This window comes from Mycolicibacterium sarraceniae (assembly GCF_010731875.1).
In the GTDB taxonomy this organism is placed as follows: Bacteria; Actinomycetota; Actinomycetes; order Mycobacteriales; family Mycobacteriaceae; genus Mycobacterium; species Mycobacterium sarraceniae.
This window is the reverse complement of sequence record NZ_AP022595.1, coordinates 1,352,816-1,410,486: the sequence shown is the minus strand read 5'-3', so window position 1 is coordinate 1,410,486 and position 57,671 is coordinate 1,352,816. Positions and strand designations below refer to the sequence as shown.

Sequence of the window (57,671 nt, the reverse complement as noted above, 5' to 3'; positions counted from 1 at the left end):
TCCAGTGACAGTCCCATCGGGAATTAGCCCGCGTAGATGATCTTCGCGGCCCCGCGGGTGTTCGCGTAGTCGATGATCTCGTTCGGGTCGGCGACATTGCCCGGCGCGATGAAGCGGTCAGGGAACATCGTGAGCGCCAGTTCCGCCGCAGATCCCTCGCTGACCCCGATCATCGTGTCGATCACCGGCAGCCCGACCGGTCCGGCCATCGCGCTCCTCCCATCACCGCGCGACGGGCACCGTCGCACTGATTATAGTGAAACGCGGTTCTACTTCATGTCAAGATTCCGATAGGGATCTAGCTGCTGTAACCCTTCTGCTCCGGGGCGAGATGTCCTAGCATCGCAGAAGGCTGTTCTTCCAGGAGGTGGCACCGTCAACACACCTGCGCCCGATCTGGTGCCGTCGGCCGGCCGCGTCTTCTCGTTGTCGGATATGACCAGCGGCCAGTTGGCCCGCCGGGCCAAGATCATCGAAGAAGTGATCGATTTGATCGCCGAGGTGGGTGCTGACGCGGTCCAGATGCGCGATGTGGCGCAGCGCTCCGGGGTGGCACTGGCCACCCTGTACCGCTACTTCAGTTCGAAGGAAAACCTGCTTGCCGCCGCGCTGCAGGACTGGCAGAAACGGCTGACCCGCCGGATATTGACCGCCGGTGTCCCGACCAACAGCGACCCGCTACCCGGGGTCTTGGACTACCTGCGCCGCGCCCAGCGCGCGTTCAATCGCAATCCTGAGATGACCGCCCTCATGCTGCAGATGATGCGCTCCGCCGATCCCGAGGTGAAGTCGGCGATCGACGAGATGGAACGCACCAACGTCGAGCTGTTCAATCGCCTGTTGGTTGGCATTGCGCCCGAACTCATTCCGAAGGTGAGCTTCGGCCTCAATGCCGCGTTGAGCGCTGCGCTCGCCGGATTCCGGGCGCGACGGCTGAGCTTGGACGAATCGCTGGACAATGTCGAGTGGGTGGCCCGTGTCCTGCTTGCGGGGGCCCGTCCCGATTAGGCTCGGCAGATATGTCGCTGTCTGCCCAGTTGTGGTCCGCTAACTCCGACGTGGCCGCCGATGTGCTGGCACATCCATTCGTGCGCGGGGTGGCGGATGGCACTCTGCCCACGCAGCGTTTCGCGACTTATATCGCACAAGATGCGTTCTTCCTCGAATCCTTCGCGCGTGCTTACGCTTTGACCTTGGCCCGTAGCCGAGACACCCCGACGCTGCTCGCCTTGGCGGATTTGATCGGCGGTGTCCGGGAGGAGTTGGGATTGCACGCCTCCTACGCGGCCTCGTGGGGTGTCGATCTGGCCGGCGTGCAGCCGCTCGCGGCGACGTCGGCGTACACCGAGTTTCTGCTGGCGACCGCGGCGACCCAAGATGTCGGTGTCGTCTATGCAGCAATGACGCCGTGTATGCGGTTGTACGCCTGGCTTGGCCAAACGCTGGACCCCGATCGAGCGGGGCCATACGGCCAATGGGTGCGCACGTATGCCGATCCCGGGTTCGAGGCAATCGCACGAGTGTTGGAGAACCTGCTCGACGACCAAGCCGCCGATACGCCACCGGTGCGCACCGCCTACCGGCGGGCCATGCACTTGGAGCGGGCCTTCTTCGAGGCCGCAGTATCCGACTAGAAGTCGGCGGGCCCCCTTCTAATACCCGACCCGATCGGGCTACGTCATCACCCCCGTGGTGATCTGGGGGCCGGGCGGCTGGACCCCAAACCGGCGCGGCCAGACTGACCGCGCGGTACGTGGGTGAGAGTTGTCAGGCGGGCGGGTAAACGCCCATGCCCTTGGCCTTCTCGGTCTGCCAGAAGATGTCGGAGATCTTGTCGATGGTGGCGAGCAGCTTCTCGGCCACCGCGGGATCGGTCGACTTCTTCGCGTCGCCGGCGCCGTGCACGCCGTCCCAGAACAGCTGGTGCAGCTCGGGGAACTGCTCGAAGTGTTCCTTGGCGAAGAAGTCGGCCCACAGCACCGTCAGGTGATGCTTGACCTCCTCGGCGCGCTGCTCCTTGATGAGGATGGCGCGGGTGCGGAAGTGCTCGTCGTCCGAGTCGTTGTACTTCTGAATGGTCTTGAGGACCGAGAGCGCCTCGATCTTGGCCTGGGCCGGGTCGTAGACGCCGCAGTACAGGTCGCAGTGAGCATGGGCAGGGGTGGCGTTGGCGAACAGTCGTTGCAGCATGGCCATAACCTACCCTTTCACCATGCGTGGGAACCATGGGCTCCGGCACTGGCCGCTGCGCCGGTTCCTGGTGGTGGAGGACTCCATGCGCCCGACGCTTCGCCCTGGTGACGGGGTGTTGACGGTGCGCGGCGGCAGCCCGCGCCCGGGCCAGCTCCGGGTCTTCCCCGATCCCACGCTTTCCTCTCGATGGCTGGTCAAACGCGTCGGTGAGGTGCGTGGGCACGGCCGCACCGCGACGTTCGAAGCACGCTCGGACAACCCGGGCGCGCCCGGAGTTGTCGACTCGCGCCGATTCGGCTGGGTACCGGCGACCGGCTCCTATCGGGTGATGTGGACGGTCCGCGGCGGTTAACTGCCTGGTGAGTAGGGGTGGGGTTTCGGGCCCGCACTCTTGAGGTATACGCCACCCATGGGTATTTCAGACAAGATCAGCAATAAAGTCGAAGACGTCGCCGGAAAGGCTAAGGAGGCTCTCGGCAAGGCCACCGACGACAAGAGCACCGAGAACGAAGGCAAGATCGACCAGGCCAAGGCGAACCTCAAGGACGCCGGCGAGAAGGTCAAGGACGCCTTCAAGCACTGAGCCGTGGCGCAGAGTGACAATCCGTCGGCCACACTGGGCTGGTGCCCATCGGAATCATTTGCGCCATCCCTCCGGAACTCATCCACCTGCGTGCGTTGCTGCGCCACACGACTCCGACGCAGGTAGCCCACACCGAATTCGCTAGCGGGACGTTGGATGGATACGACGTCGTGCTGGCGGGTTCGGGCATGGGGAAGGTGAACAGCGCGCTGGTCGCGACGGTGCTGGCCGATCGATTCGGCTGCGGCACAATCGTTTTCTCCGGTGTGGCAGGTGGTCTTGACCCGGAGCTCGCGGTGGGCGACGTGGTGGTTGCCGATCGGGTGATTCAGCACGACACGGGCGTGATCGAAAACGGCCGGCTGCAGACCTGTCAAGCCGGGCACGTACCGTTCATCAATCCGACTGAGCGGCTCGGCTATTCGGTCGATGCGGACCTGCTGGACCGAGTGGCGGCCCGGCTCGCCGATTTCACGCTGCCCAGGGCGACCATGCGGTTCGGCACGGTGCTCTCTGGCGACCAGTACTTACACTGCGACGTGACCCGACAGCGGCTGCACCGCGACTTCGGTGGTCTTGCCGTCGAGATGGAGGGCGGTGCGGTGGCCCAAGTCGCCGAATCGTTCGGGGTGCCCTGGCTGGTTGTCCGGGCGCTGTCTGATCTGGCCGGCCACGATGCGCGATTCGACTTCCGCGAGTTCGTCGAGGAAGCGGCCGCATCGTCGGTGGCGATCCTGCGCCGGCTGCTCCCCGTTCTCAGTCCATCCGCCCGGCATCGACCAGCCGGATAACCGCCACGCCCTCCTCATTGGAGGCGCCGAGGTCTACCTCGACCTCGAATCCCCAGTCGTGGTCGCCCGCAGGATCGTCGAGGATCTGGCGGACTTGCCACACGTCGGGCTGCCGGTCGATGATCAGCAGAGCCGGGCCCCGGGCGTCGGCGCCGGTGCCCACGTCGTCGTGCTCGGCGAAGTACGCGTCGATCACCTCCGCCCAGCGCTGGGCTGTCCACCCGGTGCCGCGGTCAAGCTCGCCGAGGTCATGCCAGCGCCGCCTGGCGAACAACTCCACCCTGCGGAACAGTGCGTTGCGGACCATCGCCGTGAACGCCCGCTCGTTGCCGGTCAACGGACGTGGACATGTGGGCACCGAAACCGGGACATCGTGCGGCTGGTCGGGGTTGGTGAGCTGCTCCCACTCGTCGAGCAGACTCGAATCAACTTGGCGCACAAGCTCACCCAGCCATTCGACGATATCGGTGACCTCGTCGGTACGGGCGGCGGCGGGCACACCGGACCGCAGGGCCTTGACGGCGTCCGACAAGTAACGCAGCACCGCCCCTTCGGAGCGGGTCAAGCCGTACACGCTGACGAACTCCCGGAAGGTGAACGCGCGCTCCCACATCTCGCGCACGACGGCCTTCGGGGACAGGTGCGCGTCGGCGGCCCACGGGTTGCTCTGCACGTACACCTCGTAGGTGTGCCGCAACAGTTCGTCGAGCGGTTTGGGGTAGGTGACGTCGTCGAGCAACTCGATGCGCTCGTCGTACTCGATACCCTCGGCCTTCATCGCCGCGACGGCCTCGCCCCTGGCCTTCTTGAGCTGCGCGGCCAGGATCGCGCGGGGATCCTCGAGGGTTGCCTCGATCACGGAAACAACGTCCAGCGCATAGGTTTCGGCTTCGGAATCGAGCACATCCACCGCGGCGAGCGCGAAGGTCGACAACGGCTGGTTCAGGGCGAAGTCGGACGGCAGGTCGACGGTCAGGCGGTAGCGGCGCCCGTCGGGGTCGGCCTCGTCCATGCGTTCCAGCACCCCGGCCTGTAGCAGCGAGCGAGCGATACCGACCGCCTCGCGGATGTGCTGCAGTTGGCGCTTACGTGGCTCGTGGTTCTCGGTGAGCAGCCGGCGCATCGCCAGAAAGGGATCGCCCGGACGGTCGACGACGTCGAGGATCATCGCCGTCGACACCCGCATATTGCTGGTCAGCGGTTCGGGAGTGGCGTCGACCAATCGGGTCATGGTGGTCTCGCTCCACGGGACCATGCCCTCGGGTGCCTTGCGGCGCACCAGCTTCCGGAGCTTCTTCTTGTCGTCGGCGGCCTTGGCGAACTGCTTGAGGTTCTCCACCTCGTGGTCGGGTGCCTGCACGACGACGGTTCCGGCGGTGTCGTAGCCCGCCCGGCCGGCCCGACCGGCGATCTGGTGGAACTCGCGGGCGTTGAGCAGCCGAGTGCGCACACCGTCGTACTTCGACAACGCCGAGAACACGACGGTCCGGATCGGCACGTTGATCCCGACGCCGAGGGTGTCGGTGCCGCAGATGACCTTCAGCAGACCGGCTTGTGCCAGCTGTTCGACCAGCCGCCGGTACTTGGGCAGCATGCCCGCGTGGTGGACGCCGATGCCGTGCCGGACCAGTCGCGACAATGTCGTACCAAAGGTCGTGGAGAAGCGGAAGCCGCCGATCAGGTCGGCGATCGCGGCCTTCTCCTCCTTGGTGCTGACGTTCACGCTCATCAACGCTTGCGCGCGTTCCAGCGCCGAGGCCTGGGTGAAGTGCACGACATAGATCGGCGCCTGCTTGGTGTCGAGCAACTCGCCGATCGTCTCGTGCATCGGGGTGGTCGCGTAGCTGTGATACAGCGGCACCGGGCGTTCGGCGTTGGCGACCAGTGCCGTCGGACGCCCGGTGCGGCGGGTCAGGTCCTCGCGCAGGAACGTGACGTCGCCGAGTGTGGCCGACATCAACAGGAACTGGGCGTGTGGCAACTCCAGCAGCGGCACCTGCCAGGCCCAGCCACGATCGGGATCCCCGTAGAAGTGAAACTCGTCCATCACCACCAGGCCGACATCGGCCGCGGCACCCTCGCGCAGCGCGATGTTGGCCAGGATCTCGGCGGTGCAGGCGATCACCGGAGCGCCGGCGTTGACCGCGGCGTCGCCGGTGAGCATGCCGACGTTCTCCGCGCCGAACACATCGCACAGCGCGAAGAACTTCTCGCTGACCAGCGCCTTGATCGGCGCCGTGTAGTAGCTGCGGGTTCCGGCCCCCAGGCTCGCGTAGATCGCGCCGGTGGCCACCAGCGACTTGCCGGAGCCGGTCGGCGTCGCGAGCACTACATTGGCGCCGCTGACCAATTCCAGCAGTGCTTCCTCTTGCGCCGGGTACAGCACGGTGCCGCGTTCTTCTGCCCATGCCGCGAACGAGGTGAACACCTCGTCGGGGTCTGCGCCCACCGGGCGAAGGGTCTGGAGATCGCTGGGACTCGTGGGCGTAGATATGCCCGTCAGGTTACCGGTGGGTCTGCGACGGATCCCCGCGCACAGCTGATCCGGTCGGCGTCCATGACCTCCACCGCCCAGCGCGGGTAGCGCTGACTGAACACGCCACCTGGGGTGACGAACACGTTGGTGCGGAAATAGTCCGAGGTCGGCTACCGAACGTGGCGAACGCGCCGGCGACGGCATCGACGAACCCGCTGTAGGGGGACTAGTGCCAGCGAGGCGACCTGCTGACGACGCGCCGCGGTCTGTCCTACTGCGGCGAGCTGGACAACGGATTGGATCTGCGATCATGGCCGGATCATGCGAATCACCGACGCCGCGGGAAACTGCCCGCCGCTTCTGCCGAACGCCGCGGGCTGATTTCGGCACGGTCGTCCGCCGCACGTAGTTGGATCGGAACCATGAGGACTCTGGACGAAATCCGCGGTGCGCTCGAGGCCTGTTACACGTCGATCGAAGGCCTGTGTGACGAGCTGAGCGACGCCAATTGGAAAGCGCAGTCGCTGTGCCCGGACTGGGAGATGCGCTCGGTGGTCCAACACGTTGTCAGCATCGAGGCCGTGATGACCGGATGGCTGCCGCAGGACGACGCCACACCCCCGACGTTCGACCGGGCCGCGGAGTTCTTGGCCGGGACCGACGATCCAGCGGTTCTGGTCGAGAAGGTACGGGCAGTCTTCGCCGAACGTCGGCGCGACCTGAGCGCGCTGAGCGCCGCCGATCTCGACCGGCCGTCGTGGATGCCCACCGGCCGCGGCACCTACGGACGGTTCCTGGAGATCCGGATCTTCGACTTCTGGGTGCATGTTCGCGACATCACGATTCCGCTGGGACTCCTCACCGATGATGGCGGCGTCCCGGCGGAGATCGCGCTGGCCCAGGTGGAAGGGTCCATCGGCTACATCGCCGGCAAGAAGGTGGGTGTCCCCGAGGGCAGCAGCATCGCGTTCCGGCTGACCGGACCGCTTGTTCGGGAGATCGACGTCGCCGTCAATGGTCGTGCCAAACAGGTTGACCACCTTGACAATCCGGATGCCACCCTGACGACGGACTCGACGACGTTCATCATGCTCGCCTGCGGGCGCATCGACCCGCAGGCGCAGATCGACTCCGGCGCGGTCAGCTGGAGCGGGGATGCCGAGCTCGGTGAGCGGGCCGCCCGCAACCTGCGGTTCACGATGTGACCGGTCGGCCTGAGTCTGTCGACTTCCACTTCGACGTGATGTGCCCGTACGCATATCAGACGTCGCGCTGGATCCGGGAGGTCCGCGACCGGACCGGTCTGGTGGTCAACTGGCGGTTCTTCAGCCTCGAGGAAATTAACCGCGCCGACGGCAAGAAGCACCCGTGGGAGCGGGAGTGGTCCTACGGCTGGTCGATGATGCGGATCGGGGCCCTGTTGCGGCGCCAGTCGATGGCGGATGTCGAGGCCTGGTACCAGCGCGCCGGGCAGGCTCTGCACGTCGACGGCCACAAACCGCACGAGCCGGCGGTGGCCCGGCACCTCCTCGCCGAGCTCGGTTTCGATCCGGGGCTTGTCGACCGGGCGATCGCCGACCCGACGACCAGCGATGAGGTGCTGGCCGACCATCAACGGGTGGTGGCCGCTGACGGCTACGGCGTGCCGACGCTGTTCTGGCCCGACGGGCAGTGTCTGTTCGGGCCGGTGCTGATCGACCCGCCGACCGGGGAGGCGGCGGTGCGGTTGTGGGACGCCGTCGTCGCGTGGACCGAATTCCCGCATCTCTACGAGCTTCAGCGACCGAAGACCGCAGCTGACGGAGAAGCGATCACCGAGACCTTCCGTCCGTATCTTGAAGCGCGCGACTGGGTCTCAATTAATCGCGGCGAAGTCGTCAGCTTCGGCGACTAGCCCTATTGCTCGCTCGGCAGGGCAGCTAACGTCGCCAGCGCGGCGTCCACCTCCCCGACGGTGGTGGACCAGGCGCACACGAAGCGCACGGTGGGCGCCGAGGTGACAGGCCTTTCGAGCAGATAGCGGCGGGACAGCTGCGCGTGGACGTCGTCGGAGAGATCGACGAACACCTCGTTGGCGTCTGTGGGACAGCTGAGGCGATGCCCTAATGCGACCAGACCGGCACTGAGTCGAGTAGCCATGTCGTTGGCATGGGCGGCCAACCGGAGCCAGAGATCGTCGCGTAGCAGCGCGTCGAACTGCGCCGAGACGTAGCGGTGCTTACTGGGCAGATGACCAATCTGCTTCTGTACGAACTTGACTCCGCTGAAATGTTCGGGGCGGCGGACCAAGATGGCATCGCCGAACAACATCCCGTTCTTGGTGCCGCCAACGGTGACGATATCGGCATCGCCGACCGCGGCCAGCGGCGAAACATTCAGTGCGGCAGCGGCGTTGCCGATCCGGGCGCCGTCGACGTGGACCAGCAGGCCCAGACGATGGGCGTGGTCGACGAATTGGGCGATGGCATCCGGGGCCCAAACCCGTCCGCGTTCGGTGCACTGGGTGATGCTGACGATGCGGGGTTGGGATCGGTGGACGTCACCTCGCCCGCCGATCAGGGCATCGAGCTGACCGGGATCCAGTAGTCCGTCGCGGCTGGGCAGCGTCGCCAGAGTGGCGCCGGAGACCCGACCGACGCCACCGGCCTCGTCCACGATGATGTGGGCAGTGTCGCTGCAGATGATCAATTCCCATGGCCGCACGGCGCCGGTGAGGGCGATGATGTTCGCGGCGGTGCCGGTCAGCGCGAACAACACTTCGGCACCGGGAGATTCGAAGGCATTGCGTACGGCGTCGGCGGTCTGTTCGGTCAGCAGATCCTCGCCGTAGGGCGCGACGTTGCCGGAGTTCGCGGCGACCAGCGCATCGAGCGCGGCCGGGTGGGCGGGGGCGGCGTTATCCGAGGCGAACGCGGCCGAGGGCACGGGGTTCACGGTCATCGCGTTTCTCCGTAACAGGATTCGGCCGGGAGTCACTCGGTAAAGGCACGAGAGTAGCGGCAACCGCCGCGATCCGCCCAGGGTGAGGCCCCGTTGATCGGCGGCCCGAACGTGAGGCGTTCGGGTAGCCGTTCATCGGCGCCGATTCGGAACATCGCCGGACCGATCGGCACGAGTTCGGTCTCGTCGCCGGGGGCCTCGACCCCACCCGGCGCGATCAGCAGTAGCCGGTCGCCACGGAGCACCACCCGAAAGTTGGTGAACCACGGCGAATAGCAGCGGTAGTGCCCGCAGAACGCGGTCAACGGGTTGTCGGGTGCCGATACCAGGACCGGCGTCGTGTCCGATGCCAGCTCCGTCGCCCCCCAATGCCATCGGTCTCCTTCGAAGGTGAGGGCGAAGCGGCGTAACTTCGGCAGGGTCGTCACTGCGCGCTGTCCCCAGGTGCGCAACAGCGGAGCCGTATCACCGCCGCCCGATACCGACAGGCGCGCCAGTTCCCCGCGGCGCTCGGCTGCTGACACGTGGATGACTTCACCCCCGCTGGAGCGGAATTGGCCCAGGAAGCCGGCCTTCTCGACGTGAGCTGCATCCCACCATCGTGGGTCGAGTCGGTTGATGTCCACCTGGCCCGGGCCGACCAGTTCCGCGGCGGTACACCGTGCGATGGCCTCGGCGACCGGGGTGTCACCGTTGGCGTTGGTCAGCACGCACACCGCCAGGCCGGCATCGAGGTCGGCGATCAGGAAGGACGCGTAGCCGACCATGCCGCCGCCGTGAGTCAGCACCGTGTGACCGGCGCAGCGCTCGACGTTGATGCCCAGACCGTAGCGGCTGGATTCGGTGGCGGCGACGCCGTGCAGGTCGAGGACGTCCTCGCCGCTTGGTGCGAGCCTCGACACCATTGCTTCGAATGCGTTGGTGCTCAGTATCTTCGTGCCGTCGAGCTGACCTCCGCCCAACAACATGCGGGCGAACCGACCGAGATCGATGGCTGTGGCGGCCAGGTTGCCGTCGGCGCCTGCCACCTCGAGCCACGGTGCCGGCGCCAGAGCGTCGCCCGGCACCCAGGGTCGATCGTCGCGGCGCGGTTGATACCCGCAGGCCAGTGCCTCGTAGTCGTCATACGTGACCCGGGCCACGGTGTCGCGCATACGCAGCGGGTCCAGGATGCGTTCCTCGACGAGGCTGGCGAGCGATCGGCCCGACACCGTTGCCGCGGCCAAACCCAGCAGGATGTAGCCGACGTTCGAATAGTGGAAGAAGCTGCCGGGGGCGGCGGTCGACAACGCCCCGGTGTACAGCGTGGCCTGCCCGATCTCGTCGGGCAGCGCATCCACACTTCCGATCACCCCAGCGGTGTGATTGAGCAACCGTTGCAGGGTAATCTCGTTGCTGCGCAACGGCTCTGGCAGCCAGTCGAGCAGGTCGGCGATCGTGGTGTCAAGACGGATCCGGCCACCGTCGAGGAGCTGCAGGAGCGCGACCGCGGTGAAGGTTTTGCTGATCGAGCCGATGGGGAACAGATGCCGGGCGCCGACTGGAGTGCGGGCACTCACGTCCGACTGCCCAGAGTAATGGGCGAAAACCACGTCATTGCGGTCGACGGCCACCACGGCGGTACCCGGCACGGCCCACTGCGCGGCGATGGCGTCGATGACGGCCCTTGCCGAGTCGCTCATCCGCCGGCGGGCTGGGTGTCGGCGAGCAATTGCTCGCGGCGCAGCAGGTCCTCGAACGTCTCGCGGCGGACCGCCAGGCGTGAGGTGCCGCGATCACAGAACACCACCGGCGGCCGAAGGGCGGTGTTGTAGTTGTTCGACATCGTGTAGCAGTAGGCCCCGGTGGTGGGAACCGTGACCAGATCACCCACCCGGGGGCTCACCACGGCCACCTGTTCGGCGATCCGGTCACCGGACTCGCAGTGCCGCCCGACGATGTCGACGGTCTCGGCGGGTCCGGCACGGTCGATCACCGCAGGCTGGAAGGCCTGCCCGTAGAGTGACACCTCGAGGTTGTCGCCCATCCCGCCGTCGACCGCGACGTGTGTGCGGGTGCCGCGTTTGACAGTGACAACCCGATACGCGGTTATTCCGTTGCGTGCCACCATCGATCGACCCGGCTCCACCATCAGCTCAACATCGGGCCCGAGGTGGCGGTGCACGGCTGAGACCACGCACTGAGCGTATTCCTGTACCGACGGCGCCGAGTCCGTGCTGACGTACCGGACACCCAGACCGCCGCCCAGATCGTAGACACTGAAGCGTTCGAACTCCGCGAGCGCGGCCACCGCGGCCTCGAACTGCCCCAGGTCCAACAGCTGCGAGCCGACATGCGCATGCAGGCCGCGCAGGTCCAGCGCCGGCTCCCGGCGGATCTCTCGGATCACGTCGGCCACCTGATCCGACGGGATGCCGAACTTGGATGCATCGTGTCCGGTCATCATCGCGGCGTGGGTCTTGGCGTCCAGCGCGGGACTCACGCGAAGCAGCACCGGCACCGACGTGGTCGCGATCCGCGCGATGCGCTCCACGTCGTCCAGGTTGTCGACCACCACGTAGCGGACCCTGGCTTCGATCGCCCTGCGGATGTCCTCATCGGTCTTGGCGTTGCCGTGAAAGACCGTTCGGGCCGGGTCGGCGCCGGCGGCCAGGGCCAGGCGAAGTTCACCGGCCGCCGCGGCGTCGGTGCCGCAGCCCTCCTGCGCCAGCACCCCGATCACCGATGCCGACGGGAAACTCTTGGAGGCGAACAGGACCAGCGATCGCCGATGACGGCTGGTGAACGCCTCGACATACTCGCGCGCGCGGGCCCGCAGAGCACCCTCGTCGATCAGGTAGGCCGGGGTGCCGTACTGCTTCGCCAGATCTGCCACCGCGCATCCACCTATGAGCAGGCGTCCGGACGGGTCCAGCTGTGCCCCATCGGGATACAACGTCAGGTCGATGTCGGTGGGACGCAGCTCGGTCATCGGTGTCGCTCCTGCTGGGAAAGGCGCAGCGCGTCATGGGCTGCGAAACGCTGTGCCCACAGATCCGCGCGGCTCGAATCCGGTTCGATGACCTCGGCCGGGATCTCGGACACCTGACCAGCCGGCCAGTCCAGAACTTGGCGGCCCGCGAATAGTGCTGCACCGAGTGCGCAATGGTCACGTTCGTCACCGTGGAAGTGGACCGCGCGGTCGGTGGCGTCGGCCAGATCGCGACGGAATGCCATCGGGGTGCCGCCGGATCCGGTCACCAGGATCGGGCCCGGTGTGGCGGTCGCGTGGGTCAGCACGTCGATGCATCGTCGGGATTCGGCGACGATGCCCGCCAGCAATCCGCGCGCGAGTTCGGCGGGTGTGGTGCGCAACGTCAATCCTTCGGTGGCCCCGCGCAATCCGGGATCCCACAGGGCACCCTGTTCCCCCGGGGAGAGGTAGGGCAACACCATTGGCGCAGAGGATAATTCGGCGGCATCGGCCAGATCGCCAAGTGCGGCGGGGCTGTCGAGGCCAAGCAGACCGGCGAGCCATTGCACTGCCGAGCCGGTGGCGAGCAGGTCCATCTCGAGCCCGAAACCGTTGTCCTCCATAGGGGTCACCAGGAATCGCCCGAGATCGTCGAGTTGCAGTGTGGCTGAGCGCCCCAGGATGACGTTGCTGGTGCCCGCGATGTAAGCGATCGGGCCTGGGTGGCGGACCCCGAGTCCGTAAGCTCCCAGCACAGAGTCGGCGGCGCCCAGCAGCACGGGAATGTCGACCGGACAGCCCCACCGGGCGGCGAGTTCGGCGCGCAGTGGGCGGCGGGTGTCCGATGGCGCCAGCGCAGGAACCTCGGTGACCTGGGCGGCCGCCAGAGTCGCGTCGTCCCACCTGGCGTCATGCAGGTCGTAGGCGCCGTAGCCGGCCGCGGTCGATGGGTCGGTCAGCAGCTCACCGGTGAGGACTTGGTACAGGTAGTCCTTGGCGCCGGCAACCACGCTGTCCGCCGGCGTCACGCCGAGGCGCACCCGGCGCCGGTGCATCGCGATCAAGTACCGGCCGTCGAATCGCTGCCCGGTTCGCCGGTACAGGGTTTCCGCGCCGATGGCGGCGGCAATCTGCTCGCCGTCCGGCTCGGCGCGACCGTCTTGCCACGTCAGCGCCGGCCCCACGGGGACGCCGCCGGGTCCGAGGTTCACCAGGGTCGGCAGCATCCCCGAGAGCGCGATCGCCCGCCAGGAGCTCGGGTCGGTCCGCTGGGCCAGGGTGTCGACAGCCGTGCGGCAGGCGTCGATCCAGTCGGCGGGATCCTGTTCGGCAGCAGCAAGTTCCGGTTGTGCGGTCGGGTAGCCGACTCGGGCACGCGCCACGCACCGGCCGTTCTCGCCGACCGCAACGGCCTTGAGACTGCTGGTGCCCAGGTCGAGCCCGATCGTGAGCAACTCGCGGGTGGTCAACAGGATCGGTCCCCGGGAAGGTCAGAACTCACGGGCGACCACATCGAGTGCGGCGTCAGCGGCGTTGAGCGTCTCGTCGATGTCGGTGTCGGTGTGGACCAGCGAGACGAACAGGTTCTCGAACTGCAGCGGGTGGAACAGCACGCCGCGGACCACCATCTCCTGGTACCAGCGGGTGAAGACGTCCTCATGAGCAAATGCCGCGGCGTCGCGCCAGTTCCGGATGGGACGGTCGGTGAACCACAGCTGGAATACCGTGCCGATGCCCTCCACATAGGCGTCGATGCCCTTCTCCTGTGCCAGGGACTTCAATCCGCGGCTCAGACGGTCGCCGAGGGCGCGCTGGCGTTCGTAGAGTCCTGGGGTGGCAAGAACGTCCATCGTCGCCGATACCGCCGCGCACTGCACGACATTGGCGTTGTAGGTTCCCGAATGCGAATAGGTGCCGTCGGCGATCAACCGCATCGCCTCGGTGGTTCCGCCGACCGCGGCGACCGGGAACCCGCCGCCGATGCCCTTGGCGTAGGTGGTGAGATCCGGACGGATCCCGAACCATTCCTGGGCACCGCCGCGAGCGAAACGGAAACCGGTGATGACCTCGTCGAAGATGAGCATGGCGCCGTACTTGGTGGTCTGCTCGCGCAGGAGTTCCAGGTAACCGGGCTCGGGCAGGATGCAGCCGGTGTTGAAAACGGCCGGCTCGGTCAGCACGGCGGCGACCTCTTCGCCGCGTTCCTCCATCAACGTGACGAAACTCTCCGGATCGTTCCACGTGAGCACCACCAGGGTCTGCTCAAGTTCGGCGGGTACGCCGCCCCCCATGGCGACCGGACGGGGCCGGTTGGCCGGCCCGGCGAGCTTCGGATCGACGTGGTTGGACCAATACACGGTGTCCTGCCAGCCGTGATAGTGCCCTTCGAACCGGACGATCAATCGTCGTCCGGTAGTGGCCCGGGCCAGCCGGACCGCGGTGCCGACCGCCTCGGAGCCAGAGTTGGTGAACCGGACCTGCTCGATGCCGGGGACCGCGTCGACGACCTTCTCGGCCGCTTCGATCTCGAGTTCGTAGGGCAGACCGAAGCAGGTGCCGTAGTTCTGGACTGCCTCGGTGACGGCGCGGGTGACTTCGGGATGGCGGTGTCCGAGGATCATCGGACCAAGTCCGAGCAAATAGTCGATGTACTCGTTGCCGTCGACGTCACGCAGCCGCGAGCCCTGGCCCTCGGACATGAAAAGGGGGTAAGGCTTCCATCCGTTACGCGGCAATCGAGCGGTGCTGCCGGCGCCACCGGGGATGGTTTGCAGCGCACGTTCGTAGAGTTTCTTGGTGGTCTGGGTCCGCTGGGCGTAGGCGGTGTCGAACGACGTCATGGGCGCTCTTCCTCGGGTGGGACGGGGTAGATCCTACTTATAATACTAAGTATGCAGTCTAGCCTCAGCAAGAGGTCCCCGGAGCCAAGAATTCGATAAGGGCGCGGACCGGCGTGCCGGTCGCGCCGGCGGGCCACGGGTGAGCGGCTTCCTCGAGCCACGCCGACGAGCCATTGTCGATGTGCACCCAGGGCACGTCGCCGACGAAGGAGCGCAGATAGGTGGCCGCCAACTGTCCGGAGTCCGGAACGGCGGTGGGTGAGTTGGCGATATCGGCGACGCGGGATGACAGTAGCGCCGCATATGAACTGTGCAGAGGCAGCGCCCAACCGCGATCGAACGCGCGCTCGCCGGCCGACACCACGTCCCGGGCAAGTTCCGTCGACGTGGTCCAGCAGCCCCAGAAGCAATGGCCCACGCCGCCGGAGTCGGTCAGCGTTCCCACGTCGATCAGTCGCGAAGGTTTCTGTGCAGCAAGGTAACCCAGGGCATCAGCCAGTACGATGCGGCCCTCGGAGTCCGTATCGAGCACCTCGGTGGTGCGCCCGCCAGGGTGGGTCAACACATCACCAGGCCGCAGCGCGGTGCCGCTGGGCATGTTCTCCGCGATCGGCAGTATCGCCGTGACCGGCCCGCTCGCGTCCAGGGCGCCTGCGGCTATCACCGCCGCGGCCACCGCCGCAGCGGCAGCCATATCCGACTTCATCCAGCTCAATTCGCCGAGGCCGCGTTTGAGGTTGACACCGCCGGAGTCGAAGGTGATTCCTTTGCCTGCCAACGCCGTCATCGCTCCGTCGCCGGCTATCTTCAGCGCCACCGCCAGTGGTGGCTGAGAACTGCCGGCGCCTACACCCAGCGTGCCGCCGAACCCGTGCTGCGCCAGCGTCGCTGCATCCCACTGTTCGACGGTCACCGACTGTGGCGCCAGCTCCCGGGCGAAGTCGACGATGGAATCAGCGAAAGCTTTGGTGCCCAGCATGTTCGGCGGTGTCTCGACGAGCTGACGGACCCATCCTGTGGCTCGTGCCACGATTGCTGCGCGAGCAAGCACGCTGTCGGCGATCGAATCCGAGTCATCGACGAGTTCAACGGCGGGTGGTGTGGCCGGCGCGTCCGATCGACGCTGGTAGCGCCAGCCGCCGATCGAGTGGCCTTGGGCCACCGCACCCAGCGCATCAGGAGCCTCCAGCGCAAGCGTCGAGATGACCGCACGATCGTTCCCGGACGCCAGCGCGGCCTCGAAGAGCTCGCCGGGGCCGGCCCGACGCCCCAGACCCACTAGCGTCACCCGAACGGGTCGGTCTGGGCCGGCCACCAGAACCGACTCGCGCGTTCCGGATGTGGCGTCGAAACCACCAGCGGCCAAGGCGATCTCATCGAGATCGATGCCGAGCACCCGGTTCACCAGATCGGCTCCTCGCCCCCCTCGCGCCCGCTGCGGCCCCTCGAACATCCCGACGACAACGTCGGCATCTGGCTTCAGGTTCAGTGCGTCTGCGAGATCTGATGGTGCGCAACGATTCATGGCAGGGTCGATCACGTGGTGGGATGCACTTGCAGCAACGTCTGTGTCGACAAGTTGTTCACCGAGCCCACCAGCGGCGACATCAGGAAGCCGGTCCACTTCGGCGAATGTGCCTCGATCACGTTCTGGTAGACCAGCGCGATGTACGGTCGGTCATCGAACGCGATCTGTTGCATCTGGTTGACAATGCGCTGCCGTTCGGCCCGGTCGCGGGCGACCCCCTGTGCCTCATACAGCTTGTCGTACTCCGGGTTGCAGTAGCCGCTGTCGTTGTTGTTGCCCCACTGTGCACAGGTCAGCACGCTGAGCTGGAAATCGGGGTCCACCGGTGGGATCCAGTCCCACATGGCCAGGTCGAAATCGTCATACGTGTTGTCCGGACCCGCGATCGCGGCGGTGGCGGCATCGGTGTCCATCTTGCGCATCGCCACTCCCACCCCGGCTTCACGCAGATCGTTCTGCATGATCTGGAACATCCGGTCACCGGCGCCGTCGATCTCGTTCGGGAAGATCACCTCGTAGTTCATCGGTACGCCAGCGGCCACCCGGATGCCGTCAGGGCCCCGCGTGTAACCGAGTCCGTCGAGTATCGCGTTGGCCTTGCCGATGTCGAAGGGCAGCGCGGTGATCGAGTTGTCGTGCCAACCGGTGGCGGGAGCGATGATGGTCGACGCGGTTGTGCCCATCCCGAGCCACGCGGTGTCGAGCATCTCCTTGCGGTCCATCGCGTACTCGAATGCCTTGCGTACCTCGGGGTTCAGCAGTTCGGGGTGGTTCTTCTTCTTGGGATTGGTATTGATGATCAGTTCGTAGAATCCGGTGCCCGGGCCGGTACCGACCTCCTGGCCGGCTTCCTTGAGAGAGGGCACCGTGGTGGCCGGGGTCGACTCGCCGATCATGTCGACCTGTCCGGTGCGCAGTGCGGTCACCATCGCATCGGAATTGGCGAAGAACTGCAGTCCGAAGCCGTCGATCACAGATTTGGTCGGCCCCCACCACTTCGGATTGCGGTCGAACAGTGCGAGCTGGTCCTTCTGGTACTTCTGCAATTCGAACGGTCCGCCGGAGACGATCGGTGCATCGTTCTGGAATGTGCTGATGGCCTTGCCATCACCACCAGCGTATTGCGACCAGATGTGCTCTGGGAGGATCGGCACCTGCTGCAACTGCGCCAGGACGTTGGCTATGGGCTCGGAGTAGGTCACCACCAGTTTGTTGTCGCCCTGAGCCTGCGCGGTTGTCAGGCTCCGTACGAAGCCGGCGAGCTTGCCCGTGGGCCCGTCCTCGAACTGGTGAATTGTGTTCAGCGTGAAGGCCGCATCCTTGGCGGTCAGCGGCTTGCCGTCGGACCACTCGGCATTGGCGACGGTGTCGAACGTCCAGGTCAGTCCGTCCGGTGAAGTCTCCCACTTAGTGGCGAATGAGGGCTTCAGCGAAAGGTCGGTGGTGTCGTACTCCGTGAGGTGCGGATAGATGTACTGGTAAGCGACGCTGCTGTAATCCGAACCGGATACGAAGGGATTCAACGAGTCGATGGCCGCGCTGACACCAACGCGCAAGACGGCGTTCGAGGGTGCCGCCGCCCCGCCGCAACCGGAGATCAGTCCGGTGACCACTACGCAACCGCTGAACAATGCAAAAGCTCGCGAGGACTTCATGGGGACCTTCCCACGTCGTTGGCACACCCGGGGACGGTCGAACGGTGACCGTTGTCATGCCATATTCACTTGACGTGCTTAGTATGAGGACCACTCCGAATGGCGTCAAGACAGAAAGGGGACCGGGTGCGAGGCTTCGTATGGAAGCGCTCAGTCTTCGCGGTGATGACCATCTTCGTCGCCCTGACCGTGAACTTCATCTTGTTCCGGGTGTTGCCCGGCGATGCCGTCACGCGCGTCTCGCGCGTGCCGAATGCGTCGCCCGCTCTCAAGCAGGCGCTAGAGCGTGAGTTCGGACTGGACAAGCCGGTGTTCGACCAGTACCTGCTCTACCTGGAGCAGTTGCTGCGCGGAAACCTGGGGGTGTCATTTACGAACCGCCGACCGGTGCTGGACAACCTGCTCGAGGCATTCGGTAACACCCTGCCCATGGTCGCCGCGGGAACGGTGATCGCGATCGTCCTCGGCATCTGTGTGGGCGTTTACACCGCAGTGCACCACGGCTCGGCCGGCGATCACATCGGTACCGGCATCGCCGTCGGCTTCTACGCCTTCCCCACCCAGTTCCTCGGCATGATGCTGCTGATCCTGTTCGCCGGGGTGCTGCCGTCGGTAGGGATGAGCGATCCCTTCGCTGTCGCACAGTCCCCGACCGAACAGCTCGGGGATCTGTTGCGGCACATGATCCTGCCGGTGCTGACCTTGGTTCTCACGCTGTACGCCGAGAACGCTCTGATCGTCCGTTCCGCGATGCTCGAGACGCTGGGTGAGGACTACATCCTCACCGCACGAGCCAAAGGCCTGACCCGACGCCGGATCATCACGTCCTACGCGCTTCGCAACGCCGCGCTGCCCACGATCACCCAGGTCGCTCTATCGCTGGGCGCGGTGGTCAGCGGCTCGATCTTGGTGGAGGTCATCTTCTCCTGGCCCGGCATCGGCAGAGCCCTCTACGACGCTGTGCTGCAACGTGATTACCCGATGTTGCAAGGCGGCTTCCTGGTCATCACCGTCGTTGTGGTGGTACTGAACTACCTGGCTGATCTGCTGTACTTCCGTCTTGACCCGAGGGTGTCTCAATGACCGGCGACACAGCCGCGAACATGCCGGCCGAACCCCGACGCCGATACGGTGTCCGAGGTGCCCTACGCACCGTCATCGCCACGCCGCAGGCGATCACCGGCCTCGTCATCGTGGGTCTGTTCCTGGTGCTGTCGCTGTTCGCCAAGTTCCTCCAGCCCTACAGCACTTCCAATCCCACCTGCGGGGTGTTCGAGCGGCCTTCCTCATCGCATTGGCTCGGCTGCGACGACGGTGGCATCGACATGCTCAGCCTGGTGCTCCAGGGTGGTCGAATCTCGATCTTCGTCGGCTTCACGGCGGCCGTCATCGCGATCGTGATCGGCACCGTCATCGGGGTGCTGTCGGGCTACTTCGGTGGCTGGGTCGACACGGTGCTGATGCGGATCACCGACTACTTCATCGTGGTGCCGCAGATCGTGTTGATGATCGTGGTGGCCGCGGTGTGGGGACCCAAACTCAGCCACGTCATCATCGTGATCGGCGTGCTGATGTGGACCAGTACTGCCCGCGTGGTGCGGGCGCAGGTCAAGACGCTGCGCGAACGCGTCTACGTGCGGCGGGCGGCCTCGATCGGTGCCGGACACACCCGGATTATCGCGACGCACATCTTGCCCCAGCTGGGACCTCTGCTGATCGCCAACACCGTTCTGGCGATCACCGTCGCAGTCACCAACGAGACGGCGCTGGCCTTCCTCGGTCTATCCGACCCGACCGCGGTGACCTGGGGGACCATCATCGAGCACGCCTTCTTGCGCGGTGCGATCAGCACCGGAGCGTGGTGGGCCATCGTGCCCGCCGGGGTGTGTGTCGCCGCGCTGATTGTCGGTTGCTACCTGATCGGCAACTCGATCGAGGATGAGCTGAATCCTCGGCTCCGCTCGTCGCACCTATCGGTCAGACCCTGGCGGATCCGCCCACTGGTCGGACGTGGCAAGGAGGCGCTGTGACAGATTCTCCGGCGAACCGGCCCGCGGCTTTCGAGATCGTCGACCTCAACGTCTGGTTCGACCCGCGCGACCGTCGGAACGGGCCCCCGCTGCACACCGTCCGGGATCTCAACCTGACGGTGGCGCCCGGTGAACGGGTCGGCCTGGTCGGCGAATCCGGTTGCGGCAAAACCACAACCATCCTGGCCGCGATGGGGCTGTTGCCGTCGTCCGCCTCGGTGGCCGGTGAGGTGAGGGTCGCAGGCACCAACGTCATCGAGCGTGGTGAGGCCAGCATCCGCCCGCACCGCTGGACCGATATCGCCATGGTCTTCCAGGGCGCGATGAGTGCCTTCAACCCGGTCCGGACGGTCGGCTGGCAGATCGGTGAGGCACTCGGCGTGCATGGCATCGCCCGCGGTAAAGCCGCAGTACAACGGACGCGCGAGCTGCTCGACCTTGTCGGCCTGCCGGCACAGACCGCCGACCGCTACCCGCATCAGCTCTCCGGTGGGATGAAGCAGCGTGCGGTGATCGCGATGGCGCTGTCCTGCGATCCCAAGGTGTTGCTCGCCGACGAGCCGACCACCGCGCTGGACGTGGTGGTGCAGGACCAGGTGCTGCAGCTGCTGGTGCGATTGTCCGGTGAGCTGGGATTGGCGCTGGTGCTGGTGACCCACGACCTCGGGGTGGTCGCACAGGCCTGCACTCGGGCCGCCGTCATGCGCGACGGTGGAATCGTCGAGCAGGCTGACGTCTTCGACCTCTATCACCGGCCCGCGCATCCCTACACCCGGCAGTTGTTCGAGTCGACACCCAACATCGACGACGTCCGCCCTGCCGAGCCGGGTCCGGCCGCACCCGCGAACCTGCTCGAGGTGACTGACCTGCGGGTCGGGTATGGCGCGCGGCGCGGGGGGGACGAGCACCCGAACGCGGTGGACGATGTCAGCCTTCAGGTCGCGGAGGGCGAGTTGGTGGCTCTGGTCGGTCAGTCGGGTTGCGGCAAGACCACGACGCTGCAGGCGATCCTGGGGATGCAACCGGCGTTGTCAGGATCCATCCGGATCGACGGCGTCGAGGTCACGGGGTTGACCCCGCGGGCCTGGCGCCCGGTGCGCCGCAACGTCCAGATGATCTACCAGGACCCTTACGAGGCTCTCGACGGTCGGCTCCGTGTCGAGGACACCGTGGCTGAACCGCTGCTGGTGCACGGCATCGGCGGTGATCGGCGGCACCGGCGGGCATTGGTGGCCGAGACGTTGCGCGAGGTGGGCCTAGACCCGGAGGTAGTGGCAGCACGCTACCCGCACGAACTGTCGGGCGGTCAGCGGCAACGGGTTGCGATCGCGGCCAGTCTGATACTCCGTCCGCGGCTGCTACTGGCTGACGAACCGGTGTCGATGCTGGACGTATCGGTGCGCACCGGTGTCCTCGAACTGCTCGACCGGCTGCGCCGCGAGCACCGGATGGGAATCCTGATGATTACCCACGACCTGTCCACCGCGGTGGCGCATGCCGATCGGATCGTGGTGATGCGGGACGGCCGTATCGTCGAGGTCGGGGACCCGTGGCGAATCGTGCGTGAGCCCACCGAGCCCTACACCAGGAAGTTGTTGGACAGCGTTCCCGGTCTCGATCCGCAGCAGCACCGTGGGTCCTGAGCATCCGCCCGTCGTGCGATCACCGCTGCGGCGCCGCCGTCCTCCCGAGCGGGCGAACCGACCACGAGCCGCTGGGGTCGGGTTCCATCAGGCGGCGACCGGAGGCGCCGGAGATGTAGAACACGAACTCGCGCGCGGGATACGTCTGCTGGAAACTGTCGAATGCCACGCCCGCGGCGTCCACGCTGACGCCGCGAATGCGCACCACATGATCTTTCGAGCTCAGCCGCAGATGGTTTCGCTCCAACGAGTTCGGCTGATCGACTTCAAAAACCTGCTCGACGAACTCGTCGGTGAATCCGTACCGCTCGGCGAGATACCCGTAGAGCGACTCCCCGGCTGCCAGCCGCTGCTCGTCGAGGGCCGGCACCAAGGTCAGTGGCAGCACCGCCGTTTCGAGAACCTTGGGCACCCCGCCCATTCGGCGGACCCGGCAGATCTCCCAGACGGGTTGTCCCGCATCGATGCTCAGTGCCGTCGCATGCTTGCCGTTGGGCAAGCCCACCACCATGCTCACCAGTTCGGTGTCGAGTTGAACCTCGTCCTGAACGTTCTCGCCCTGCCCCTTGAACGTCTCCAGGAGCGCGCCGGGCCGCGAGGGCTCGCTGAGCATCCGCTGCGGGGCGACGAAGATGCCGACGCCCTGATGGCGAGTGATCTTCCCGTTGTGGGTCAGTTCGTCGAGGGCGCGGCGCACCGAGATCACGCTGACTCCGGCCATCTCGGCGAGTTCGGCGGTACTGGGCAGCTGATCGCCCTCGCGCAGCCCCTCGTGCTCGATCAGCGAAACCACGAGGTCGTAGACATGTTGGTACCGCAGGGTGCGGCCGGGGGTACCGGCGCGCGGCGCCGGGCGCTGCGATCCCGCGGCGTCGGTCACGAATCCTCCCCTATCGGCTGCCGTCGTCCCCGCAGCATAACTGCGGGGCCTTGGTTCTCTTACATCGTTATACAAGGAATGAGGTCTGATGAAGATCATCATCGTCGCGGACCCCGTGGCGGCGGCCGCCGCGGCGGCGGACATCGTCACATCGCTGGTAGCCCGAAAGCCGAACGCCGTGCTCGGCGTGGCGACCGGGACGAGCCCACAGGGGTTGTACGCCGAATTGGCCGCGCGGGTGCAGACCGGGCTGGAGATGTCGGCGGTGACGGTATTCGCACTCGACGAGTACGTAGGCCTGGCGGCGAGCGACCCGCGCAGCTACACCTACTTCATTCACACCATCGTGGCCCAACCCCTGCGGCTCGATCCCGAGCGGGTACACGTGCCGATCGGAGTGGGTGACGACCTGGACTCCAGGTGCCGTCAATACGAGGCGGCCATCGCTGCCGCCGGCGGGGTCGATCTGCAGATCCTCGGGATCGGCCGCAATGGCCACCTGGGATTCAACGAGCCGACCTCATCGTTGGTGTCGCGCACCCGGGTGGCACCGCTGGCGCGCTCGACGCGGCAGGACAACGCGCGATTCTTCGGCGTCCCGGCGGACGTTCCCGTCCGCTGCGTCACGCAGGGCCTGGGCACCATCATGGAGGCTCGGGTCGCCCTGCTGATCGCGACCGGTGCGGCGAAGGCACCCGCGATAGCGCGCGCCGTCGAAGGGCCGGTCTCGGCATTCTGCCCGGCCTCGATCCTGCAGCAGCACCGCGACGCCGTGGTGATACTCGACGAGGCCGCGGCGGGTGAGCTCACGCTGGCTGAGGAGTACCGCGAGGCCGCCCGCGTGATGGCCATCAACTGACGCCGGGTCAGCCGCCGACCAGTTGCTCTGGCTGCCGTCGTTCGACGGGCCGGACAACGACAACCGGAAGATCAACGACATCAACCACAAGATGATCGCGGCGGAGACGATGTCGAACCACTGGAATGGGTGGAACGCGCCGACGATCGAGAGCACCAATACGGTTTCGGCCGATGTGACGCGGCTGGGCCGATGTCTTGAAAGACGCGGTTCAGCTTGGCTCTATCACGAACCAGGTTGGTCACGTTGGCGACGACGAGTTCCTTGACGAGCTCGTCGGGGTCGATCTCGGCGAGATGTGCTGTATCGCTCGGATCACGACTCGCTCGGCAACGGCGAGCCTGGCGAGAATCTGGCCGGACAAAGGGGTTTGGGCAACAGAACGCGCAACGGACTGCAGTGCGATTCGCAGTTAGCCGGTCGGCGTCGCTCCCAGCACCCGCTGCAGATCACCCTTCATGGCCTGCAGCTGCGCACCCCAGTAGCCCCAGCTGTGAGTTCCGCTGGGCGGGAAGTTGAATACCGCATTGTGACCGCCCGCGGCCACGTACCTGCGCTGGAATTCCTTATTGGTGTTGAGGGTGATGTTCTCGAGGTATCCGGCCGAGAACAATCCGCCGGCGTTGACGTCGTCGCCGTAGTCGAGTTCGGACGGCGCACCCGTGCCGCAATAAATCCACACCGCGGTGTTGTTGGCCACCAGTCTGGCGATGTTGACCATCGGGTCATTGCGCTGCCAGGCGGGGTCACTGCTCGGACCCCACATGTCCGAGGCCCGATACCCGCCGCCGTCCTTCATGGCCAGACCGATCAGCGTCGGCCACAGCCCCAGCGACGGGTTGAGGAACCCGGACAGTGAGCCGGCGAAGATGAATTGGGTGGGATGCCAGATCGCCAGCGTCAGGGCGGCGCTGCCCGACATCGAGAGCCCAACGACAGCATTGTTGATCGGGGTGATCGCCCTGTTGGTGGCCAGCCACGCCGGTAGTTCCTGCGTCAGAAAGGTTTCCCACTTGTAGGTCAACGTCCCGTTGGACCCGGCCGCAGGCTGATACCAGTCGCTGTAGAAGCTCGATTGGCCGCCCACAGGCATCACCAGCGACAGACCGGACTGGTAGTACCACTCGAAGGCCGCAGTGTTGATGTCCCAGCCGCTTGCGTCGTCGAGGGCGCGAAGGCCGTCCAGCAGGTACACCGCGTGCGAGCCACCGCCCTGGAACTGGATCCTGATGTTGCGGCCCATCGCCGGGGACGGCACGTCGAGCTGCTCGACCGGTAAGCCTTGCCGCGAGTATGCCCCGGCCGGCGCGGTGTGCCCGGCGAGCCCCGTCACCCCGGGCGCCAGTAGGGCTGTCGCCGCGACGACCGCGAACCGCCGCACCGCAGCGCGAACCGAGGTCATCACGTCAGAAAGGTAGCAACGCAGCCGGTCTCGGGCGATCCTGGCACACCCGCCGTGATGGCTTTGTGATCAGGCGGCCCTGGCGCGGACGCCCAACACCGGTTGGCGGCTTTCGCGATCACAGAAGTCCGCCGCCCACGGCCAGCGACCCCGGCCGTCCGCCCACACCAGCTGCAGGGCGCGAATAGGTCCGTACAGGGCGACTGCGAAACCCATGTGCGCGTCGGGATGGTCGACGTTGACGACCTCCAGCATGGGACAGCCGCATAGCGTGAACTGTTGCCCCGCAGTGAGTTCCATGCCTCGAAGGATGTGTTCGGCCGCCCCATTGAGCACCCGAAGGGCGCGCTGCGGCGACACGTTGGTGATCATCAGCTCGGGCACGTCGTAGTCGCTCAACCCGATCGTGTAGGCGAACGGCAGCTGTGGGGACTCGACGTATTGCACTGTCCAGCCCCGCCGCAGAATCTTTCCGCGCACCTCGTCGAGGTAGTCGGCGATGGTGCGGTCTGGGTGATCGCATATCCAGCACATAGCGGGGTCCCTTTCTGCGGTGCGTGGCGGTGTGTTGCGGCTCACCGACACCATGCACCAAGGGTCCGACAGAAATTCGCACACCCGTGCGGATCCTCAGCGAGGCACCCATGTACCGTCGTGCAGCACGTCGACCACCGCGAGGTCGGCATCGAGCACGACCAGGTCGGCGCGCGCGCCGACGGCCAGTTCCGGGGATGGAAGTCCCAGCGCGCGAGCCGGATTCATCGAGGATTGCCGCACGGCGACCAGCAGCGCCTCGTCGCGGGGCAGACCGCTATGGGCGACCGCGAACCGGAACACTCGATCCATCGTCGCCGTGCTGCCCGCGATGGTGGCGGTGCCGGCCAGGCTGGCGACGCCGCCGGCGACCTCGACGTCCATCCGTCCGATCCGATAGCGCCCGTCGCCGGCCCCCGTCGCGGCCATCGCGTCCGTGATCAGCGACAGCCGGTCGGGGCCGGCGGCTCTGGTCACGTGCCGGTACAGCGCGGCGTCGATGTGGACGCCGTCGGCGATCAGCTCGACGGTGACCTGCGGGTCTTCCAGCAGCGCGATCACCGGGCCGGGTTCGCGGTGGTGGATCGAGCGCATCGCGTTGAACAGGTGCGTGCCGACCGTTGCGCCCGCGTCGATGGCCGCCCGTGTCTGCTCGTAGGTGGCCTCGGTATGCCCGACCGCGGCCACCGCACCGGCCGCCACGATCCGCTCGATTGCCGCGACGCCGCCGTTGCGCTCCGGTGCCAGGGTGACCATCCGGATGGTTCCGCCACTCGCGCGCAGGACGGTCTCGAGCTCACCGGGATCCGGATCGCGCAACAAGACCGGATCGTGGGCTCCACAGCGCTGGACCGCCAGCCACGGCCCCTCCAGATGGACACCGGCGATCAGTCCGTCGCGCACCTGGCCGGCCAACACCTCGACCTGGTGCAGGAGATCGGCCGGTCCGGCCGACACCAGTGACGCGACCAGGCTCGTGGTGCCGTGCCGGCGATGCAGGTCTGTCGCGGCCACCGTGTCGGCACGGGTTGCGGCCGAGAAATCAGAACCGCCCCCGCCGTGGCTGTGGGTGTCGACGAAGCCCGGCGCCACGGTGTGCAGATCTCGGTCCGCGGGCCGGGGCGGCATCCCTGCACCGAGGGCGCGCACCCTGGTGCCCGAAACCTCGATCCACCCCGGCTGCAACGACTCTCGGCCGGTCAGCAGGGTCTGGGCGGTCAGCAGCACTCAGATGCCCTGCCACTTCGGTTTGGACGAATAAGTCTCCCGGTAGTAGTCGACGAGCTGTAGCCGGCGGGCTGCACCGCTGTCGAGCAGCACGGTCACGTGGCGGTGGTGTTGCAGGATGGTCGCCGGCCACATCGCGCTCACCGGTCCCTCGACGAGCTGGTGCACCGCTTCGGCTTTGGTGCGCCCGGTGGCCACCAGGATCACGTGGCGGGCCGCCATGATGGTGCCCAGCCCCTGGGTCAGACAGTGCGTCGGGACGCGGTCGACGTCACCGTCGAAGAAGCGGGCGTTGTCGATACGCGTTTGGCGCGTCAGCGTTTTAATCCTGGTGCGTGAGGCCAGCGACGAGCCGGGCTCGTTGAAACCGATGTGGCCGTCGGTGCCGATACCCAGAATCTGCAGATCGACACCGCCTGCTAAGGCGATCGCATCCTCGTAACCCGCACATGCCTGCGCAACGTCGGCGGCGAGCCCGTCGGGACCGGCCACCGCGTCCGGGGCGAAGTCGACGCGCGAGACGAATACCGCGTCAATCACGTTGCGGTAGCGCTCGGGATGCTCGGCGGGCAGCCCGACGTACTCGTCTAGGGTGAAGCCGCTGGCCTGACGAAATGTGAGGCGTCCAGCCTCGTAGCGGTCAGCCAGTTCGTCGTAGATCGACAGCGGTGACGAGCCGGTCGCGAGCCCCAGAACCGCCGTTGGTTTGCGGTTCAGCAGCGCCTCGATCGCGTCGGCCGCGATGGCGCCGATCTGTCGGGTGTCCTCACCGATTATTACTTCCATCGACCCCAGCCCTATTTGGTAGCTGTGAAAAGTGCTGAGCCAGAGGCGATTACAGCATTCTCAGCGACCGAGTCGCCAACGACGACGTTACCCGGCTCACGCTCGTCCATGACGACGACGGGAACGACGGGATTCAGGCCTGCGGCCACCACCGCCGGAACGTCGTAGGTGATCACCGTCTGGCCGGCGATCACGGTGTCGCCCTCGGCGACGTGGGCGCAAAAGCCCACACCTTTCAGCGCCACCGTGTCGAGCCCGAGATGGACCAGAACGCCGACGTTCTCACTCGTCATAACGATGTACGCGTGCGGCATCAGCTTGAGGAGCCGCCCGCTGACGGGTGCCACCGCGTCGATCACCTCATGTGGCGGATCGACCGCAGCGCCGTACCCCACCATGGCTTGGGAGAACACAGGATCGGGTACATCTCCGAGAGCGACGGCGCGTCCGGGTACCGGCGCGTGGACGGGTGTGGTGCTCATCGATCCGACAATAGAGACTCGGCGCACGCAGGCGTGGCGAAAACTTCGTCTCACATGGGAAGGTTTGTTTAAGCTTCGGCTGTGCTGCGACAGAGGGAGGTCGTCCCGTCATGAGCGAAACCGCCAAAGATTCAGGGGCACAGCAGAAGTCGGGACTCCGAATACCGGGCTTCGCGCAGCTGCAACGTCTCGGCAAGAGCCTGATGTTGCCGATAGCCGTGCTCCCGGCGGCGGGAATCCTGCTGCGGCTGGGCCAGGACGACCTGCTGGGCCGGATCAAGGTGCCGGTGATCGGGCCGTTCTTCCAGGCTATGAGTGCCGCCGGTGGGGCGTTGTTCGACAATCTGCCGCTGCTGTTCGCCATCGGTGTCGCGATCGGCTTCGCCCGCAAGGCCGACGGTTCGACCGCGCTGGCGGCCGCGGTCGGATACCTGGTGATGCAGGCGGTGTTCAAGACGATGTCGCCGTTCGTGCTCGCCGGTCAGCTCAACAAAGCCGGCGAACAGGCGCAGATCGACTACAAGGTGTTCGGCGGGATTGTCGTCGGCCTGCTCACGGCATGGCTGTTCGACCGTTACCACACGATCGCGCTGCCGTCCTATCTCGGCTTCTTCGGGGGTCGGCGCTTCGTACCGATCGTGGTGTCGGTGGCGGTATTGTTCCTGGCTTTCGCACTGAGTTATTTCTACCCGGTCTTCGATGCGGGCCTGACCGGGCTCGGCAAGTTCATCACCGGTGCGGGGGCACTCGGTGCGTTCGTCTACGGATTCGCCAACCGCATGCTGATACCGCTTGGCCTGCACCACATTCCGAACTCCTACATCTGGTTCCTCTACGGCGACTATCAAACGCCGGGCGGCAAGCTGGTCACCGGTGACATCCCGCGCTTCACCGCGGGCGACCCGACCGGCGGCGCGTACACGGCCGGTTTCTACCCGATCCTCATGTTCGGCCTGCCCGCCGCGGCGCTGGCGATGATCCACGTCGCGAACAAGAAGCAGCGCAAGGTCGCGGTCGGCATCCTGGCCGCCGCCGCGCTGACTGCGTTCCTCACCGGTGTGACCGAACCGCTGGAGTTCGCCTTCATGTTCGTGGCGTTTCCGCTCTACGTCGTGCATGCCGTGCTGACCGGACTGTCGCTGGCCATCGCCTACCTGCTCGATATCCATCTCGGGTTCTCGTTCTCGGCGGGGCTGATCGATTTGGTGCTCTACGGCAATGCGCCCGCGGCGAAGAACGTCCCGCTGTTGATCGTGATGGGCCTGGTGTACTTCGCGGTGTACTACCTGCTGTTCCGATTCGTGATCACGAAGTGGAACATGCGGACCCCGGGGCGCGAGCCCGAAGCCGAGTTCGACGCCGAGGAGCGGGCCAACCTCGGCGACGGCGGAGAATCGGCCACCGCGGTCGAGGTGGGAGGCTCCGTCGGCGGAGGCACCGCTGCCCCGGCCGCCGTTGACAGCAAGGCCGAACAACTCATCGCCGCGTTCGGTGGCCGGGAGAACCTGCGCAACGTCGACGCCTGCATCACCCGCCTGCGGATGGAGGTGGTTGACACCGCCAAAGTCGACCAGAACCGCCTTCGCCTCCTGGGCGCCGCCGGGGTGATCGACATCGGTAACAGCGTCCAGGCCGTGTTCGGCACCCAGGCCGAGGTGCTCAAGAACGAGATCCTCGAGGCGCTTTAGCGCCAAACAGAAAATCGGCGAGTTTCGCACCTGCGCGGTGCAGATCGCGCCGAGGAAACGCATAGGCTTCGAAGCTTTATAGATCCGTGTTCCTACTGTGACCCAAGTGGCTCATTGTTACCGAAGTGACATTTGTGGCTCTTGCTCCTGAGCCTCACCAGCCAGCGCAAGGAACCCCATGACTGTTCGAGCATCAGGCGCCCAAGTACTTGCCGTTACCGCCGGGGTGCTCGTCGCCGCCACGATCTGGCCGGCGTCGGCGCACGCCGACCCCGCCGATGCCAGCGGTGTTCTGAGCGCGGTCGGTATCGGAAATGGCGGGCCGATCACGCAATTGATCGAGCAGATCGGACAACAGATCTGCCCGTTGATCGTCAAGCCGGGCGGTGACCTGGTGTCCAACGCCACCACGGCCAGCGGCCATGGTGGTCTTGCCTCCCAGGTGACCGGGTTCGTCGCTGAGCAGGCCATCAAGTCGCAGTGCCCCACGGCCATGACCCAACTGGCCAATGGCAACTTCGGACCGATCATGCAGCTGATGAGCACCGCCAACCAGGCGTCGGGCACGCTCAACGCGCTGAGCGGCACGGCGACGCCTGCGCTGCCGTCGATTCCCTCGGTGCCCTCGCTGACGTTGCCGCAGACTGGCTAACGTGTGTGGCCCCGCCGCCGATAACGTGGTTAGGTGGCGGGGACTCACTACGGCGGAAAGCGCGTGATCGTGAAACGTCGACGGATCTTCATCGCGGCATCTGCGGCAGCGTTGGTGTCGGGCTCGGTGGCTTGTGCGGCCCCCGCGGCCGCAGACTGCCCCAGTGGAACGGTCCCCAGCCGATTCCCCGGAGTGTGTGTCGCTGGCCAGTCGGGCGGTCGGCAGATCCCCCAGGCGATCGGCCCGTCGGATGTGACGACGAACTTGCAGCCCAACCAGATCCCCGCGATGAACGGGATCCCGTGCAACCTGTGGCACTCGGTCACCTGCTGGGCGCTGGCCCAGAACGGCGGCTAGGACCCCGTTGGACCACGAAGCCGGTCGATACCCTCGGCGATTGCGACGCGCCATTTCGTGATGATGGCGAGCAAGGCCACGATCACCCTCCGGCAAACGGTCCCCAGATCGGGGCGGACAGGAGTCCGACAGCGTCGCTAGTCCGGGCCGGCGGGCATCGCGCTGATACGCTGCCAACGGTCACCGGCGCGGAAATCCCGGTCTGACGGGGTCCGGCCCGCCTGACGAGATGGCGTCGCGGTGACGTGGACAAGCAGGCACAGAATCGGAAATGGGAAACGTGCGAACCGGAGAAATCAGAGCTCTGACCGGTCTTCGCATCGTCGCCGCCATGTGGGTGGTGCTCTTTCATTTCCGCCCCCTGATCTGGGAAGCCTCCCCGCGCCTCAAGGACGACCTCGCGCCACTGTTCGACGCGGGAGCCCAGGGTGTGGACCTGTTCTTCATCCTGAGCGGCTTCGTCCTGGCGTGGAACTACCTCGACCGGATGGGATCCCAGTGGTCCGGCCGGGCCACCCTGCATTTCCTGTGGCTGCGGCTGTCCCGGGTCTGGCCGGTGTACCTGGTGACCATGCACATCGCGGCCGCGTGGATCATCTTCACGCTGCACGTCGGCACGGTGCCGTCCCCGGACGTCGAGAAGCTCGACGCCATCAGCTATGCGCGCCAGCTCTTCATGGTGCAGCTCTGGTACGAACCGTTCTTCGACGGCACCAGCTGGGACGGGCCGGCCTGGTCGATCAGCGCGGAATGGCTGGCCTACCTGTTGTTCGGCGGGATCATTCTGGTGGTCTTCCGAATGTCGCGGGTGACCCGGGCACGCACGCTGATGTTGCTCGCCTTCGCCGCTGCGCTGCCGCCGACGGTGCTGCTCTTGGCCAGTGGCCACCTCTACACGCCGTGGAGCTGGCTGCCGCGCATCGTGGCCCAGTTCCTGGCCGGTGTGCTGGCGTGCGCTGCGGTGCGCCGCCTCCACCTCGGCAAACGCGCGCAGTACGCCGCCGGCTTCGCCGCGACACTGCTGACCGCCGCGATCGTCGGCATCCTCTACTACTACGACGCTAACCCGGTCGCCGGCATGGTCGACCCCGGCGGGGTGGTCGCTCTGCTCTTTATGCCGCTGGTGGTCACCCTGTCGATCGGTATCGGCAGCCTGCCGGCCCTGCTCTCGACCCGCCTCCTGGTCTATGGCGGCCAGATTTCGTTCAGCCTGTATATGGTCCACGAGATAGTGCACACCTCGTGGAATTGGGCCGTCCAGGAGTACCAGATCGACCTCCCCGCATCGGTGCAGAAGCTCGTCGTCGTGTCTCTGATCGCCGCCGCGGTTGCTTGTGCGATGCTGCTGTTCCACGCGGTTGAGGAACCGGCACGGCGCTGGATGCGCAGGATGGTCGATTTCCGTGACGTGCAGCACGATGTGCACACCGGCCCACCGGCGGCGGAAAGCAACCGGCTGGCCTCCATCGACCAGGCCCGCGACGCCCGTCCGCCGCGGTCGTCGGCCCGCGCCGGATAGCTTGCCGGACCCAGCCTTGGTGTGCGCCAACGCCTTCCGTCCCTGTAGTCTGCCTGGGGTCGGGCGCGAATCCAGTGAGGTGTCATTGACGGGCATGCAGCGACCTGTGCGTGTCTCCACAGCGGGTATGTCGGCCGTCGTGGTGTTGGCCGCGATCTTCGGCTATTCCCAACCATCGGTGGGCTACGCATTGGCCAACCGTGGCTCGCAGTTCAGCCGGATAGCGGTGATCGGCGACTCCTACACAACCGGTACCGACGAGGGCGGGCAGGGGCCGCAATCGTGGACCTCGCGGGCCTGGCTGCTGCTGGCCAGCCAGGGGGCCAGGATCGACGCCGATGTCGCCGCCGAAGGCGGTGCCGGCTACGGAATCCGCGGCAACCAGGGGAGTTTGTTCGAGGATCTCACCACCCGAGCCGTCGACCGTGACGACGTCCTGGTGGTGTTCTTCGGATCCCGCAATGACCAGCCCGTCGACATGCAGCAGTACCCCGGACTCGTCCACGACACCTTCGGAATCGCCCGCCGGGCGGCGCCCCAGGCCAAGTTCCTGGTGATCGGACCGCCCTGGCCGACAGCCGACCCGCCGGGCGAGGTACTGGCCCTTCGGGACTCACTGCGCGCCCAGGCCGAAGCCGCGGGCGCGGTGTTCGTCGATCCGCTCGCCGAGCGATGGTTTGTCGGACGCCCGGACCTGATCGGACCGGACGGCGTCCATCCCACCGATGCGGGCCACGCCTATATGGCCGAGAAGATCGCCCCGCTGATCCGCAGTCAGCTCGCGATCCCGCTCTCAGCTAGCTGAGCTAGCGTATGTGCGGCTCGAGCAGCGCAGTCCACCCCTTGACCAGCTGATTCCCCGCCGCGATAGTGGTTAATCCTGAACAGCTTTGGCGACCGCGATACAGGTGGTGAGCCAGTTGCGCTCGGCTTCTTGAACCGCCCACATCGCGTTGAACACCATGCGGATCACCACCCAGGCCCGCGCCCGGTCCTCATCGAAGTCGGCGGCGTCGACGAGTGTGTAGAAACGCCGGCGAATGCCGTCTCGGACGTCGCCCGCCAGTTCGTCGAAGCGGTTCCACAACATCGGCGCGATCTCGTAGTGCGGGTCGCCGTTGACAGGTTTAGGGTCGATGACCAGCCAGGGTTGGCGGCGGGCCGCAAGCACGTTCTCGTAGTGCAGATCGCAATGGATCACGCGTGCCTCGGCAGCGGGATCTGCCGTCAGGTCGGCACACTGGCTCAGCGCCTGTTCGACCAACCGGCGCGGGATCGGTGCGCTGCGCGGTAACTCGGCCAGCTGGGCGGTCCAGCGGTCGAGGTAGTAGGTCAGCGGTCGTAACTGCGGCATGGCGCGCACGTGTAGCTGCCGGTACAGCCCGGCGACGATCCGGCAGGCCTCGAGGTCGGGGACTGCGGTCAGGTCCGTGTCGCCGAGCCGTTCCAGCACGAGTGCCCGGCGGTGCGGATCGGCGCTCAGCAGCCGCACCGTACCGTCGCCACCCCAACGCCGCAGTGCCAGGTGCTCGTGCTCGGATTCGTCGTTGGGGAAGGCGACCTTGAGCATGGCCGCGGCGCCGTCGGGTGTCCACACGGGCAGCACCAGTGAGCAGTAGCCATGGGTGGCGGGGCCGTCGGGCCGGAGCCGCCACTGCGCGATGACGTCACGGGTCAGCCTGGGCAGGGCATCAATCCACGTCGCCCACTGTGGCCCGCGGCCGGCCATCGCCCGCACCCCGGCGGGCAGGACGGTCACGTGTCGGGTTCGTCGGGATGCTCGCTGGGCGGTGGCGGCTTGTTCAGCCAATCCTTGAGCCGAACGAGCTGGCTGGCCACGATACCGAGCCCCACCAGCAGCACACCGACGACGATCCAAATGGTCATCACGGTCGAGCCTACGCACCGTGTGGCCGCCAGATGGCTGTGCCGCGCTGTGTGGCGACTGGGCGGCTTCGCCGCCTAGGGTGGCGCGAGTGTCCGATTCCTCCGCCGAACAGGTGCGCGCGCTGCGCGCCCGCCTCGACGGACTAACCCTGCGCGACGCCACCGCGCTGGGCCGGCGGCTCAAATCTCTACGCGGGGACGTCTCGGCCGAGACGCTGCGGCAGATCTCGAAGCAATTCACCGCCGCCGAGGCGCTGATCGCCACCCGCACCGCCGCCGTCCCGACAATCACCTACCCGGACCTTCCGGTCAGCGACCGGCGCGCCGAGATCGCCACTGCCATCACCGAAAACCAGGTCGTCGTCATCGCCGGCGAAACCGGCTCGGGTAAGACCACCCAGCTGCCCAAGATCTGCCTGGAGCTGGGCCGCGGAGTGCGCGGGACCATCGGCCACACCCAGCCCCGTCGGCTGGCGGCACGCACGGTGGCCCAGCGCATCGCCGACGAACTCGGCAGCCCGTTGGGCGACACGATCGGCTACACGGTGCGCTTCACCGACCAGGCGAGTGATCGCACCTTGGTGAAGCTGATGACCGACGGCATCCTGCTCGCCGAGATCCGGCGTGACCGGCGGCTGCTGCGCTACGACACACTGATCCTCGACGAGGCGCACGAGCGCAGCCTCAACATCGACTTCCTGCTCGGCTACCTGCGCGAGTTGTTGCCGCGGCGGCCGGATCTCAAGGTGATCGTCACCTCGGCGACCATCGAGCCACAGCGGTTCGCCGAGCACTTCTTCGGGGCGCCGATCGTCGAAGTGTCCGGGCGTACCTACCCGGTCGAGATCAGGTATCGCCCGCTGGAAGTTCCTGTGGTGTGCGAAGATTCGGATGATCCCGACGACCCTGACCACGAGATCGTGCGCACCGAGATTCGCGACCAGACCGAGGCGATCGTCGACGCGGTGCGCGAATTGGAGTCCGAACCGCCCGGTGACGTTCTGGTCTTCCTATCGGGAGAGCGGGAAATCCGGGACACGGCCGAGGCGCTACGTGATCTGAAGAACACCGAGGTGCTCCCGCTGTACGCGCGGCTGCCCACCGCCGAGCAGCAGAAGGTATTCCAGCCGTCGCGCGCGTTGCGGCGAATTGTGTTGGCCACCAACGTGGCCGAGACGTCGCTGACCGTGCCGGGGGTGCGGTATGTGGTTGACCCGGGTGCGGCCCGGATCTCGAGGTACAGCCGGCGCACCAAGGTGCAGCGGCTGCCGATCGAACCCATCTCACAGGCGTCGGCCGCGCAGCGGGCCGGTCGCTCGGGGCGCACCGCACCCGGGGTCTGCATCCGGCTGTACTCCGAAGAGGATTTCGCCGCACGCCCGCGGTACACCGACCCCGAGATCCTGCGCACCAACCTGGCCGCGGTGATCCTGCAGATGGCCGCACTGCAGCTCGGGGAGATCGAACGCTTCCCTTTTCTCGACCCGCCTGAGCAGCGCAGCATCCGCGACGGCGTTGCGCTGCTGCAGGAGTTGGGTGCCTTCGATTCCGCTGGCGCGATCACCGATATCGGCCGCCGGCTGGCGCAATTGCCGGTCGATCCCCGCCTGGCCCGGATGATCCTTCAGGCCGACACCGAGGGCTGCGTGCGTGAGGTTCTGGTGCTCGCTGCGGCGCTGTCGATCCCCGACCCCAGGGAACGTCCCGTCGACCGAGAAGAGGCAGCCCGGCAGAAACACGCCCGGTTCGCCGACGAACATTCGGATTTCGTGTCCTTCCTCAACCTGTGGCGATACCTCGGCGAAGAACGAAAGGCGCGATCCGGCAGCGCCTTCCGGCGGATGTGCCGCGAGGAGTTCCTGCACTATCTGCGTATCCGGGAATGGCAGGACCTGACCGGCCAGCTGCGCAGTATCGCCCGTGATATCGGAATCCGGGAATCCGTCGACCCCGAACCAGCCGATCCGGCACGGGTGCACGCCGCTGTCGTCGCCGGGCTTCTGTCGCATATTGGCCTGCGCGAGGGGGATTCGCGCGACTACACGGGTGCGCGCAATTCCAGGTTTGTGCTTGCCCCGGGATCGGTGCTGACCAAGCGGCCGCCGCGCTGGATTGTGGTGGCCGACCTGGTGGAGACCAGCCGGCTCTACGGGCGCATCGCCGCGCGCGTAGAACCCGAGGTACTCGAACGGGTGGCCGGGCATCTCGTGCAGCGCACCTACAGTGAACCGCACTGGGATGCCAAGCGCGGCGCGGTGATGGCCTTCGAGCGGGTGACTCTGTACGGCCTTGCGCTGGTGCCGCGGCGGCGGGTGGGATACGCCACCGTCGACCCGGCGGTGTCCCGGGAATTGTTCGTCCGTCACGCGCTGGTGCAGGGGGAGTGGCAGACCCGACATCACTTCTTCGCCGACAACGCACGGCTGCGCGCTGAGCTCGCCGAACTCGAGGAGCGGGCCCGGCGCCGCGATCTGCTGGTCGGCGACGACGAGATCTATGCCTTCTACGACAACAGGATTCCGCAGCACGTGGTCTCAGCGCGGCACTTCGACGGCTGGTGGAAGAAACAACGTCACCAGACCCCGGAGTTGTTGACCTTCACCCGAGACGACCTGCTGCGCGTCGATGACGATGCGGCCGAGCGGCCGGACAACTGGCAGGCCGGCGACCTGTCGTTGCCGCTGACCTACCGGTTTGAGCCCGGTGCGTCCGATGACGGGGTGACTGTGCACATCCCGGTCGGGGTGCTGGCCCGCCTCGGCGGCGACGAGTTCGGCTGGCAAGTGCCGGCGTTGCGCGAGGAATTGGTGACCGCGCTGATCAGGTCACTGCCGAAGGACTTGCGCCGCAACTTCGTTCCGGCACCGGACACCGCGCGGGCGGTGCTCGCCGAGATCAACGCAGGCCACGAACCACTGCTGGAAGCGCTGCAGCGTGAATTACACCGGCGCACCGGAGTTCTGGTACCAATCAGCGCATTCGATCTGGACAAGCTGCCCGCGCATCTACGGGTGACCTTCGCCGTCGAAGCGGTCGACGGCACCGAGGTGGCCCGCGGCAAGGACCTCGAGGTGCTACAGCGCCAGCTTGCCGGCTCGGCCCGCCAGGCAGTGGCCGACGCGGTGGCCAGCGACCTGGAAAGGACTGGGCTCCGCACCTGGCCCGACGACTTGGACCGGTTGCCGGACAACGTCGAACGCACCGTAGGGGGGCATCGTGTGCGGGGCTATCCGGCCCTGGTCGATTCCGGAGGCGCCGTGGATGTGCGGGTGTTCGCCACCGCGGCCGAACGGGACGCGGCGATGAAGGCGGGCACCCGTCGCCTGTTGCGGTTGGCGGTGTCCTCGCCGGTGAAATCGCTTGAGAAGGCTCTGGATCCACGCACGCGCCTGGTCTTGGGAGCCAACCCGGACGGGTCGCTGGCCGCGCTTCTCGAAGACTGCGCCGATGCGGCCGTCGATGTCCTGGCAGCCCAGCCGGTCTGGACCAGAACAGATTTCGCGGCACTTCGTGACCGAGTTGCGGCGGCCCTGCCCGCGACCACGCGGGATATCGTGGCCCGGGTGCAGAAGGTACTGGCCGCTCTGCAGGATGTGGAACTCGCGCTTCCTGACAAGCCGGTACCGGCGCAAGCGGATGCGGTGGCTGACGTCCGCGCGCAGCTGGACAACCTGGTGGACAGCCACTTCGTCACCACTACCGGTGCCGGCCGACTGGCCGACCTGACCCGATATCTGATGGCGATCAACCGCCGCCTCGACCGGCTGGCGCAAGCCCCGCAGGCCGACCAGGACCGGATGCAGCGCGTCCAGGCCATCGAGGACGCCTATGCCGAGTTGCTGCAGGCGCTGTCGCCCACCCGCGCCGCTGCCGCCGATGTACGCGATATCGCCTGGCAGATCGAGGAATTCCGGGTCAGCCTGTGGGCTCAGCAGCTGGGCACCCCCAGGCCGGTCAGTGAACAACGCATCTATCGCGCGATCGACGCCGTCCTGGCTTGAGCGCAAAAGCAAGAGGGGCACCCGAATCGGGTGCCCCTCTGCTGGAATCCGCTTGGGGGTTAGCGGCTTGCATGCACAGTTGTGTCAACGTGCGGCGCGGTCGCCGACGGACCGATGTTGTTGACCCAGTCGTTGTGACCGAGGTCGGCCTGCGCGGGCGCGGCAAGGCCGAGAACAGCCGCGGTCATGGCGCCGGCGATGGCGGTGGTGATTGCGTACTTCTTCATGTCTATTCCCTTTTCCTCAACGGCCGGAGTGGATTTCCGCGCCGCTGACAGTCCCAACGCCATCCCGGGGCGCAGTAATTCCGCTGGCAGCAGATGATCGCCGGTTGGCAGGAATTGACCCTTGTCCACCGATTGAGGGACACCGGATTCCACCCGGCTATCCACCGGCTGCCGGACAGACATCGGCGCCGGAATGCGAAACCGTGTACTCACTGGCGAAACGCGAAGGCCGACAAAGACAAGTCGAAGACGACGAAGAGGATATGACCGACATGACCACCATGACCTGGATGAAGCGACTGGCCGCCGGTAGCGCATTGGCCGCGGGCTCCGCACTGTTCGCCTTTGGTTGCGCCACCGACGCCCTCGCCGAGAGCGGCTCGTTCAACAGTGGCCCGAGCGTGAGCCAGCCTGGCCAGCACCAGGCGTTCCCTGGCCAGCGCCAGGCGTTCCCCGGCCAGCACAACTTGCCGGTGCCGGGCTCGACCGCGCACCACCATCACCAGTGGCACCACGCCGGGTAGCCGCGCACAGAGACCCCCAACCTCGGGCGGAGAAGCGTCACGCTTGTCCGCCTGACGGTTTTTTCCAGGTCCGGCTCCTAGCATGGGGCGATGCCTATCCCCGCGACGAAGCCCCTCGACCTGGTCCTTGCTGGTGGCGGGGTGAAGGGCATCGGCCTGGCCGGTGCCGTCGTCAGGCTGATGGAGGCCGGCTACCGGGCCTACCGGGTCGCCGGCTCGTCAGCGGGCTCGATTGTCGGGGCGATCGTGGCCGCGGCCGCCAAGAACGACCGATTGACCCCGGCGGACGTCCGCGACCTGGCGCTGAGCATCGACTATCGCAAGTTCCTCGACCCAGGCCCGATCGAGCGGGTCCCGCTACTGGGGGCGTCCTGGGCGATCCTGCAGGGCTCGGGTATCTACCAGGGTGATTACGCACACGATTTCATCGCCGGCCAGCTGCGCGATCTCGGCGTCACTACCTTCGGTGATCTCCGGCTCGATGACGACGAACTGCCCGAGGAGCAGCGCTACCGACTCGTCGTGACGGCCGCGGACGTCACCACCGGCCAGCTGGTCCGGCTGCCCTGGGATTATCGCCGGCTCTATGGGTTGGACCCCGACGAGCAGCCCGTCGCCGACGCGGTGCGCGCCTCCATGTCGATTCCGTTTTTCTTCCGGCCGGTCAAGCTCACCAGTGCGACGGGCCGCGAGTCGACCCTCGTCGACGGCGGGCTGCTGTCGAACTATCCGATCGATTCGCTCGACCGGCCCGACGGCGAGAAGCCGCGCTGGCCGACGTTCGGGGTGACGCTGCTGCCCGACTTGCCTGCGAACAACGACAAGGTGATCCCCGCGTTGGCCCCGCTGCGGCACTTCGGTGGCCCCAGTCTGCTCGAGGACGTCATCACCACGATCCTGGTCGGGCGTGACCAGGCCTACCTGAACCTGCCGTGGGTGAGTTGCCGCACTATCCGGGTGGATTCGGCGAAGGTCGGCGTCCTGGATTTCCACCTCAATCAACGGGAGATCGACGCGTTGTACGACGAGGGCTACAGGGCTGCTACGTCGTTCCTGTCGACCTTCAACGAGCGGGAATGCCTCGAACGGTTCCGCTGATCGGTGGACAGGGGATTCACCCCGGCTATGGCCCACTCACCCGACAGACAGCGGCACCGTCATGCGCGATTGTTAGATCACCGTCGGCAAACCGGCGAAAGCACGGACACAACGAGCACGAGCATGACCATCACGACAACCACGAGCGCGTCGACCACCACATGGTTCAAGCGCATCGCCGCGTCCGGCGTTCCCACACCAGAACAACCGGCTGTCCCCGGCTCCTGGATCCATCATCACCATCAGCGGAATCGCCATCGCAGCTGACGAGCCGGGCGACCACGGAAACCGAACGTTTCGTCGTGCGTAGGTCAAACGGGCAAGCCGTCGGCCACCCGTGCGCCGCCCTCGGCGCTGGCATCGTCCAGGACGAAATCGGCGACCCGGGACCGGTGTTGTTCGGCGGTGCCCAGTAGTGCGGCATCGGTGGCAGAGCGCTTGAAATACAAGTGCGCCTGGTGTTCCCAGGTGAAGCCGATACCGCCGTGCACCTGAATGGTGTCCGCAGCGATGTGGCTCAGTGCCGCCGATGCCGTGGCCTGAGCGATGCTGACGGCCAGAGCCGGGTCGTCGGAGCCGTCGGACAGCGCCCACACCGCGTGATACGCGGTGGAGCGGGCGTGCTCGAGGTCGACGAGCATATCGGCCAGCTTGTGCTTGATCGCCTGGAATGAGCCGATCTGTCGCCCGAACTGCAACCGCGACTTGGCGTACTCGACGGACAGATCCAGCAGATGCTGTGCGGCACCGACCTGTTCGACAGCCAGCAGTGCCGAGCCGACTTGCAATGCGTGGGTGATCACCCGTTCGGCTTCCTCGGGCCCGGCCAGCCGCCGGGCGGGGGAGTCAACGAAGGTGATCGTGGCTTGCGGGCGGGTCAGATCAAGGGTCATCAGTGGCGTGCGCTGGGTGTCCTTGGCGTCCACCGCGTAGAGACCGAGACCATCGGAACCCGTTGCTGCGAACAGGATTTCATCAGCCGCGGCACCATCGACCACTCGCTGGACCGTTCCGGAAACCGTGTTGTTATCTGCTGTCACGGTGACCGAAGACGGCTCGAACGCACCGGCCTTGTCGGCGACGGCGAACGCCGCGGTACGGGTGCCCTCCACCAGCTGGGCCAGCAGCTCGTCACGCGCCGCGCTGTCGGGACTGGCGACCAGAGCGGGAATGGCCAGGTAGACGGTGCCGAACAGAGGGCCGCATGCCAGGGTGGTGCCGAATTGCTCCACCGCGACGGCCTGATCGACGAGCGAGCCGCCGACACCGCCGTCGGCCTCGGGCACGGACAGCCCGAGCACACCAAGCTCGGCACCGAGCCGGTTCCATACCTTGGTGTCGAACGGCGTTGGCGATTCCATCAATCGGCGCACGGTGGCTTCGTCGAAGTTATCGGCACAGAACTTGCGCACGGCTGCACGCAGATCCTGTTGCTCCTCGGTGAAGCTGAATTCACCAGCGCTTCTCAGGGTCTGATCCGCAAGCTTCTCATCCACGCGGGATCTCCTTCCACGGCATGCCGGCATCGGCACGCAGGTCACCGGGCAGGCCCAGCACTCGCTCGCCGAGGATGTTGCGCATCACTTCGGTGGTGCCACCCTCGATGGTGTTCGCGCGGCTCCGCAGGTAGCGCTGCTGGATCGGGCCGCGCCAGTCGCCTGCGTCACCGGCGCCATCGGCCAGTGCGTAGCTGTCGTACAGAATCCCCTCGGGCCCTAGCAGATCCATGCACCATTCATAGATGTGCTGGTTGAGTAAGGCACCGACCAGCTTGCCGACCGAGGCCTCCGGGCCTGGGCCGCCCGAGGTCGCCGATGCGCGGGAGCGCTCCGAGGTGAGCCGCTGGGCCTCCGAGCGTAACCATAACTGCGCCAGGCGATCCCGGAGCACAGGCGTGTGCAGGTCGGGTCGCGAAGCCCACAGCGCCACCGCATCCTTGATAGTGCCGCTGCCGCGGCGGCTGCCGCTGGCGCCCAGGGCGCTGCGCTCGTTCATAAGGGTCGTCATCGCGACGCCCCAACCGTTGCCGACCGCGCCGAGGCGGTGGGTGTCGGGGATGCGAGCGTCGGTGATGTAGACCTCGTTGAACTCGGCCTGCCCGGTCATCTGGCGCAGCGGGCGGGTCTCCACACCAGGGGCGTGCATATCGAGGACGAAGTAGGTCAGGCCCTTGTGCTTGGCGATATCAGGGTCGGTGCGCGCCAGCAGCAGACCCCAACGAGCCCGGTGCGCCAGGCTGGTCCACACCTTCTGGCCGTTGACCACCCACTCGTCGCCGTCGGGCACCGCCGTGGTGGCGAGCCCGGCCAGATCGGAACCGGCCCCGGGCTCGGAGAACAGCTGGCACCAGATGTCCTCGGTGGTGGCCAGCGGCCGCAACAACGCCTTCTTCAGGTCATCAGACTGGGCGTGCTCACGCACGGTAGGGGCGGCCATGCCGTAACCCATCGGGTTGAGGCCCAGCGGCACCGGACCCCCGGCGCCCTGCAGAATGCGGTCGGCGACGGCCTGCACACCACGTGAGAGGCCGAGGCCGCCGAAGCCCTCGGGAAAGTGCACCCACGACAGGCCGGCGTCATAGCAGGCGCCCAGGAATTCTGGAATCGGGACTTTCTTCGGGTCGTGGTCAGCCACGACCCGCCGGGCCAGGTCTTCGACCCGCTCGGCATCAGCGACGGTGCTCATTCCGACACGATTAGGAACCGCGTCTTGTCAGTTGTTGGCAGGTGTCAAGTTTTGGCCGAAGGGTGGAATCGAGTCTGCGGTGAGAGCGTCTACCTGGCCCCTCGGACACGCTCCGAGCACAGAGTGGACACCGTCCCGGCGGCAGCCGGGCTCGGCAACTAGAACGTGTTACAGTTCGGCCGCGGTAGGAGGTTGTATGACAGTCACGCCGAACCGGACAGGTTCTTTCTATCTGGTCACCGTCGCCTACGTCGTCGCGGTCGCGGCCGGTGCGGCCTGGCTGCTCTGGGGTCCGTCGGCGACCGGCCGGCTGTGGCTAGACGCATTCATCGCAGATGTCATCGCCACCCTGGTGGTGTTCGTCTTCTCGCGCGCCTACCGCAACTCCAGTTTCTACGACGCCTTCTGGAGCGTGATCCCGCCACTGCTGCTGATCTACTGGTGGGCCGCCGGCCCGTTGGGCTTGGATTCGCTGCGCAGCTGGCTGCTCTTGATCGTCGTGATGTACTGGGCGGTGCGCCTGACGGGCAACTGGGCCTACAGCTTCCCCGGTCTGCATCACGAAGACTGGCGCTACCCGCTCCTGCGCGCGAGCGCCGGCAGGTGGGAGTTCCTCGCCGACCTGTTCGGCATCCATCTGGTCCCCACCGTGCAGGTCTTCCTCGGGATGCTGCCGGTCTACGTCGCGGTCACCACGCCCGGGCCGGGCCTGGTCTGGCTGAGTTGGGTCGCGTTCGCCACGGGTATCGGGGCGGTGACCCTCGAGCTGGTCGCCGACACCCAGATGCACCGCTTCGTGCGCGATAAGAAGCCCGGCGCGGTCATGGATCGCGGCGTCTGGTCGTGGTCGCGGCATCCGAATTACTTCGGCGAGATCAGCTTCTGGTTCGCACTCGCATTGTTCGGGGTGGCCGCGGCCCCGTCTTCGGCCTGGTGGCTGTTCGTCGGGGTGCTCGCGATGCTGGCGATGTTCTTAGGTGCGAGTATCCCCATGATGGAGAAGCGCAGCCTGGAACGACGTCCGCAGTATCAGGCCGTCATCGACCGAGTCCCGATGCTCGTACCCCGCCCACCCCGAAAGGCCACGGTATGAGTGCAGGCGTGAGCCCACGCAAACCCCGCATCGTCATCGCCGGATTCGGTGACAGCGGATTGCTCACCGCGATCAAGCTGGGCCGCCACGCCGATATCGTCGGCATCTCGGCCAAACCCGCGCTGCTCAGCGGTCAGGAGCTGGGGGTGCGGCTGGCCCGCCCGAAGGACTGGGCCCGCGACAACTGGGTCTCGTTCGACAAATACCGAGCACTGGATGGGGTGCGTACCGTGCAGGCCACCCTCACCGGCCTGGATCTGGCGAACCGCACCGTCCTCGGCACCGCACCGGACGGGTCGCCGGTCGCTGAAACCTACGACGTATTGGTCGTATCGACCGGCGTGCGCAATGGGTTCTGGCGCCAGCCCCACCTGCAGACTCCCGAGGAGATCGCCGCCGATCTGACCGCCACCCACGACCGGCTGGGCGCGGCGGGCTCGGTGATCATCATCGGCGGTGGCGCGGCGGCGGTAAGTGCTGCGGCCAACATTGCCACCGCCTGGCCCGGTAAAAAGGTCGACCTCTATTTCCCCGCGGACCGCGCGCTGACCGAACATCACCCGCGAGTATGGGAAAAGTTGCAGGGCAAGCTGATTGGGCTTGGTGTCGTTCTGCATCCCGGGCATCGTGCGGTGTTGCCCGACGGATTCGACGGCGACGCGATCACCGATGCGCCGGTGCAATGGAGCACTGGGCAGCCGGCTGCGCAGGCCGACGCGGTGCTATGGGCGATCGGACGAGTCACGCCCAACACCGAGTGGCTGCCACCGGAACTGCTTGATGAGCAGGGCTTCGTGAAAGTCACTCCCGAGTTGCAACTGTGCGGCCACCACCACATGTTCGCGATCGGCGACGTCGCGGCCACCGACCCGCTGCGGGCATCGGCACGGGCCCGGGCCGATTCGCTGCTGGCGCACAACATCCGCGCCACCCTGGAGGGCGGCCCGCTCAAGAAGTACCGAGCGCCGAGGCGGCGGTGGGGATCGATCGTCGGGATCCAGGCCGACGGGCTGGAAGTGTTCGCTCCCAATGGCTCGGCCTACCGATTCCCGGCCTGGTCGATCGACCGGCTGCTGATGCCCTGGATCGTGCGCCGCGGCATCTACAAGGGTGTGCGAAAGAACCAGCCGCTGAGCTGAATGGGCTGGTGCCAGCGGTTCCTGCCCGAACTGACAGCATCGGGATCGACGGTAGGCTCGCTGGGGTGGCGATCTTCGGTCGGAACACGGCGCGTCAGCGCCTGAAGAGGGCAACGCAGCGGGCCCTCTCGGTGCCGATGTTCGACGCGCCCCCCGACTGCACGCCATGGGTCATCGGTGGGCTGTGGCCTCCGGAGCTTGAGACGGTCACACCGGCGACCGAGACCGTCGCCGAACACCTCAAGAACGATGTGCAGCGAATCGCGAGTTCGGCCAACGAGCGGTTGCGGGCGTTGCGGTACGCCGATCTTCCCGATTCAGCCCGCCGCGCCGAGGAAGTCCGGATCATCGACGTCGCCAGGTCCTATGCGGTGCAACGTGTGGAGTCGACTATTCGTCAACTACGTTCTGCTGCAGATGATTTCGATACCGATCCACGGATTCCCGTAGTCACACCGCCGCCCGTCGAATCGCATGTGGTGCCCGACGAGGCCGAACCGGTCGTCGCTGAACCGGTCGCGATCCAGCCCGAGCCCGAGCCTGGCGATCACCACCTCGCGCGGCTGTTGGAATTCGTCGCCCGCCAGGAACCCGGCCTGCGATGGGCTGTCGGGGAGCGCGAGGACGGGACGACCCTGCTGGTGACCGACCTCGCGGACGGCTGGATCCCGCCGGGTGTGGCGCTGCCCGCTGGCGTCGAGCTGCTTGCGCCGGCCAGACGGCGCGGCCGGATCGGCGAGCTCCTCGGTGACGTCATGCGGTCGGCGGACTACCACCCGGGGGATTTGTTCGCCCCGGGCCGAGGCGAGCCGCGGACGGAGTCCACGACGGCCCGGGAGCTGCCCCGTGTGGACGATCTGGGGTGGAAGCTCATCGAGGCCACCCATTGGCGCGACGGCCTGCCGAGGCTGGTGCACACGTTGGCCAAGGCGGGCGCCGCACACACCGGAGTGCTCGATGCGGAAGTGGACGTCCTGCGGGTGCATTCCGATACCGCCCGTTATCAGCTGATGGCCCAGTACCCAGACGTCGACTCGGCGTTGCTGAGCAACTGCTTGTTGCTGGCCGCGACCGAGGCGATCGCCGTCGGAGACGAGCGTTCCGCGAACTACCACTTCGCCTGGTTCGAGGCGCTCAACGCGCCCACATCCACTCAGTGGGGCGCGGCACCGTAACTCAACCTATGGTCCGAGGTTGCTGAAGCGATTGCCGTCCTCGGCGGTCACACTGACCGCACTGGTGAATTGACGCAGGTAGTGGGGCTCGACATACTGGCTGAGTGGCGGGATCCGGCAATGATCGCGAGCTTAGCGACAGGGATCTCGTCGATGCGGTCTTACGGGAGCTGAGCGAGGCCGCTGAGCGCTGGGAGGCGCTCGTCGCACAGGCCGAGACCATCACCTACAGCGTCGACCTGGGGGATATACACGCCGTGGCAAACTCCGACGGCAAACTGATCGAACTCACGTTGCACCCAGCGGTCGTGAACGATTACAGCCATGGCGAGCTGAGTGACCGGCTGAACCTGGCGTTCGCGGCATTGCGCGAGGAAGCCGAGACCGACAATCATGCCCGCTACGGCGGCGGGTTGAGGTGATCCGGTGCCGCTGAATCTGTCCAACCGCGACCAGAACTCCGGCCACCTTTTCTACAACCGGCGCTTGAGGGCGGCCATCACCCGCTTCTCCGTGCGAATGAAACACGACGACCGCAAGCAGCAGGCCGCGGTCGCGTTGTCGATCGTGTTCGTGTTGATCGGCTGTGGCTGGATGGCCTTGCTGCACTTCATGAAACCCGCTGGGCTGGTGGGCCAGTCGAACATTATCGGTAACCGCGACACGGGCGCGCTCTACGCGAAGATAGGCGGCCGACTGTACCCGGCACTCAATCTGACGTCGGCGCGGCTGGCGACCGGTAGCGCGTCGGCCCCGACGTGGGTCAACGCCGCCGAGATCGCCAAGTACCCGACCGGGCCGATGATCGGAATCCCCGGTGTACCCGACGATCTAACGGTCTCCGCGAACCCCGTCTCGGCGTGGTCGGTGTGCGACACCGCTGCGGCCCGGGGCAGCGGGCAGCTGCCGGTGGTGACTGCCATCGCCGGTCAGCTCTCGACCGGCGGCCGTGCCCAGCCGTTGCGGCCGACCCAGGCTGTCCTGGCCACCCACGGCACCGGTACCTACCTGATCTGGAATGGCCAACGAACCCAGATCGACCCAGCTGACCGTTCGGTCACCTTCAACCTCGGGCTCGACCCGGGCGGCACCCGGCCTATCGGCATCTCCAACGCGCTGTTCGACGCCATGTCGGCGACCGAACCCCTTGTGGTGCCGGTCATTCCGGACGCCGGCACGCCGTCGAGTCTGCTCGCAGGTTCGGTGGTGGGAAGCGTTCTGGAGACGAAGGATTCCAACGGGGTGGTCAGCGGCTTCTACGCCCTGCTGCCCAACGGCGTCCAGAAGATCACCGGCTTCGTGGCCGATTTGCTGCGCACCGCGAACAGCCAGGGTTCGACGACCCCGCAACTGATTTCACCCGACAAGCTGGTCGATATTCCCCAGGTGACGGTGCTCAATGTCGACTTCTACCCAACCGGCAAGCTGGATTTCGTTGACACCGATGCCAATCCGGTGACATGTGTGGGGTGGCAGAAGCAGACGACGGACCGTCAGGCCGCGGTGACGTTCCTTACCGGGCGTGGCCTGCCGACGCCGGAGAGCATGGACACGCACATCGTGCGGTTGGTGCGCGATAGTCGCGATCCGGACTCCGTGGAGGCCAACCAGACCCTGATGCTGCCGGGCGCGGCGAACTTCGTCGCCTCCACCAGCGGCGCCGTCACATCGGACACTCGCGAGTCCCTCTATTGGGTGTCGCCGCAAGGGGTCCGGTACGGCGTCGAATGGGATCAGAGCACACTGCAAGCTCTCGGCGTGGACCCGCGCCGGGCTGTCCAGGCACCTTGGCCCATCTTGCGGACATTCGCCGCCGGCCCGGCCATCAACCGCGCCTCCGCGCTCTTGGCGCGCGACAGAATCGATCCGGGCGGGGCGGTGGCCCCGGTGTCGGCACCCGGCCCACAGAACACGGGAGGGTAGCGGTGTCGAAACGGGGATTCGTCCGTGGACGACGTAAGCCGGTGCCGAGCGTGCCGCCCGCGCGGGTGGCGGTCGCGCCGCCGCTGGCGCTGCCCGAACGGGAGCCGCGCAACATCCTGCTGATGATCGCGTTGCCGGCGCTGCTGGTGGGCATCATCGGCACTCTCGTGGTGATGTACACCTCGGGTGTCCGTTCGTTGCAGTCCGGGTTCTTTCCGATGATCGGTCTGATCGGCTTCGGCGCGTTGATGTTCAGCGGCCGGATGGGACGGGGGCGCCGGATCAGCTGGGGGGAGCAGGAAAAGCAGCGCCGGATGTACCTGCGCCAGCTCGACGATGACCGCGATGAAGTACAGCGCGCCGCCCAGGAGCAGCGCCACAGCCAGTTGTTCGTCCACGGCGACCCCCAAGAGCTCGACACCGTGATCGGTGGGCCGCGGATGTGGGAGCGTCGGCCGGCCGACGCCGATTTCCTCGATGTGCGCCTCGGTATCGGCGTGCAGTCCACCGCCGACTCCGCGGTGTCGCTGCAATGGCCGGAAGTGCCCGTCGGCGAGGAGCTCGAACCGGTGACCGGGCGGGCGCTGCGGGATTTCATCCTGGAGCAGAGCAAGATCCGCGGAATCGGAAAGGTGCTGAGCCTGCGGTCGCGCCCGGGGTTCAGCTTCGTCGGCGACGATCCCGGCGAGCTGCACTCGTTCATGCGGGCGGTGTTGTGCTCGCTGGCGGTCTACCACAGCCCCAACGAGATCAAGCTCATGGTGGTCACCCGGCACCCCGAATTGTGGTCGTGGCTGGTGTGGTTGCCGCATAACCAACACGACGAGATGTTCGACGCGTGTGGTCTGCGGCGACTGGTTTTCACCTCGCCCACCGAACTCGAGGACGCACTGGACTCCGAGCTGCACCGTAAGGGCCGGGGTCCGTGGGCACCGCCAAGTGGTTCGAGTCCCACCACCATGCTCTCGCCCATGGAGGCGGCCTCCGGCGCGGCGCTGGGCCCGCATTGGGTGATCGTCGACGACAACGTCGGCACACCCGACCAGTGGGAAGGGATCACCGGCCAGAAGGGTATGGCCGGGATCACGGTGCTGCGCTTGGCATCGCGGCTTGGTATCGGGGTCGGATTCTCCGACGAGGAGGACCGCTTCGCGCTGCGTGAAGGCCGGCTCCGCCACCGTGACGCGTTCTATGCCGTCGCCGACATGCTCGCCGAGAGCACCGCCGACCGCTACGCTCGCGGGCTGGCCCGATGGTCGCCGATGTCCGCGGGTGAACTGTCCGAGACGGATAGCCAGGGTGGAGAGCTGTTGCGGGCGTTGGGGATCACCGATCCTCGCCGCCTGGACGTCGATCGGCTGTGGGCAGAGAGCCGCGGCCGCGGCGACCCGAAGTGGGCCGTGGTTCCCGTCGGCGTCAAACCTGGCGGAGAACTTCAGCACGTCGTGCTGCGAGCCAAGGACTTTGGTGGCTTCGGCTTCCATTCCGTGGTGATCGGGACCTCGGGCTCGGGTAAGTCGGAGTACTTCCTGTCGTTGTGCAACGGGATCGCACTGACTCATTCGCCGGAGACGTTCATCGTCATCTTCGTCGACATGAAGTTCGAGTCGGCCGCCCAGGACCTCGAGGGATTGCCGCACGTGGCGGGCTCGCTGTCCAACCTGGGCAAGGACGACCGTCACCTCGCTGAGCGGATGCGCAAGGCCGTCGACGGTGAAATCGCCCGTCGTTACCGGCTTTTCAAGGACGCCGGTGCTCGTGATGCCAACGAGTACGAGGAGATGCGACTGGCCGGACGTGACCTGGAGCCGGTACCGATCCTCCTCGTGATCATCGACGAGTACCTCGAGCTCTTTCACAATCACCCCGAGTGGATCGATCTGGTCATCCACATCGGCCAAGAGGGGCGCGGCTGTAATGTCTTCTTCACCCTCGGTGGTCAGCGTCTGGATCTGTCCTCGTTGAGTAAGGTCAAGAGCAACATCGCCTTTCGGGTCGCGCTGCGAGCCGAGACCGCTGAGGATTCCCGCGATGTCATCGGCAACGACGCCGCACTGCATCTGCCTTCCAAAGAAGCCGGCTACGGATTGCTCAAGGTCGGGCCCCGCGAACTCGAGCAGTTCCGCTGCTTCTATGTCTCGGCACCGTTCGTCGTGCCGAAGAAGGTGGTGAACACCGACGCGACGGTGGACGTCAGCTTCACCCAACCGCGGCCGTTGACGTGGGAGTATCAGCCGCTGTCTGCCGAGGACAATGCCGCGCTCGCGGATGCTGACGCACCGGATGAGCCCGACGAATTCCTCTACCACGCAGACGGTTTCAAGAAAAAGAAGTTGCTCGACGTCATTCGGGAATCGTTGGCCTCGCACCCGGCCCGGGCGCCGCACCAGATTTGGTTGCCACCACTGGAAGTCGGCGAGACCGCCGACGCCCTGGTGGAGCGGTGGCGGGGCAAGCCGTGGTGGGTCGACTACGGCCAGAACCCGGGGTTGGTCATCCCGGTCGGCATCGAGGACTTCCCGGAGGACCATGCCCAGCGGGTCCATGTCATCGACACCGAGATGGATGCTACTGGTGGGCCCGCCCGGCACCGGTAAGACGACGACAGCCGAAGCGCTCGGCAAGATCTATGCCGGATTGGGGATCGTCCGGCACCCGGAGATCGTCGAGGTCAAGCGGGCCGACTTCTGTGGTGAGCACATCGGCTCATCGGGCCCGAAAACCAATGAGCTGATTAGTCGTTCGCTCGGCCGGATCCTGTTCATGGATGAGTTTTACAGTTTGGTGGAACGTCACCACGACGGGCGGCCGGATATGATCGGCATGGAGGCGGTGAACCAGCTTCTGGTGGCCTTGGAAGTCCATCGCTTCGACTTCTGTTTCATCGGCGCCGGCTATGAGAAGGAAGTCGACGAATTCCTCACGGTGAACCCTGGTTTGGCTGGTCGGTTCAACCGCAAGTTGCGGTTCGAGTCCTACAGTCCGGATGAATTGGTGCAGATCGCGATTCGCTACGGCCAACCGCGGGCCACGGTGATCGATCCTGCCGCGCAGGAGGCCCTGAACGCGGCCTGTCGCCAGCTGCGAGCCTACATCGCGCCGGACGGCAGCCACGGTATCGACGTGATGCAGAACGGCCGGTTCGCCCGCAACGTCCTCGAACGCGCCGAGCGGTTACGGGATTCGAGGGTGGCTGCCCAGAACCGCACCAGCAGGGGATCGGTGACGATCGAGGATCTCGAGACCCTGCGCGCGCAGGATCTGATCACGGCGGTGGCAAATGCCTGCGCGGAAAAACGTGTGCCGTTAGATCTTTAGGGCGTATTCGGCTGCCGTCGCTAACTCTCGCGCAGGCTGAAACCGCCCGTCCGGATCTTTAGCCATCGCCTTCGGTATCCACTGTGCGTACCGGGCTGGCGGTGATGTGCACTGCCTGGGCCGTTGGCATTCGCCCCGCCCGGAGTTCGCTGTCTGCATCGTCACCGGGAGCGTATGGCAGTGTCAGCCAATGTATTCCGGAACTCGTCTGGCCGCCGTCAAGCACCGGCACGATATGGGGGTGGACAACGGCGGAAGTCGGCGGCCGCCCGGAATCGAACACCTTCAGTGCGACAAGGCCAGTGGGAGCTGCGCGCGAGGTAGACCGTAACCGTCCCACCGGTGCCCAGCACCGATCGGATCAAGTATCCACCGACGCTAGCGGGTGTGAGGTCCACGGGCGGGAATCGTCGCCAAGAACTGCGAAATGACCGCTGCCACTTCGACAAAAGCCCGACGGGTCGGCGTCGACATCTCACCGGTGTTGTTGATCACCCCGCCGGGACGCAGGCCCGGATCGAACGGCACCTCGACCACCGCCTGCCGCCGGGAGCGGAATTGATCGGCCAGCACCCCGCGGGTGCGTTTATCCGAATGCCCGTCGGAATCGTTGAGCACGATCACCGAGCGCTGCATCAATCCGGTTTTGCCGTGGGCGGCCAGCCATTCCATTGTCTGTGCGGCTGCCGATGCGCCGTCCGGCCACGGCGAGGACACCACGATCAGCGCGTCCATATCGCGCATCGCCTCCTGGGTGACCGGGGCGTCCATGGTCGAACCGCAATCGACGATCGAGATCGTGAAGTGCCGGTCCAAGCGCATGGTGGCCTCGCGGTAGATGGCGGGGTCGAGAATCGCGCGCCGGCTACCGTTCTCGCCGGCCAGCACGAACAGTCCCGACGAGTTGCTGCCCATCCGGGTGAGCACCTCGGCGAAGGACTGCAGGTTCTTGTTCTTGGCCAGCTCCCAATAGGAGCCGCCGGCCCGCGGATCGATGCGGCTGCCCAGCCTGCCGAATGCGGTGTCGGCGTCGACGGCGACCACCCGATCCCCACGGCGCAGCTCGGCCAGCACACACCCGACGCTGGCGGACACGGTCGTCTTGCCGACACCGCCCTTACCGAGCACGCCGATCTTGTAGTGGCCGCGCAGGGGGGCGGCCACCATGGCCTCCATCGCGGCCTGTCGCTGCTCCTGACGCGATGGGCCCGGATTCACCAGTCCGAACGTCGCCGCATGGATACCGCGCCGCCAGCCGTGGGTGGGCTTGGGCTTGACCGGCCGCGGTGGGGCGAGCGGGGGGGCCTGCGGCGGGGGATAGGGCAACTGGACACCGGGTGGCGGCGACGGCGGCATCACGATGCGCGGGATCCGCTCGGTCGGCGGTCCAGCGGAGTACCCCGGCGGTGGGCCCTGCCGGTAGCGGTCGCGCGGGAGGTCATCGGTCATTGGGTTAAGTATCGCCGCACGGCGAGATCGCCGTTTTGCCGGATTCCCCGCGCGTTTGCTCTGCGGAGTCTCGATTTGGGCGGCGGTAAAGCTAAGAATCCGACCAGAGTTTGCGCAAAGCCCCGGACCTGAGGTTCGCCCAGGTCGACGTGGCGGTGACAACGGGCGATGTGAGGTTTCCCGCATCGCCCGGGTCGGCCAACTACGCCCTCGGTAAACGGCCTAAAACTGCTTCAGCGGATGATTTCGGTCCCGCCTGGGTGTCTCAACGGGCCATTGCACCACCAAAGGGGGGGCTGAAACAACGGATTCCGGAGCAAAACTGGTTATCGGCCGCCGCTGCGGAAAATGTGGGCGGGCGACCAAGTAAGCCTAGACTAAGTTGGCATGTCAGCGGGGGTTTGACATATCGTTTTACGACTTGTTGACACCACAGTGGAGCCCCGTCCAGTGACGCACGGAGGAAACCCTGGCGGGGCGCGGTCACGTCGACGTACCACCGCGCAAAAAAGTTTGTGAAGGGTCAGGTGCGAATGCCCAGCAGTGTCGGGCTGTACAACCCCGCATATGAACACGATTCGTGTGGCGTGGCCATGGTCGCGGACATGCACGGCCGTCGCAGCCGCGACATCGTCGACAAGGCCATCACGGCGCTGCTGAACATGGAGCACCGCGGTGCCCAGGGCGCAGAGCCGAACACCGGCGACGGCGCAGGCATCCTGCTGCAGGTTCCCGACGCCTTTCTTCGTGCCGTCGTCGACTTCGAGTTGCCCGAGGAGGGTAGCTACGCCACCGGCATCGCCTTCCTGCCGCAGTCGTCGCGCGATGCGGCGACGGCATGCGAGTCGGTCGGCAAGATCATCGAGGCTGAGGGCCTGACGCTGCTCGGCTGGCGCGACGTCCCGACCGACGATTCGTCCCTTGGCGCGCTGGCTCGCGATGCGATGCCGACGTTCCGGCAGGTGTTCATCGGCGGTGCCTCCGGGATGGAGCTGGAGCGCCGTGCCTACGTGGTGCGCAAGCGCGCCGAGCACGAACTAGGCACCAAGGGTCCGGGCCAGGACGGTCCCGGACGCGAAACCGTCTACTTCCCAAGTCTTTCCGGTCAGACCTTCGCCTACAAGGGCATGCTGACGACCCCACAGCTCAAGGCGTTCTACCTCGACCTGCAGGACGAGCGGCTGACCAGCGCGCTGGGCATCGTGCACTCGCGCTTCTCGACGAACACGTTCCCGTCGTGGCCGCTGGCGCACCCGTTCCGCCGGGTTGCCCACAACGGCGAGATCAACACCGTCACCGGCAACGAAAACTGGATGCGGGCCCGTGAGGCGCTCATCAACAGTGACGTGTTCGGTTCGACCCAGGACCTCGACAAGATCTTCCCGGTCTGTACGCCGGGTGCGTCGGATACCGCGCGTTTCGACGAGGTTCTCGAGCTGCTCCACCTCGGCGGCCGCAGCCTCGCCCACGCGATGCTGATGATGATCCCAGAGGCCTGGGAGCGCCACGAGTCGATGGATCCGGCGCGGCGCGCCTTCTACGCGTACCACTCATCGCTCATGGAGCCCTGGGACGGCCCCGCGGCGGTGTGTTTCACCGATGGCACCGTGATCGGCGCCGTCCTCGACCGCAACGGCCTGCGCCCGTCCCGGGTCTGGGTCACCGAGGACGGCCTCGTCGTCCTCGCGTCCGAGGCCGGCGTGCTGAACCTCGACCCATCGACCGTGGTCCGCAAGATGCGCTTGCAGCCCGGCCGCATGTTCCTGGTGGACACCGCGCAGGGTCGCATCGTCTCCGACGAGGAGATCAAGGCCGAACTCGCCGCGGCCGAGCCGTACCAGGAATGGCTCGACGCGGGTCAGTTCCACCTCGACGACCTGCCGCCCGGTGATTACGTCCGCATGCCGCACCATCGCGTGGTGCTGCGTCAGCAGGCCTTCGGCTTCACCTACGAGGAGCTCAACCTGCTGGTCGCGCCCATGGCACGCACCGGAGCGGAAGCGCTCGGCTCGATGGGCACCGACACGCCGGTCGCGGTGCTGTCGGCGCGTCCGCGCATGCTGTTCGACTACTTCCAGCAGTTGTTCGCCCAGGTGACCAACCCGCCGCTGGACGCCATCCGCGAGGAGGTCGTCACCAGCTTGAAGGGGACTGTCGGCCCGGAGGGTGACCTGCTCAATCCCAACGCGGACTCGTGTCGCCAGATCATTCTGCCGAACCCGATCCTGCGCAATGCCGAGCTGTCGAAGCTGATGTGCGTCGACCCCGACCACGAGATCCGCGGCCACAAGCACGGCCTGCGGGCCGCTGTCATCCGTTGTCTGTACCCGGTCGCGCTCGGGGGAGAGGGGCTCAAGGAGGCGCTCGACGACGTCCGCGCCAAGGTCTCACAGGCCATCCGCAACGGCGCGCGCATCATCGTGCTGTCCGACCGGGAGTCCAACGAGTCGCTGGCGCCGATCCCGTCGCTGCTGAGCGTGTCGGCGGTGCACCACCACCTGGTGCGCGACCGTACCCGCACCCAGGTCGGCCTCGTCGTCGAGGCGGGTGACGCCCGCGAGGTGCACCACATGGCTGCCCTGGTCGGGTTCGGCGCCGCGGCCATCAACCCGTACATGGCGTTCGAGTCCATCGAGGATATGTGCGATCGCGGCGTGATCGCCGATATCAGCAGCGATAAGGCCAAGGCCAATTACGTCAAGGCCGCCGGCAAGGGTGTGCTGAAGGTGATGTCCAAGATGGGCATCTCGACGCTGGCGTCCTACACAGGTGCCCAGCTCTTCCAGGCGATCGGCATCAGCCAGCAGGTGCTCGACGACTACTTCACCGGGCTGTCCTGTCCGGTTGGCGGCATCGACCTCGAGGACATCGCCGCTGACGTCGCCGCCCGTCACGCCCTGGCCTACCTGGATCGCCCCGACGAGCGCGCGCACCGCGAACTCGAGGTCGGTGGCGAATACCAGTGGCGCCGCGAAGGCGAATACCACCTGTTCAACCCGGACACGGTGTTCAAGCTGCAGCACGCCACCCGCACCGGTCAGTACTCGATCTTCAAGGAGTACACCAAGCTGGTCGACGACCAGAGTGAGCGGCTCGCCTCGCTGCGTGGTCTGCTCAAGTTCCGCACCGGTGATGACGCTGTCCGGCCTCCCGTGCCGCTCGCAGAGGTCGAGCCAGCCACCGAGATCGTGAAGCGATTCTCTACCGGCGCCATGAGTTACGGCTCGATCTCCGCTGAAGCGCATGAGACGCTGGCCATCGCGATGAACCGCCTTGGCGGCCGGTCCAACTCGGGCGAGGGCGGCGAGTCCGTCGACCGCTTCGAGCATGATGCCAACGGTGACTGGCGCCGCAGCGCCATCAAGCAGGTGGCCTCCGGCCGGTTCGGAGTCACCAGCCACTACCTGACCAACTGCACCGACATCCAGATCAAGATGGCGCAAGGTGCGAAACCGGGTGAGGGTGGCCAACTTCCGGGTAAGAAGGTGTACCCGTGGGTGGCTGAGGTGCGGCACTCGACGCCGGGGGTCGGCCTGATCTCGCCGCCGCCGCACCACGACATCTATTCGATCGAGGATCTGGCCCAGCTGATCCACGACTTGAAGAACGCCAACCCGCAGGCGCGTGTGCACGTGAAGCTGGTGAGCGAGAACGGTGTCGGCACGGTCGCCGCTGGCGTGTCGAAGGCACACGCCGACGTCGTGCTGATATCCGGTCATGACGGTGGCACTGGAGCCACGCCGCTCACCTCGCAGAAGCACGCGGGCGCACCGTGGGAGCTCGGCCTGGCCGAGACTCAACAGACGTTGTTGCTCAACGGACTTCGTGACCGCATCGTCGTGCAGGTCGACGGCCAGCTAAAGACCGGCCGTGACGTCGTCGTCGCTGCGCTGCTCGGCGGCGAGGAGTTCGGCTTCGCCACCGCCCCGCTGGTGGTGGCAGGCTGCATCATGATGCGCGTGTGTCACCTCGACACCTGCCCCGTTGGCGTCGCGACTCAGAATCCGCTGCTGCGCGAGCGCTTCAACGGCAAGCCCGAGTTCGTCGAGAACTTTTTCCTGTTCATCGCCGAAGAGGTGCGGGAGTTGATGGCGCAGTTGGGCTTCCGCACGGTCAACGAGATGGTCGGTCAGGTCGGCGCGCTCGACACCGCCCAGGCCGCAGAGCACTGGAAGGCCCACAAGCTGGACCTGTCCCCGGCGCTCCACGAGCCCGACTCGGCGTTCATGAACCAGGACCTGTACTGCAGCTCACGCCAGGACCACGGTCTCGACAAGGCGCTCGACCAGCAGCTGATCGTGCAGTGCAATGAGGCCTTGGAAACCGGGCTTCCGGTCCGCTTCTCCACCACGATCGCCAATGTCAACCGCACCGTCGGCACCATGCTCGGCCACGAGCTGACCAAGACCCATGGAGGACAAGGGCTTCCAGACGGCACTATTGACATCACGTTCAACGGGTCTGCGGGCAATAGCTTCGGCGCCTTCGTTCCCAAGGGCATCACACTGCGCGTGTACGGAGATGCCAACGACTACGTCGGCAAGGGATTGTCCGGCGGGCGGATCGTGGTGCGGCCGTCCGAGGCGGCTCCGCGCGACTTCGTCGCCGAGGACAACATCATCGCGGGCAACGTGATCCTGTTCGGCGCGACCAGCGGGCAGGCGTTCCTGCGCGGTCAGGTCGGCGAGCGGTTCGCGGTACGCAACTCGGGCGCCCACGCGGTGGTCGAGGGGGTCGGCGACCACGGCTGCGAGTACATGACCGGCGGCAAGGTGGCGATCCTCGGACCCACGGGCCGCAACTTCGCCGCGGGCATGTCCGGTGGCATCGCCTACGTCTACGACCAGCACGGCCATCTCGGCGACAATCTCAACGCCGAGATGGTCGAGCTGGAACGACTGGACGCCGATGACATCGAGTGGCTGCATGGCATGCTCGTCGCCCACGTCGATGCCACCGATTCGGCGCCTGCGCAACGGATTTTGTCGGACTGGGAGTCTCAACTGAAGCACTTCGTGAAGGTGATGCCGCGCGACTACCGGTCGGTTCTGACCGCCATCGCCGAGGCCGAGCGCAACGGCGAAGATGTCGACGCCGCGATCATGGCGGCAGCCAATGGCTGATCCGCGCGGTT

General features: G+C 66.3%; 48 protein-coding genes and 3 pseudogenes (2 of these 51 running past the window's edge). 29 read left to right on the top strand and 22 right to left on the bottom strand.

All coding sequences use genetic code 11. The annotated features are described in order from the left end of the window. A pseudogene (locus G6N13_RS26105) lies at positions 1 to 86 on the bottom strand (amidohydrolase family protein); its annotated part reaches 100 nt to the left of the window's first position; the annotation flags it as partial. 349 nt (positions 87 to 435) lie between these two features. On the opposite strand from G6N13_RS26105, the gene G6N13_RS07260 reads away from it, so the two are divergent. The 3 genes and pseudogenes from G6N13_RS07260 to G6N13_RS26100 form a co-directional block, all read left to right on the top strand. Beyond that, positions 436 to 1,008, top strand: coding sequence for a TetR family transcriptional regulator (locus G6N13_RS07260; protein WP_163695771.1), 573 nt, complete (start codon positions 436 to 438; stop codon positions 1,006 to 1,008). An 11-nt stretch (positions 1,009 to 1,019) separates the two neighbouring features. Further along, the gene (locus tag G6N13_RS07255; protein WP_163695768.1) at positions 1,020 to 1,634 is read left to right on the top strand and encodes a TenA family protein; all 615 of its coding nucleotides are present in this window, start codon (positions 1,020 to 1,022) and stop codon (positions 1,632 to 1,634) included. A 22-nt stretch (positions 1,635 to 1,656) separates the two neighbouring features. Beyond that, positions 1,657 to 1,739: pseudogene (locus tag G6N13_RS26100) on the top strand (CoA pyrophosphatase); the annotation flags it as partial. A gap of 28 nt (positions 1,740 to 1,767) precedes the next feature. Here G6N13_RS26100 and sodN read toward each other — a convergent pair. Continuing rightward, positions 1,768 to 2,190, bottom strand: coding sequence for a superoxide dismutase, Ni (gene sodN, locus G6N13_RS07250; protein ID WP_163695765.1), 423 nt, complete (start codon positions 2,188 to 2,190; stop codon positions 1,768 to 1,770). A gap of 22 nt (positions 2,191 to 2,212) precedes the next feature. Between sodN and G6N13_RS07245 the strand changes: the two genes are divergently transcribed. The 3 genes from G6N13_RS07245 to G6N13_RS07235 are packed head-to-tail and all read left to right on the top strand — an operon-like array spanning position 2,213 to position 3,567. After that, entirely contained in the window at positions 2,213 to 2,545 is a 333-nt protein-coding gene (locus G6N13_RS07245) for a S24/S26 family peptidase (protein ID WP_407663882.1), read from the top strand. Between the two features lie 57 nt (positions 2,546 to 2,602). Then, a complete protein-coding gene (locus G6N13_RS07240; RefSeq protein ID WP_163695761.1) occupies positions 2,603 to 2,776 on the top strand; it encodes a CsbD family protein in 174 nt (57 codons plus the stop codon). Between the two features lie 41 nt (positions 2,777 to 2,817). Further along, positions 2,818 to 3,567, top strand: a complete 750-nt coding sequence (locus G6N13_RS07235; protein WP_163695758.1) for a 5'-methylthioadenosine/adenosylhomocysteine nucleosidase — start codon at positions 2,818 to 2,820, stop codon at positions 3,565 to 3,567. Here the strand turns inward: G6N13_RS07235 and G6N13_RS07230 are convergent. Next, positions 3,533 to 6,016 carry a DEAD/DEAH box helicase gene (locus tag G6N13_RS07230; RefSeq protein ID WP_407663881.1) on the bottom strand — a complete coding sequence of 828 codons (2,484 nt, stop codon included), beginning with the start codon at positions 6,014 to 6,016 and terminating at the stop codon, positions 3,533 to 3,535. The genes G6N13_RS07235 and G6N13_RS07230 overlap by 35 nt on opposite strands. A gap of 449 nt (positions 6,017 to 6,465) precedes the next feature. On the opposite strand from G6N13_RS07230, the gene G6N13_RS07225 reads away from it, so the two are divergent. After that, positions 6,466 to 7,248: a maleylpyruvate isomerase family mycothiol-dependent enzyme gene (locus G6N13_RS07225; protein ID WP_163695755.1), complete on the top strand. Its 783-nt coding sequence runs from the start codon at positions 6,466 to 6,468 to the stop codon at positions 7,246 to 7,248. Then, positions 7,245 to 7,937, top strand: a complete 693-nt coding sequence (locus G6N13_RS07220; RefSeq protein ID WP_163695752.1) for a mycothiol-dependent nitroreductase Rv2466c family protein — start codon at positions 7,245 to 7,247, stop codon at positions 7,935 to 7,937. Before G6N13_RS07225 ends, G6N13_RS07220 begins: the two co-directional genes overlap by 4 nt. A 2-nt stretch (positions 7,938 to 7,939) precedes the next feature. Here G6N13_RS07220 and G6N13_RS07215 read toward each other — a convergent pair whose 3' ends face one another. From G6N13_RS07215 to G6N13_RS07185, 7 genes are all read right to left on the bottom strand, one after another. After that, on the bottom strand, positions 7,940 to 8,983 hold the full coding sequence (locus G6N13_RS07215; protein WP_179965096.1) for a threonine aldolase family protein: 1,044 nt from the start codon (positions 8,981 to 8,983) through the stop codon (positions 7,940 to 7,942). Positions 8,984 to 9,015: 32 nt separating this feature from the next. Continuing rightward, positions 9,016 to 10,665 (bottom strand): serine hydrolase domain-containing protein, encoded by a 1,650-nt coding sequence (locus G6N13_RS07210; protein WP_163695749.1) that lies wholly within the window; start codon positions 10,663 to 10,665, stop codon positions 9,016 to 9,018. Beyond that, a complete protein-coding gene (gene lysA / locus G6N13_RS07205; RefSeq protein ID WP_163695746.1) occupies positions 10,662 to 11,954 on the bottom strand; it encodes a diaminopimelate decarboxylase in 1,293 nt (430 codons plus the stop codon). The genes G6N13_RS07210 and lysA overlap by 4 nt, the downstream gene beginning before the upstream one ends. Then, the gene (locus tag G6N13_RS07200) at positions 11,951 to 13,405 is read right to left on the bottom strand and encodes a xylulokinase (protein ID WP_163695744.1); all 1,455 of its coding nucleotides are present in this window, start codon (positions 13,403 to 13,405) and stop codon (positions 11,951 to 11,953) included. The genes lysA and G6N13_RS07200 overlap by 4 nt, the downstream gene beginning before the upstream one ends. Positions 13,406 to 13,426: 21 nt before the next feature. Continuing rightward, complete coding sequence (locus G6N13_RS07195) at positions 13,427 to 14,776, bottom strand: aspartate aminotransferase family protein (RefSeq protein ID WP_163695741.1); 1,350 nt, start codon at positions 14,774 to 14,776, stop codon at positions 13,427 to 13,429. A gap of 64 nt (positions 14,777 to 14,840) precedes the next feature. After that, a complete protein-coding gene (locus G6N13_RS07190) occupies positions 14,841 to 16,301 on the bottom strand; it encodes a leucyl aminopeptidase family protein (protein WP_163695738.1) in 1,461 nt (486 codons plus the stop codon). 11 nt (positions 16,302 to 16,312) lie between these two features. Further along, on the bottom strand, positions 16,313 to 17,959 hold the full coding sequence (locus tag G6N13_RS07185; RefSeq protein ID WP_163695735.1) for an ABC transporter substrate-binding protein: 1,647 nt from the start codon (positions 17,957 to 17,959) through the stop codon (positions 16,313 to 16,315). 126 nt (positions 17,960 to 18,085) lie between these two features. Between G6N13_RS07185 and G6N13_RS07180 the strand changes: the two genes are divergently transcribed. The 3 genes from G6N13_RS07180 to G6N13_RS07170 are packed head-to-tail and all read left to right on the top strand — an operon-like array spanning position 18,086 to position 21,632. After that, entirely contained in the window at positions 18,086 to 19,042 is a 957-nt protein-coding gene (locus G6N13_RS07180) for an ABC transporter permease (RefSeq protein ID WP_163695732.1), read from the top strand. Beyond that, on the top strand, positions 19,039 to 19,989 hold the full coding sequence (locus G6N13_RS07175; RefSeq protein WP_163695728.1) for an ABC transporter permease: 951 nt from the start codon (positions 19,039 to 19,041) through the stop codon (positions 19,987 to 19,989). Before G6N13_RS07180 ends, G6N13_RS07175 begins: the two co-directional genes overlap by 4 nt. Continuing rightward, positions 19,986 to 21,632, top strand: a complete 1,647-nt coding sequence (locus G6N13_RS07170) for a dipeptide ABC transporter ATP-binding protein (RefSeq protein ID WP_163695725.1) — start codon at positions 19,986 to 19,988, stop codon at positions 21,630 to 21,632. Before G6N13_RS07175 ends, G6N13_RS07170 begins: the two co-directional genes overlap by 4 nt. A gap of 19 nt (positions 21,633 to 21,651) precedes the next feature. Here G6N13_RS07170 and G6N13_RS07165 read toward each other — a convergent pair whose 3' ends face one another. After that, positions 21,652 to 22,512 (bottom strand): GntR family transcriptional regulator, encoded by an 861-nt coding sequence (locus G6N13_RS07165; RefSeq protein WP_163695722.1) that lies wholly within the window; start codon positions 22,510 to 22,512, stop codon positions 21,652 to 21,654. A gap of 88 nt (positions 22,513 to 22,600) precedes the next feature. Here G6N13_RS07165 and G6N13_RS07160 point away from each other — a divergent pair, with 88 nt between their 5' ends. Then, the gene (locus tag G6N13_RS07160) at positions 22,601 to 23,371 is read left to right on the top strand and encodes a glucosamine-6-phosphate deaminase (protein WP_163695719.1); all 771 of its coding nucleotides are present in this window, start codon (positions 22,601 to 22,603) and stop codon (positions 23,369 to 23,371) included. A gap of 22 nt (positions 23,372 to 23,393) precedes the next feature. After that, entirely contained in the window at positions 23,394 to 23,639 is a 246-nt protein-coding gene (locus G6N13_RS24545) for a hypothetical protein (protein ID WP_220096772.1), read from the top strand. 144 nt (positions 23,640 to 23,783) lie between these two features. On the opposite strand, the gene G6N13_RS07155 is transcribed toward G6N13_RS24545, so the two are convergent. From G6N13_RS07155 to G6N13_RS07135, 5 genes are all read right to left on the bottom strand, one after another. Continuing rightward, positions 23,784 to 24,773, bottom strand: coding sequence for an esterase family protein (locus tag G6N13_RS07155; RefSeq protein ID WP_163695716.1), 990 nt, complete (start codon positions 24,771 to 24,773; stop codon positions 23,784 to 23,786). 69 nt (positions 24,774 to 24,842) lie between these two features. Beyond that, entirely contained in the window at positions 24,843 to 25,361 is a 519-nt protein-coding gene (locus G6N13_RS07150; RefSeq protein ID WP_322789309.1) for a DUF4262 domain-containing protein, read from the bottom strand. A gap of 42 nt (positions 25,362 to 25,403) precedes the next feature. Beyond that, entirely contained in the window at positions 25,404 to 26,534 is a 1,131-nt protein-coding gene (gene nagA, locus G6N13_RS07145; protein WP_163695714.1) for an N-acetylglucosamine-6-phosphate deacetylase, read from the bottom strand. Further along, the gene (nagB, locus tag G6N13_RS07140) at positions 26,535 to 27,320 is read right to left on the bottom strand and encodes a glucosamine-6-phosphate deaminase (protein WP_163695712.1); all 786 of its coding nucleotides are present in this window, start codon (positions 27,318 to 27,320) and stop codon (positions 26,535 to 26,537) included. It lies immediately after the preceding gene. A gap of 11 nt (positions 27,321 to 27,331) precedes the next feature. Next, positions 27,332 to 27,802: a PTS sugar transporter subunit IIA gene (locus tag G6N13_RS07135; protein ID WP_163695709.1), complete on the bottom strand. Its 471-nt coding sequence runs from the start codon at positions 27,800 to 27,802 to the stop codon at positions 27,332 to 27,334. A 110-nt stretch (positions 27,803 to 27,912) separates the two neighbouring features. Between G6N13_RS07135 and G6N13_RS07130 the strand changes: the two genes are divergently transcribed. From G6N13_RS07130 to G6N13_RS07110, 5 genes are all read left to right on the top strand, one after another. Continuing rightward, positions 27,913 to 29,490 (top strand): PTS transporter subunit EIIC, encoded by a 1,578-nt coding sequence (locus G6N13_RS07130; protein WP_163695706.1) that lies wholly within the window; start codon positions 27,913 to 27,915, stop codon positions 29,488 to 29,490. Positions 29,491 to 29,668: 178 nt separating this feature from the next. Beyond that, on the top strand, positions 29,669 to 30,142 hold the full coding sequence (locus G6N13_RS07125; protein WP_163695703.1) for a DUF732 domain-containing protein: 474 nt from the start codon (positions 29,669 to 29,671) through the stop codon (positions 30,140 to 30,142). A 33-nt stretch (positions 30,143 to 30,175) separates the two neighbouring features. Beyond that, complete coding sequence (locus tag G6N13_RS07120; protein WP_163695700.1) at positions 30,176 to 30,499, top strand: hypothetical protein; 324 nt, start codon at positions 30,176 to 30,178, stop codon at positions 30,497 to 30,499. Between the two features lie 271 nt (positions 30,500 to 30,770). Then, on the top strand, positions 30,771 to 32,018 hold the full coding sequence (locus tag G6N13_RS07115) for an acyltransferase family protein (RefSeq protein ID WP_163695697.1): 1,248 nt from the start codon (positions 30,771 to 30,773) through the stop codon (positions 32,016 to 32,018). 127 nt (positions 32,019 to 32,145) lie between these two features. Further along, entirely contained in the window at positions 32,146 to 32,823 is a 678-nt protein-coding gene (locus G6N13_RS07110; protein WP_163701824.1) for an Rv0518 family GDSL lipase, read from the top strand. 69 nt (positions 32,824 to 32,892) lie between these two features. Here G6N13_RS07110 and G6N13_RS07105 read toward each other — a convergent pair whose 3' ends face one another. Both G6N13_RS07105 and G6N13_RS25645 read right to left on the bottom strand, forming a co-directional pair. Then, complete coding sequence (locus tag G6N13_RS07105) at positions 32,893 to 33,777, bottom strand: aminoglycoside phosphotransferase family protein (RefSeq protein WP_163695694.1); 885 nt, start codon at positions 33,775 to 33,777, stop codon at positions 32,893 to 32,895. Continuing rightward, positions 33,774 to 33,905, bottom strand: coding sequence for a hypothetical protein (locus G6N13_RS25645; RefSeq protein WP_268949088.1), 132 nt, complete (start codon positions 33,903 to 33,905; stop codon positions 33,774 to 33,776). Before G6N13_RS25645 ends, G6N13_RS07105 begins: the two co-directional genes overlap by 4 nt. Positions 33,906 to 33,985: 80 nt before the next feature. Between G6N13_RS25645 and hrpA the strand changes: the two genes are divergently transcribed. Continuing rightward, the gene (gene hrpA, locus G6N13_RS07100) at positions 33,986 to 37,906 is read left to right on the top strand and encodes an ATP-dependent RNA helicase HrpA (protein WP_163695691.1); all 3,921 of its coding nucleotides are present in this window, start codon (positions 33,986 to 33,988) and stop codon (positions 37,904 to 37,906) included. A gap of 59 nt (positions 37,907 to 37,965) precedes the next feature. On the opposite strand, the gene G6N13_RS07095 is transcribed toward hrpA, so the two are convergent. Continuing rightward, a complete protein-coding gene (locus tag G6N13_RS07095; protein ID WP_163694278.1) occupies positions 37,966 to 38,316 on the bottom strand; it encodes a hypothetical protein in 351 nt (116 codons plus the stop codon). An 80-nt stretch (positions 38,317 to 38,396) separates the two neighbouring features. Between G6N13_RS07095 and G6N13_RS07090 the strand changes: the two genes are divergently transcribed. Both G6N13_RS07090 and G6N13_RS07085 read left to right on the top strand, forming a co-directional pair. Further along, a complete protein-coding gene (locus G6N13_RS07090; protein WP_322789308.1) occupies positions 38,397 to 38,657 on the top strand; it encodes a hypothetical protein in 261 nt (86 codons plus the stop codon). Positions 38,658 to 38,747: 90 nt separating this feature from the next. Then, positions 38,748 to 39,755 carry a patatin-like phospholipase family protein gene (locus G6N13_RS07085; protein WP_163695688.1) on the top strand — a complete coding sequence of 336 codons (1,008 nt, stop codon included), beginning with the start codon at positions 38,748 to 38,750 and terminating at the stop codon, positions 39,753 to 39,755. A 311-nt stretch (positions 39,756 to 40,066) separates the two neighbouring features. Here the strand turns inward: G6N13_RS07085 and G6N13_RS07080 are convergent, their stop codons facing one another. After that, positions 40,067 to 41,281 carry an acyl-CoA dehydrogenase family protein gene (locus tag G6N13_RS07080; protein WP_407663880.1) on the bottom strand — a complete coding sequence of 405 codons (1,215 nt, stop codon included), beginning with the start codon at positions 41,279 to 41,281 and terminating at the stop codon, positions 40,067 to 40,069. Beyond that, complete coding sequence (locus tag G6N13_RS07075) at positions 41,244 to 42,440, bottom strand: acyl-CoA dehydrogenase family protein (protein ID WP_163695686.1); 1,197 nt, start codon at positions 42,438 to 42,440, stop codon at positions 41,244 to 41,246. The genes G6N13_RS07080 and G6N13_RS07075 overlap by 38 nt, the downstream gene beginning before the upstream one ends. A gap of 196 nt (positions 42,441 to 42,636) precedes the next feature. Here G6N13_RS07075 and G6N13_RS07070 point away from each other — a divergent pair, with 196 nt between their 5' ends. The 6 genes and pseudogenes from G6N13_RS07070 to eccCa all read left to right on the top strand — a co-directional run bounded on the left by G6N13_RS07070 (position 42,637) and on the right by eccCa (position 51,088). After that, positions 42,637 to 43,533, top strand: coding sequence for a DUF1295 domain-containing protein (locus G6N13_RS07070; RefSeq protein WP_163695683.1), 897 nt, complete (start codon positions 42,637 to 42,639; stop codon positions 43,531 to 43,533). After that, a complete protein-coding gene (locus tag G6N13_RS07065; protein WP_163695680.1) occupies positions 43,530 to 44,672 on the top strand; it encodes an FAD-dependent oxidoreductase in 1,143 nt (380 codons plus the stop codon). The genes G6N13_RS07070 and G6N13_RS07065 overlap by 4 nt, the downstream gene beginning before the upstream one ends. Positions 44,673 to 44,737: 65 nt before the next feature. Continuing rightward, positions 44,738 to 45,847: a DUF5631 domain-containing protein gene (locus G6N13_RS07060; RefSeq protein ID WP_163695677.1), complete on the top strand. Its 1,110-nt coding sequence runs from the start codon at positions 44,738 to 44,740 to the stop codon at positions 45,845 to 45,847. Positions 45,848 to 45,951: 104 nt separating this feature from the next. Then, positions 45,952 to 46,269 carry a DUF2710 family protein gene (locus G6N13_RS07055; RefSeq protein WP_163695674.1) on the top strand — a complete coding sequence of 106 codons (318 nt, stop codon included), beginning with the start codon at positions 45,952 to 45,954 and terminating at the stop codon, positions 46,267 to 46,269. A gap of 4 nt (positions 46,270 to 46,273) precedes the next feature. After that, complete coding sequence (gene eccB, locus G6N13_RS07050; protein ID WP_163695671.1) at positions 46,274 to 47,770, top strand: type VII secretion protein EccB; 1,497 nt, start codon at positions 46,274 to 46,276, stop codon at positions 47,768 to 47,770. Between the two features lie 2 nt (positions 47,771 to 47,772). Then, positions 47,773 to 51,088: pseudogene (gene eccCa, locus G6N13_RS07045) on the top strand (type VII secretion protein EccCa). A gap of 378 nt (positions 51,089 to 51,466) precedes the next feature. Here eccCa and G6N13_RS07035 read toward each other — a convergent pair. Beyond that, positions 51,467 to 52,537, bottom strand: a complete 1,071-nt coding sequence (locus G6N13_RS07035; protein WP_163695669.1) for a MinD/ParA family ATP-binding protein — start codon at positions 52,535 to 52,537, stop codon at positions 51,467 to 51,469. A 533-nt stretch (positions 52,538 to 53,070) separates the two neighbouring features. Between G6N13_RS07035 and gltB the strand changes: the two genes are divergently transcribed. Then, entirely contained in the window at positions 53,071 to 57,660 is a 4,590-nt protein-coding gene (gene gltB, locus G6N13_RS07030) for a glutamate synthase large subunit (protein ID WP_163695665.1), read from the top strand. Beyond that, positions 57,653 to 57,671, top strand: the 5' portion of a protein-coding gene (locus tag G6N13_RS07025) for a glutamate synthase subunit beta (RefSeq protein WP_163695663.1). The gene runs 1,451 nt beyond the window's last position; only the first 19 of its 1,470 coding nucleotides appear in the window; the start codon lies at positions 57,653 to 57,655; its stop codon lies beyond the right edge, outside the window. Before gltB ends, G6N13_RS07025 begins: the two co-directional genes overlap by 8 nt.

Bases quoted from the DNA above. Each gene is read 5' to 3' on its own strand.
- G6N13_RS07210 (WP_163695749.1), bottom strand. From the start codon at position 10,665: ATGAGCGACTCGGCAAGGGCCGTCATCGACGCCATCGCCGCGCAGTGG.
- lysA (WP_163695746.1), bottom strand. From the start codon at position 11,954: ATGACCGAGCTGCGTCCCACCGACATCGACCTGACGTTGTATCCCGAT.
- G6N13_RS07135 (WP_163695709.1), bottom strand. From the start codon at position 27,802: ATGAGCACCACACCCGTCCACGCGCCGGTACCCGGACGCGCCGTCGCT.
- G6N13_RS07080 (WP_407663880.1), bottom strand. From the start codon at position 41,281: ATGCCGGCATGCCGTGGAAGGAGATCCCGCGTGGATGAGAAGCTTGCG.
- G6N13_RS07110 (WP_163701824.1), top strand. From the start codon at position 32,146: ATGTCGGCCGTCGTGGTGTTGGCCGCGATCTTCGGCTATTCCCAACCA.
- G6N13_RS07160 (WP_163695719.1), top strand. From the start codon at position 22,601: ATGAAGATCATCATCGTCGCGGACCCCGTGGCGGCGGCCGCCGCGGCG.
- G6N13_RS25645 (WP_268949088.1), bottom strand. From the start codon at position 33,905: ATGACCATTTGGATCGTCGTCGGTGTGCTGCTGGTGGGGCTCGGTATC.
- G6N13_RS07175 (WP_163695728.1), top strand. From the start codon at position 19,039: ATGACCGGCGACACAGCCGCGAACATGCCGGCCGAACCCCGACGCCGA.
- sodN (WP_163695765.1), bottom strand. From the start codon at position 2,190: ATGCTGCAACGACTGTTCGCCAACGCCACCCCTGCCCATGCTCACTGC.
- G6N13_RS07245 (WP_407663882.1), top strand. From the start codon at position 2,213: ATGCGTGGGAACCATGGGCTCCGGCACTGGCCGCTGCGCCGGTTCCTG.
- G6N13_RS07115 (WP_163695697.1), top strand. From the start codon at position 30,771: ATGGGAAACGTGCGAACCGGAGAAATCAGAGCTCTGACCGGTCTTCGC.
- G6N13_RS07095 (WP_163694278.1), bottom strand. From the start codon at position 38,316: ATGTCTGTCCGGCAGCCGGTGGATAGCCGGGTGGAATCCGGTGTCCCT.
- G6N13_RS07190 (WP_163695738.1), bottom strand. From the start codon at position 16,301: ATGAATCGTTGCGCACCATCAGATCTCGCAGACGCACTGAACCTGAAG.
- G6N13_RS07075 (WP_163695686.1), bottom strand. From the start codon at position 42,440: ATGAGCACCGTCGCTGATGCCGAGCGGGTCGAAGACCTGGCCCGGCGG.
- G6N13_RS07260 (WP_163695771.1), top strand. From the start codon at position 436: ATGACCAGCGGCCAGTTGGCCCGCCGGGCCAAGATCATCGAAGAAGTG.
- gltB (WP_163695665.1), top strand. From the start codon at position 53,071: ATGCCCAGCAGTGTCGGGCTGTACAACCCCGCATATGAACACGATTCG.
- nagB (WP_163695712.1), bottom strand. From the start codon at position 27,320: ATGGAAGTAATAATCGGTGAGGACACCCGACAGATCGGCGCCATCGCG.
- G6N13_RS07085 (WP_163695688.1), top strand. From the start codon at position 38,748: ATGCCTATCCCCGCGACGAAGCCCCTCGACCTGGTCCTTGCTGGTGGC.
- G6N13_RS07155 (WP_163695716.1), bottom strand. From the start codon at position 24,773: ATGACCTCGGTTCGCGCTGCGGTGCGGCGGTTCGCGGTCGTCGCGGCG.
- G6N13_RS07035 (WP_163695669.1), bottom strand. From the start codon at position 52,537: ATGACCGATGACCTCCCGCGCGACCGCTACCGGCAGGGCCCACCGCCG.
- G6N13_RS07070 (WP_163695683.1), top strand. From the start codon at position 42,637: ATGACAGTCACGCCGAACCGGACAGGTTCTTTCTATCTGGTCACCGTC.
- G6N13_RS07255 (WP_163695768.1), top strand. From the start codon at position 1,020: ATGTCGCTGTCTGCCCAGTTGTGGTCCGCTAACTCCGACGTGGCCGCC.
- G6N13_RS07225 (WP_163695755.1), top strand. From the start codon at position 6,466: ATGAGGACTCTGGACGAAATCCGCGGTGCGCTCGAGGCCTGTTACACG.
- G6N13_RS07240 (WP_163695761.1), top strand. From the start codon at position 2,603: ATGGGTATTTCAGACAAGATCAGCAATAAAGTCGAAGACGTCGCCGGA.
- G6N13_RS07150 (WP_322789309.1), bottom strand. From the start codon at position 25,361: ATGGTGTCGGTGAGCCGCAACACACCGCCACGCACCGCAGAAAGGGAC.
- G6N13_RS07195 (WP_163695741.1), bottom strand. From the start codon at position 14,776: ATGACGTCGTTCGACACCGCCTACGCCCAGCGGACCCAGACCACCAAG.
- G6N13_RS07065 (WP_163695680.1), top strand. From the start codon at position 43,530: ATGAGTGCAGGCGTGAGCCCACGCAAACCCCGCATCGTCATCGCCGGA.
- G6N13_RS07215 (WP_179965096.1), bottom strand. From the start codon at position 8,983: ATGACCGTGAACCCCGTGCCCTCGGCCGCGTTCGCCTCGGATAACGCC.
- G6N13_RS07125 (WP_163695703.1), top strand. From the start codon at position 29,669: ATGACTGTTCGAGCATCAGGCGCCCAAGTACTTGCCGTTACCGCCGGG.
- G6N13_RS07185 (WP_163695735.1), bottom strand. From the start codon at position 17,959: ATGAAGTCCTCGCGAGCTTTTGCATTGTTCAGCGGTTGCGTAGTGGTC.
- G6N13_RS07090 (WP_322789308.1), top strand. From the start codon at position 38,397: ATGACCGACATGACCACCATGACCTGGATGAAGCGACTGGCCGCCGGT.
- G6N13_RS07130 (WP_163695706.1), top strand. From the start codon at position 27,913: ATGAGCGAAACCGCCAAAGATTCAGGGGCACAGCAGAAGTCGGGACTC.